Below are 57,671 nucleotides of genomic sequence, written 5' to 3' on the forward strand. Positions count from 1 at the left end.
GCAGAGATGATGATTGGTAAAAATATTTCACGTGAGATCGATAAAGAAGCCTATAGTCCTAAACAAAATGTATTAGAAATCAAAAATCTGACGATGTTAGGTTCAAGCAAAAAGAAAGTATTAAATAATATTAATTTAACGGTTGCCGCTGGTGAGATTGTTGGGATTGCTGGTGTCGATGGAAACGGTCAGATGGAACTAGCTGAAGCAATTATAAAAATGCGTGATTTTGAAGAGGGCGATATTCTAATTAACGGTGTATCTCAAAAAGATAAATCGACTCGTGAAATTTATGAGTCTGGTGTTAGTTACGTGCCAGCCGATAGACACAAGCATGGTTTAGTATTAGAGAATGATATTGCAGAAAATTTGATTTTAATTGAATACTACAAAGAAAAATACAATCAAGGAATTAAATTAAATAAAGCGTTAATGTATGAAGAAGCAAGAACAGCGATGGAAAACTACGATATTCGTGCTGAAAATGAGTACACAATCGTACGTGGCATGTCAGGTGGAAATCAACAAAAGGTTATTTTATCAAGAGAAATTAGTCGTGATCCAGAACTTTTAATTATTGTCCAACCAACACGCGGACTAGATATTGGTGCTATTGACTTTATTCATCGTCAAGTTGTTCGTTTACGTGATAAAGGTGTTGCTGTGTTGCTTATTTCTTTTGAATTAGAAGAAATATTAACGTTATCAGATAGAATTGATATTATTTTTGATGGTCAAATCGTTGGACAAACAAAACCAACTGAAACAAACGATAGAGAATTAGGTCTAATGATGGCTGGTAAAGGATCGGGTGATGAATGAGACTATGGAAAAAATCAGAAAAAATTTAAAGAGTAGTCAAGCTACTATACCGTTAGTCGCTATTCTCATTGCGCTTTTTATTGGAGCAATTGTCATGTTGATCGGTGGATATAACCCAATAGTAGCTTACGAATCATTAGTCTTAAAGATATTTGGTTCGGTCTATGATATGGGCGAAACCGTTCGTGCGATTATTCCACTTATTTTAAGTGGATTTGCAGTTGCGGTAGCTAGTAAAGCTGGTATTTTTAACATCGGGGTTGACGGACAAATTATTATGGGAGCAGTTAGTTCTCTTTTAGTAGGTACGTTAATTGATTTACCTCCTATTATACATGGTATCGTTGCTATTGTAGTCGGTATAATAGCTGGAGGTTTATGGGGGGTTCTAATTGCTAGTCTTAAGACTAGATTTGGAATTAATGAGGTTATTAGTTCAATTATGTTAAACTATATTGCGTTGTATCTGAGTCATATGTTAATTAAGAGTTTTGCGGCACAAGAAGGAACAGCGCGTTCATCTCTTATTAAAGAGTCTGCAAGTATTGGTTTTCCTTCATTAAATACTTTATTTAGTGGCGCACGTATTCACTGGGGTTTCATTATCCTTCCATTTATTATCTTTGCTTTTTATTATTTCTTTGAAAAGACGCGTTGGGGTTACGAAACAAAAACAGTTGGATTAAATCCAGATGCAGCAAATTATTCAGGTATGAAAGTGAACGGAATTTTAATTCGGACAATGTTTATCTCTGGTGCACTAGGTGGCTTAATTGGCGCGCTAGATACACTAGGTGTTTATGGTTATGTAGCTATTGTGTCTTCTACAAGTGGTGTTGGTTTTGATGGGATTGCGATTGCTTTATTAGGTGGCAATTCAACACTAGGAACAACCTTATCAGGTATCTTAATTGGAGCATTAGATTATGGTTCACAAGGAATGCAATTTGGTGCAGGAGTACCAAGTGAAATTATCGGAATCGTTATTTCACTCATTATCTTCTTTGTAGCAGCTCCTGGAATCGTTAAAGCGTTATTACCTAAAAAAAAGGCGCTTAAAAAGGAGGTAGAGTAAAATGACGGCTAATATTATAAGTGGAAGTTTGATTTTTGCAGCAGCCTTACTATTTGGTGGCTTAGGCGGTATGCTGAGTGAAAGAGCAGGTGTAATCAACTTAGGTATTGAAGGTTTCATGATTTCTGGCGCATTCTTTTCAGCAGTTGGAGCTTATTACGCTGAATCAGCTGGTATGGGAGGATTAAGTCCTTTCGTTGGTGTATTAACAGCATTTATCTGTACCGCAATTTTTTCAGGTATGCATGCTTTAGCAACGTTAAAATATAAAGCAGATCATGTTATCAGTGGAGTTGTTATTAACTTACTAGCAGCTAATGTCACTTTTTTCCTAGTCAAACTTCTTTTTGACGGGGCAGCAGAAACACCACGTTTAAAAAATATGTTTTCAAAAATTTCTATTCCTTTTTTATCCGATATTCCAATAGTTGGTAAAGCTCTTTTTAAATCTTATCCTACGACCTATATTGCTTTTGCAGCAGTACTTTTAATCGGCTTTATTTTCTTTAAAACATCTTTAGGTCTGCGTTTAAGAGGTGTTGGAGAAAATCCAGGCTCGATTGATACAGCAGGAATTAATGTCATGAAAATTAAGTTTTGGGCTGTTATGATGAGTGGCTCAATTGCTTCATTAGGTGGAGCAACGATTGTTTTGACAACAAACGGAAACTTTTCATTTAACACGATTGCAGGACAAGGTTATATTGCGATTGCAGCGGTTATCTTAGGACGTTGGAATCCATATGGTGTCTTATCAGGTGCGTTACTTTTCGGATTTGCACAAGCAATCAAAGATCAAATTCAAATTTTAGATTTTGCAAGCTCAATTCCAACAGAAGTATTCTATATGTTGCCTTACCTTATTACTTTATTAGCTCTTATCTTTACTGGTAGAAAAACTCGTGCACCAAAAGCATTAGGAATCCACTATGATGCGAGTGTGAGATAATGATGACAGTGCAACAATTTTTTAAAGTAAAAGAAAGTGGCAGTACCCTACAAACGGAAGTAGAAGCAAGTATTACTTCCTTTGTCTCTATTGTTTATATAGTGGCAGTAAATGCTTTAATTTTATCTCAAACAGGCATGAATTATAATTCTGTTATGATTGCAACAATCTTGACAACAGCTTTTAGTAATATATTAATGGGGTTGTATGCTAAATCCCCATTAATTTTAGCTCCAGGAATGAGCGATAATGCTTTCTTTACTTATATCTTAGTAGGTGCATTCGCCTTTACTTGGCAAGAAAGTTTATCGATTGTTTTTATTGTTGGGATGATTTTCTTCCTATTGACGTATTTTAAAGTGACTGGTTTGCTTTTGCGTGCGATACCATCGACGATGATTAAAGGAATGAGTGCTGGGGTTGGTTTCTTCTTGATCTTCCTAGGTTTGAAAAACAGTGAAATTATTGTTTCTTCGCCAGACACTATTGTAGCGTTAAATAATATTTTTCAACCGATTCCTTTAACGATGTTAGCTACTTTATTAATGGGATTATTTTTATTTGTTAAAAACGTAAGAGGAAACTTTTTGCTAACGATTATATTTGGAGTAATCGTTTCTATCTTTTTGGGTGTCACGGATATCAGTTCATTTTCTTATTCGTTGATTGATACTCAATCGCTCGAACCGTTTATTTTTCAGTTTGATTTCTCTAGTATTCTTTCTGTGAATTACTGGATTGCAGTCTTTTCATTATTAATTCTAGTAGTATTTCAAAATCTAGGGACACAAATCAGTTTTTTGAACTCTGAAGATCCAGCTGTTTTGAAGAAAACATTAGAAGCAAATGGCTTATCTGTTGTTATGGCAAGTGTTTTAGGCTGTAGTTCTACTTGTACAAGTGCAGAAGGTGCAACAGGAATAGCCATAGGTGCAAAGACTGGATTGACGTCATTTTTAGTTGGGATTTACTTCCTTTTTACAATCATTTTGATTCCTTTTATTGCACTTATTCCACTAGCTGTTATTTCTGCTTTACTTGTAATCGTAGGTTCATTGTTAGCAGCGGGTAATTTAAAAGATATTGATTTTATGGATTTCACAGAATACTTTCCAGCTATCTTAATGGTTTTAATGATGGTTTTAACTTTTAATATAGCCGATGGAATTGGATGGGGTTTTTCTTTCTATACATTCCTTAAAGTAAGTACTGGAAAACGTAAATCTGTCTCTAAAATGATGTATGTTTTAACAGGAGTATTTATTTTATATTTTATTCTGAAATTTATGTAGTAAATGAAAAGGGTTGAACGTTGTTATGCTTCTCCAATCGAAGTCAGTAGATAGACTTTAGGAGATAGCTAACTTTGTTCAACCCTTTTTTATATTTTTAGATTATATAAGCTTTAAGAACGTATTTTAATTTTGTTAAATAACCGGTTTAGTACTTTCTCGTAAAAGTAAATCTGTAGATAAGGTAATTTTTTTTGCTACCCTTCTTCCAGTAGTTAATTTATCGAGCCATAAATCAAAACCAGTCTCACCCATTAATTCTGTATAGACTTTTACTGTACTCAATGTAGGATAAATATATTTAGCTAAACTTATGTCATTAAAGCCAATAAGACTAACCCTTTCAGGTACAGATATTCCAGCTTCTTGTAGAGTTCTTAAACAACCGATAGCCATTGAATCATTAGAAACAAAAAAAGCATCCGGTAGATCATCTTTTAAGTTATCTATAGCTTTTCGCATTAGTTCCTGACCGGATAAAACATTAAAATTACCAGTAAAGGTATATTTTTCTTTGTACATTCCAATTTGCTGCATATAATTTTTAAAAAAAATCGTTCTTTTGTCGATAATATTTTTAGATTTATCACCAAAATTTTCTTGTCCAGCAATTAAGCCAATACTTTGGTAATTATTTGCAATAAAATAATCCAAAACTGAATTTACAGCATGTTCAAAATCAATAACAACTGAATCTAGTCTACGATAAAGTTGATCGAAATCTACAAAACATATATTTTCTGTCCATGAAGTGAGTTTATTTACCTGTATATCACTAAATTTTCCAATTGCTATAATACCATCTATCCCTGGGCTCATTTCAAAGTTAGTATTTTGGAAAATACGTATAATATCATAGTCCATTTCTTCTGCTCTTTTTTCGACTCCTAAGCGTATAGACAAATAATAAAGATCGTCTAATTCTTCTTGCTCTGTATACCATTGAACGATGGCTAATTTACCTTGTTTTTCAATTTTTTTATTTTGATATTTTGTATAATTTAATGCTCCAGCAGCTTCAAAGATACGTTTTTTTGTTTCATCTCCCACTGATAAAGATTCGTCATAATTTAAAACACGAGATACTGTCGCGCTTGAAACTCTAGCTTGTTCGGCAATATCTTTAATAGTTGCCATTTTGTCATCACTTTCTTTCTTTGATTTAATAAGTTAATTTAGATTGAAAAAAATTATCGATAAGATAGTATAACCTTAATTTTTTTTATAGTTGATTATATTATTTCTATGCTTCGGTTAGGTAAAAATACAGTACGTAGAGAACATATGGTGAAGTTCTATAATCCGTCTATAGTATTCTATAAGTTAAAAATCTAGATGGTATGTCTTAAAATCACTCTCGAGTAATGTTTATTCAATTATTCGAGAGTAATGTTAAATACAAACTCTTTAGTGAGCGCTGTCAAAACCTTACTCTAATTATATAGATAGAGTAGATAAAGACAAATTTCATATTATATACGCTATTATAATACTTTAATTCTTGCGTAATTCTTGCATTAATTATTTTATTTGAAAGTAAGAGTTATTAAAAGTTAATTTAGTTGATAAATTGCTTATTATTATAGAAGCTATAAAAAATTATTTATATTAGTATTATATAGTTTGTTAAAAGGGACGTCAGATCTATTTAAGGAAGCGTTACCAATAGGTAAAATTTAAATAAAGAACTTAAATTTTAAGATTGGCTAACTCCATTTAAATACGTTTATAATCAAACAATACTAATTCTATATTATAACTATTAATAAAACAAATCAAGTAAAATTTAGTAAAACTAAAAAATCTGGCTAGATATTACTGTATTATTCCTATTTTATAAATAATATATACTTTCCTCAATTATCGAATAAGTTGGATAAAGAATTTTTATTTGATAAGGAAAAAATATAATTAAGAATTTAAATTATTAAATTAAATGATTAAGTATATTAGTGAAAAAAATTAGAAGTGTTTATGAAATGTGAAAACAATTTGCCTTTAATCTATCAATAACTAAGCATGCTTTTAGTTAGTTGAAATAATATGTAAGAATATCAAAGAGTGGAAATAAATATTCTATAAATAGTAAGATAAGTTTAGTTATAAATACATAGATCCAACCCTAGCTAAAAAATTAAAAGATTAATGTGGAGTCTCTTAAAGGAACAGTCTAACCTAAACTGATTTATAGCTTGATATTAGAGAGTAATAAAGAGCAATAGAGAGATAGATAGTTTAACCTATATAAGATTTAATTTCATTTGTTTATCCTTCTAAATCCACTTAAATGGTCAATGATTAGTTTTGCAGTCAAACTAGAAAATTATTGTTTATATAACACTAGGATTATTTCTTTTATTTATTAAACTAAATTTGATTTATCTCGACAAACATAAAATAAAAATAGAATAAGTATACTTATTTAGCTCTGTTTAAAGAATCATTATTGTAGTAAAAGATTTTGTAAGAAATTCTATAGTTGCGGCTAAGTTGTGTTACTCAGAGTAGATAATAATAAAGTTGAAATCTCAACAAATAAAGAATGAGAGCGCTTAATTTAATGCTTGACTATTAAAATATTTAGTATTAAAATAAAAACGTAATCATTTTACTGAATTTTTTTAATTCGTTTAGTAAAAAAACGTAATTAAGAATGGAGGATTTTATGAAATATGAAAAAGATTCCCAAAATCAAAAAATTATTCATAAAAATAGATTATCATCACGTTCCTATTTTATGACGTACCAAAATGAGAATGAAGCACTAACCTATGAAAGGAAAATATCGAGAGGGTTTCAATTATTAAATGGCAATTGGAAATTTTTGTATGCAAGTTCTCCGGAAGAATTTACTGGGGAATTTTACAAAGATGATTACGATGTTTCAAATTGGGATGAGTTATTGGTACCGTCTCATTGGGAATTAAATGGTTACGGCAATCCCCATTATACAAATGTCCAGTACCCTTTCCCAGTTGAGCCTCCTTATATTCCATCTGAAAATCCAACAGGTCACTATTATAGAGATTTTCATTTAGCTTCTTCGCAAGTAGCAGAGAGAACGTATTTACGTTTTGAGGGCGTTGATAGTTCCTTTCATGTTTGGGTTAATGGAGATTTTGTAGGTTACAGTACAGGAAGTAGAGAAGCTTCAGACTTTGACATTACTCCATATGTCAAAGAAGGAAAGAATTCGATAGCAGTAAAAGTATATAAATGGTCTGCATCAAGTTATTTAGAAGATCAAGACATGTGGTGGTTAAGTGGTATTTTTAGAGATGTATATTTATATACAAAATCAAATATTTATATACAAGACTTCTTTGTAAAAACTTTATTAGATGATAAATATAAAGATGCAATACTAGATATTGAAATTAAAACAGAAGGTATTCAAGACTTTGCGTCTGATTACAAAGTTGAGTATACTTTATTGGACAAAAATTATAATATAGTAAAAAAATATTCTGATACTCTAAAAGATAAAAATATAAATGTAACAATAGAAATAAATAATCCGGAAAAATGGTCTGCAGAAGCACCGTATCTTTATCATTTACTTATAACTTTGAAAAAGAATAACAAAGTTATTGGAGTCATTCCTAATAAAATTGGATTTAGAAAAGTTGAATTGAAAAATGGATTAATTTTAGTGAATGGAAAAGATATTATGTTTAAAGGCGTGAATCGGCATGAAACCCATCCTGATTACGGTAGAGCTATTTCGTTAGATTGGATGGAAAAAGATATAAAATTGATGAAAAAGAATAATATTAATGCAGTAAGGACGGCACATTATCCTGATGATCCAAGATTTTATTCATTATGTGATGAGTATGGACTCTATGTGATAGATGAAGCTGACATTGAAACACATGGTTTTGACTTGATTCACGAGTGGAACCGACTAAGCGACGACCAAGAATGGCAAGAAGCTTACCTTGATAGAATGATTAGAATGGTAGAAAGAGACAAAAACCATCCTTCTGTTATCATTTGGTCTTTAGGAAATGAATCAGGATTTGGGAAAAATCATTTAGTAATGGCAGATTGGGCAAAGAAAAGAGACGACACACGTTTAATCCATTATGAAGGTGAAACAAGAGATATTTTAGATCGGACAGATAACAATCCATATGAAGAAAATAAAGCTGCGGATATGTTTTCAACGATGTATAGTTCAGTCGAATTAATGGAAGAACTGGGGAAAAGAGAAGATTTAAAACAACCTCATATTTTATGCGAATTCGGACATGCAATGGGCAATGGGCCAGGTGGATTTAAAGAATATTTTGATGTGTTTTATAAATATAAACGACTTCAAGGTGGTTTTGTGTGGGAATGGATGGACCACGGAATACGAAAGCATACGAATGAAGGGGAAGAGTATTTTGGTTATGGAGGAGACTTTGGTGATTCACCACATGATTCAAATTTCGTAATTGATGGAATGGTTATGCCTGACAGAACACCTTCTCCTGCTTTAATAGAATATAAAAAAGTTATTGAACCAATTATTGTTACTGAGTTTAATGCTGATAAAAAAACCATTAAAGTCGAGAATAGATATGATTTTATTGATTTAAAACATGTATCTGCAATATGGGAATTGAGTATAAATGATTGCATTATTGAACAGGGTACGTTGGATGTAGCTCATATACAAGCAGATACAACAGAGGATATTTCCATTCCAATAGCAATGGTCAATCAAGAAATTAAATACAATGAAGCGATACTTACTATAAGATTTTTACAAAAATATGATACTAAATGGGCACTAGCAGGACACGAAATAGCATGGGGACAGTTTATTATCTCTGCTAAAGAAATGAGTCCTTTCAAACTAATTGATGACGATTATTCACAGTTAAGAGTAAGTAATAAAGCCAATAAAATAAAAATTCAAGGAGATAATTTTACTATTGTGTTTAGTAACTCTACAGGGGATATCCTCTCTTGGCAAGTTAATAGCATAAATATATTAAAAGAAGGTCCTAAATTAAATTTCTGGAGAGCTCTTACCGATAATGATAAGCTGGGAATTGCTGAATTTGGAGCAGAGTCAGTTGCTGCTGATTGGCGAATGAATGGATTAGACCTTATGCAAAGAAGAATCAAATCGGTTACGTATCAAGAAAAAATAAATTATGTTCACGTCAAAGTAGAGGCTAAGTATGCCCCTCCAGTTTTAGCATGGGGATTTGAAACAGTTATTGACTATATTATTAATTCATCTGGGGTAGTGGAAGTAGATATCAAAGGGCATAAAGTTGGCGAAGGAGCTAAAACTTTACCTAAGATAGGCTTACAAATGCAGATAGATAAGTCACTATCTGACGTTGCTTGGTATGGTAGAGGACCAGGAGAAGCTTATTCAGATACTAAACAAGCGAATCGATTTGGACTATTTACCACCACTGTAAATAAACTATTTACTAGTTATGTAGTACCTCAAGAAAATGGAAACAGAACTGATATTAAATGGGCAGCAGTAAATCGAGATGATGGATTAGGTCTCTTTATAAAAGGATCAAATTTTAATTTTAGTGCTCGTAAGTATACTACAGAAAACATAGATAAAGCTAATCATACCATCGAATTAGAAAAATCAAACTTTATTGAACTGAATCTAGATTATCAGTTACATGGAATTGGCTCAGCGAGTTGCGGTCCTGGAGTATTAGAAAAGTATGAACTGAAAAATGAAGACTTTGAATTTTCATTTAAACTATTAGGATTTTCAAGAAATGAATGGAGTCCTGATAATATAAATAAATACATTTAATCATCAGTATAGTAATAAAATATTTATAAAAAAATAGGAGGTTTTTATAATGAAAAATATTAAACCGTGGTTATTTTTAGCAGCTTCAGTCATGTTAGTTGGGTGTTCGGGAAACGAGTCAGAAGAATCAGGTTCTTCTGATAAAGGAAGTACGAATGAAACAGGTGAGATTACAGCGTGGGCGTGGGATCCAGCTTTTAATATAAAAGCATTAGACTTAGCTAATGAGCAGTACACAAAAGATAATTCAGACTTTAATCTTAATGTTATTGAAAATGCACAAGATGATATTGTTCAAAAACTAAATACTAGTTTGAGCTCAGGAACAACGAAAGGTATGCCTAATATTGTATTAATTGAAGATTATCGCGCTCAAAGTTTCTTAGAAGCGTATCCTGATGCTTTTTATCCAGTTACAGACTTATTGAAAGCAGATGAATTTGCAGGCTATAAAGTTGCTGCCGGAACGGTTGGAGAAGAAGCTTATTCTGTCCCATTTGATTCTGGAGTAACAGGATTATATCTTCGTACAGATATTTTAGATGAAGCAGGTTTTACAGCTGAAGACTTTACTGACATCTCGTGGGATGAATATATTGAAATGGGTAAAAAGATAGAAGAAAAAACTGGTGTCAAGATGTTAACAAGTGACCACAATGATTTAGGGATAATTAGAACTATGATTCAATCAAGTGGATCATGGTATACAAAAGAAGATGGAGTTACACCATTTATTGCAGGAAATGAACCTCTAAAAATAGCATTTGAAAATTACAAAGAGCTAATGGACGCTGGAATTATGAATGTCCATAACGACTGGAGTCAGTTCCTAGAGCAATTTAATAGTGGGAATGTTGCAACTGTTCCTACAGGAAACTGGATTACACCTTCTATCAAAGCTGCTGAGGATCAATCAGGAAACTGGGAAGTAGTATCTTATCCTAGACAAGATGTCGAAGGTTCAATAAATGCATCTAATTTAGGTGGATCATCATGGTATGTACTAAATGTTGATGGAAAAGAACAAGCTGCTAAATTTTTAGTTGATACATTTGGTTCAAATACTGAATTATATCAAGAATTAATCTCAGAAATTGGCGCTATTGGAACGTATCAACCTGCGACCTCAGAAGAAGCTTATCAAGTAGAAGATGAATTCTTCAGCGGACAAAAAGTATACGCAGATTTTTCTGAATGGGTAGGAGAAATTCCAGAAGTTAATTTTGGACAGAACACATATGCTGTTGAGGATGTTCTCGTCGTAGCTATGCAAGAATATCTAACTGGTGGAGATTTAGACAAAGTTTTAGATGATGCTCAATCTCAAGCAGAATCACAAATTAAATAACAAATAGGAGCGAATATCCTAGAAATTTGTTTCTTTGATTAGAACTTTAATCATTTGAGAAAGTTTCTAGGATTTTCTTATGAAGGGAGAAAAAAGAATGACTAGTGGGTTATCGAAGATAAAGTCAAGTAAAAAAGTAAAAAAAAATAAATTAAAAAGAAATAGAGATATAATTGGCTGGGCGTTTGTCATCTTTTCAATGGGTGCGATAGGGTTGTTTTATTTTTATCCAATGATTCAGTCATTTTTACTTTCTTTTCAATCGGGTACAGGCACAAATTTGAAGTATGTTGGTTTAGATAATTATAAGCGATTATTTCAAGATTCTACGTTTTTAACAGCCACAAAAAACACTCTGTTATTCTTAATATTTCAAGTACCAGTTATGGTACTTTTGGCAATTTTCTTTTCAACATTATTGAATAAAAAAACGTTGAAATGGAAAGGGCTCTTTAGAATGATAGTTTTTCTACCTTCCGTAACATCATTAGTAGCTTATTCTATTATTTTCAAATATCTTTTTAGTAATAACGGAATCGTAAATAAATTACTAATGAGTTTATCCCTAATTGATGATCCAGTTCTCTGGTTGGCCGATCCATTTTGGGCAAAAGTTCTGATTATTTTAGCAATTACTTGGCGTTGGACTGGATATAATATGATTTTCTTTTTATCTGCTATTCAAAATATTAGTCCAGAAATCTATGAAGCGGCACGAATTGATGGTGCTTCAAGTAGACAACAATTTTTCAAAATCACGGTTCCTCTATTAAAGCCTGTTATTTTATTTACTTCAGTAACATCTACGATAGGGACATTACAATTATTCGATGAGCCTATGAACATTACAAGTGGGGGACCCGGAAATGCTACAACAACTATCTCACAATATATTTATAACCTTTCGTTTAAGTATACTCCTGACTTTGGTTATGCTGCAGCTGTTTCTTATGCTATCGTAATATTAGTCATTATATTTTCAATCATCCAATTTAAATTAGGAGGTACTGACCGTGACTAAACTAAATAAAATTTCTATATATATATTCTTAGTTATCATGAGTATTATTTTTGCTTTTCCATTTTATTTTTTGATAGTTAGTGCTACAAATACTTCCATAGATGTAACGAATGGAAGTTTACTACCTGGTACTAATTTAATTGAAAACTTTAAAAATTTAATTAATACAGTTGAATTAGGAACTGCATTAAAAAATTCAACAATTATTTCTTTTGCACAGACATTTTTATCTGTCTTACTTGCTTCGCTAGCAGGGTATGGATTTGAAATACACAAAAGTAAAGGAAAAGAAATTGTATTCAAAATCTTGCTATTATCGATGATGATTCCTTTTGCAGCAATAATGATTCCACTATTTCAGATGTTTGGTAAGATTTCTCAGTACTTTCCGTCGATTGGTATAGATACATTAGCTTCTGCCTATATTCCATACCTTACAACGGCTTTCCTTGTATTCTTCTTTCGACAAAACACTAAAATGTTTCCCAAAGAATTACTTGAAGCCGGTAGAATAGATGGTCTAACTGAATTAGGTTGTTTTTTCAAGATTTATATTCCAACTATGAAGACAACTTATGCAGCTGCTGCAATCATAACATTCATGAATAGTTGGAATAATTATTTATGGCCATTAGTTGTTTTACAATCTCCTGAAAATAAAACCATTCCATTATTAATTTCTAATTTAGGTTCAAGTTATTCACCTGATTATGGAGTAATTATGCTGGCAATTGTTATAGCAACAATTCCTACAGCTACTATTTTCTTCATCTTACAAAAACAGTTTGTTGCAGGTATGCTCGGTTCAGTTAAATAAAGTGTCCTTTGTTAAATAGAAAAATAGCTACTATTCATTTTTTAAATTAGATAAACTTAGAGAGGTGAATGATATGACCATTATGTTTAATCAGGAACGCCGTATGTTCCACATTCAAAATAAATACTACAGTTACATTATGACAATAGAAGAAAATAATATTTTATCACTCAATTATTATGGAGCTAAAATTCGAAATCTATCATATATAAGAGATTATCCTCGAATTGACCGTTCCTTTTCTCCCAATATGCATAATTCTGAAAATCGTCTCTTTTCATTAGACACTCTGCCGCAAGAGTTTTCTAGCTTTGGGAGTGGAGATTTCAGAGAACCAGCGTTTATATTTAGGTCTAAAGATGGATCTTCTATTAATGATTTTCGCTATAAATCTCATACTATTACTTCTGGCAAAAAACCACTAAAAGGATTACCACAAACTAATGGTAAAGAAAAAGAGTGTGAAACGTTAGAGATTACTATAGAAGACACATTAGCTCAATTAGAAATCGTTTTAAAGTATACAACGTTCGAAAACTATGCTGTCCTTGTGAAATCTTCAGAAGTTGTTAATCATAGTTTAGACAATATGAAAATAGAAAAAATAATGAGCATGAGTTTAGATCTGCCTAATGCTGATTACGAGTTAATCCATTTAAATGGTACTTGGGCTAGAGAGACGCAATTAACACGAGAGACTATTCAACCAGGAATAAAATTAATTGATAGTAAAAGGGGCGCAAGTAGTCATCAGCAAAATCCCTTTTTTGCGATTTTAGATTCTAACACAAATGAAAATCATGGAGAAGTATATGGTTTTAGTTTAGTGTATAGTGGAAACTTTGCTGCAGAAATCCAAAATGATGCTTACAATCAACTACGTCTTAATTTTGGTATTAATCCATTCCAATTTACTTGGAATTTGGCAGCAGGCGAGTCTTTCCAAACGCCAGAAGTAGTAATGGTATATTCTGGAAATGGATTAAATGGTATGTCACAACAGTATCATTCTTTTTACCGTAATCATTTACTAAGGGGTAAAAATCAAAACTTAGAACGTCCAATATTAATAAATAACTGGGAAGCAACTTATTTTGACTATGATGAAGATTCATTACTAGAAATAGTAGATGAAGCAAGTACATTAGGTATTGAACTATTTGTTTTAGATGATGGGTGGTTTGGGACTAGAAACTCAGATAAGGAATCTCTTGGAGATTGGGTTGTAAACAAAAATAAATTTCCTAATGGGATAAATAGCTTTTCAGAAAAAGTGAAATCTAAACATATGAAATTTGGTATCTGGGTAGAACCAGAGATGATTTCAAAGAAAAGTGATCTTTACCATCAACACCCTGATTGGTGCTTACAAGTAGAAGGACGCGGGAAATCATTAGGAAGGAGCCAATACGTTCTAGACTTTAGTCGTGCTGATGTTCGAGACCATATTGAAGCAACATTAACGGCTGTTTTCACTCAATCTCAAGTGGACTATGTAAAATGGGATATGAACAGACATATAACAGAAGCTTTTTCTATAAAGTACACTAATGAGCAACAAGGAGAAATTTATCATCGATATATGCTAGGGCTATATGATTTATTAGAAAGGCTTGTTTCAAAATTCCCATCTGTGTTATTCGAAGGTTGTTCGGGTGGAGGAGGAAGATTTGATCCAGGAATGCTTTATTATATGCCCCAAACTTGGACAAGTGATAATACAGATCCTATTTCTAGGCTAAGTATTCAATATGGAACAAGTTTAGTTTATCCAATTATAACTATGGGTGCCCACGTATCTTCCTCTCCAAACCATCAAGTAGGAAGAGAAACCTCTTTAAAAATGAGAGGGGATACTGCTATGGCTGGGAATTTAGGTTATGAATTAAACGTGCTTAATATTAAAGAAGAGGAAAAAAGACAAATTGCTGAGCAAGTGAAATTTTACAAAAAGCATCGTTCTCTTATCCAATTTGGGGATTTTTATCGAATGCTAAGTCCTTTTGACGGAAATGATTGTTCTTGGATGTTTGTTTCAAAAGATAAAAGTGAAGCACTTTTCTTTTACTACAGGATTCTAAAACAAGCTTCAGAACCACTAAAAATAGTGAAATTATATGGATTAGATACCAATAAAAACTATTATTTTGAGGGTGAAGAAACATTAGTTGGTGGTGATGAATTAATGAATAGTGGGATGTATTTGCCTACAGATCTTGATGGAGATTATACAAGCTATGTTAGATATCTTTCTATTCTAAAAACATAATAAGTTACGGTTATGTTAAATGAGAAATAGAGATAAAGTTTCATTCAAAAAAACGTTGATTATATTTTTATAATCAACGTTTTTTATCTACGCTAAATAATTAAGTGTTATTTGCGTATTCAGAAACTATTCTTTTATGACATTAAGCCATTCATAGCTAACCCAATCGCTATATCCAATTAGATAAAGTTTTTGCTTCAAACTAATTTCTTCCACAAAAAGGATATTAACCATGCCTGTTGTGCCAGATCCACAATGAACAATGACTTCTTTGTAATTGTGAAGAGGCTTAAATCTTTTTTTAATTTTTTTTATTCATTAAGTGTCTATCATCAACCAAGTTTGTCCAAGGATAATTGAATACACTAGGAATATGTCCTGGTCTGGCATCCAAAGGTTCTACTTGACCAGAGTAGCGCTCATAAGTTCTAGAGTCTGCGACAGTGATGTCCGTTAAGTGTTTAGCTTTTTTTCACATCATTATTACTAGCAAGAATAAAATGATTGAGTTTTAAGCTTGAAAAATCAGAAACCACTGGCTCTGTTATAAGAGTTGTTACGGCTAAATTGTTTTCCAACCATTTTTTTATACCGCCTTTTAATAAATAGACGTTATCTTTACCTGCGCATTTTAACAACCACCAAAGTCTTCCTGCCATAGCCAAACTTCCATCATCGTAAATAACAATTAGTGATGAATTTTTTATATTAATTTTTTCATTACTTCAATAAAAGTTTCCATATTGGGTGTCGGATGTCGACCACCATGTTTACTAAATTTACCGGTCATAGTCCCTTCCATCGAAACGAATTGAGCTTATTTAAGATAATTTGCTTCAAAAAGTTTCCATTCCTCAGAGGAATCGGCTAGTTCTGCACGAGCATCTAGTATAAGTAAGTCACTAGTACCAGAAAACTTCTTAACCAGCTCTATTCGTGAGATGAAATTTTTCATAGGTATCCTCTTAGATAACGTAATTGTTATTAATAACAGAATTAAGTAGTTACGTCTTTTTAATAAACTTTTCCTTACAATGTGGACAAGTAATTTTTATTTTTCCTTTTTTTCGCGGAACGCGTAGTTTCTTTTTACAATTAGGACAAGCCATGTATTTGTATTGTTTACGCTGATAAAATTTATTGCGCAATTGATTAAATTTTTGTTTCCAACGACGACTAAGGGTTAAATATTTTTGATTTTCGATATATCGTTTTGGGCGATTTTTAGATAACGCACGAAGGTAACTTATTACAATCGCTATCCACCCGATTAATCCACCAAATGGTAGGTTAAACAGGTTAATTAGAAAAACAAATGCTAATCCTACATACAATAAAAAAGTTGAAAATTTATCCATGCCGTATCTTCCAATCATGAATTTCTGGAATTTCAATCGAATATTTCTCATTTTTCTCGCCTCTTTCTCTTTCTTACTCTTTGTCTTATCGGTAAACAGTATACCATTTACACATAGATTTTCTACCGGCTTTAGTCTGATTTTAATTAGTTAGTGAAAAGCAATCAAGTTGTCGCAATACCATAGACATGGTATGATTTATTTACAGATATTTTTAGAATTCATCAATAAAATGGAACAGTAAAAATAAAAACAACCATAAAAGGAGATTAATAAAATGAAATCACGTGCAGCAGTAGCTTTTGGACCAGGACAACCTCTTGAAATAGTAGAGATAGATGTAGAAGGTCCTAAAAAAGGGGAAGTACTAGTTAAAATTACGGATACGGCTGTTTGTCATACAGACGCGTATACCTTATCTGGTACAGATCCAGAAGGTGTTTTTCCAGCAGTATTAGGCCATGAAGGCGGTGGAATTGTTGTAGAAGTTGGAGAAGGTGTAACTTCTGTTGAACCAGGAGACCATGTGATTCCTTTATACACACCTGAATGCGGCAAGTGTAAATTCTGCTTGTCAGGAAAAACAAATCTCTGTCAAGCTATCCGCGAGACACAAGGCAAAGGTCTAATGCCTGATGGAACAACTCGTTTTTCATATAAAGGCGAACCGATTTATCATTACATGGGAACAAGCACGTTTAGTGAATACACGGTTGTTGCTGAAATTTCTTTAGCAAAAGTGAATCCAGAAGCACCATTGGAAAAAGTTTGTTTATTAGGTTGTGGGGTAACAACTGGAATAGGTGCAGTAACGAATGCAGCTAAGGTAACAAAAGGAGATACAATTGCTATTTTTGGTTTAGGCGCAATTGGTTTAGCGGTTATTCAAGGAGCCGTTAAACAAAAAGCTGGACGTATTATTGTGATTGATACAAATCCAGATAAATTTGAATTGGCTAAAGAATTAGGTGCAACAGATTTTGTTAATCCAAAAGAATACAATCGCCCAATCCAAGAAGTGATTGTTGAAATGACGGATGGCGGAGTAGACTATAGCTTTGAATGTATTGGGAACGTAAACGTGATGCGCTCAGCACTAGAATGTTGCCATAAAGGTTGGGGAGAAAGTGTCATTATTGGTGTGGCTGGAGCTGGAGAAGAAATTAGCACGAGACCCTTCCAACTGGTTACTGGACGAGTATGGCGCGGTTCTGCATTTGGCGGAGTAAAAGGCCGTACACAATTACCAGGAATGGTCGAGGAAGCGATGAGCGGCGAAATTCAATTAGATCCATTCATCACACATACATTGCCGTTTGACAAAATTAATGAAGCGTTTGACTTATTGCATAAGGGTGAGTCAATCCGAACAGTACTTTCTTACCATTAAACTATTCTGTCAAAGTGAACTAGAGGAGGAAAAGAAGAATGCAAGAGTTAGAACTGCTTGAAGAACACGTTAGTTTTGATGGAGTACAATACAAATACCGTCATGATTCAACTACGCTATGTTGTCCGATGACGTTTAGTTTATTTTTGCCAGATAAAGAAAAGTTTCCTAATCCACCTTTGTTTTGGTGGTTATCAGGCTTAACGTGTACGGATGATAACTTCACACACAAAGCGGGCGCACAAAAAGCAGCGGCAAAATTAGGTGTAGCTATGATTATGCCAGATACGAGCCCAAGAGGAGAAAGTATCGCTGATTCAAAAGACTATGATTTGGGACAAGGGGCAGGTTTTTATCTTAATGCAACCCAAGAACCTTGGTCAAAGAATTACAATATGTATGATTATGTTATAAAAGAATTATCAACTATTGCCCATGAGCAATTAAATTTGATAGGCAAAGAGTTTATTTCTGGTCATTCAATGGGCGGACATGGGGCTTTAATCATTGGTCTACGCAATCCAGAACGATTCCAATCGATATCTGCTTTTGCACCGATTGTTAATCCTAGTCAAGTCCCTTGGGGTATAAAAGCTTTTGGTGAATATCTAGGTGACGATAAAAAAGATTGGCTAGCCTGGGATGCACTAGCCTTAATGAAAATAGCTAGTGGTAAAAAAATTCCGATTCTAATTGATCAAGGAGAGGCTGATAACTTTTATGAAAAACAATTGCAACCAGATAAATTGGTTGAGGTTGCAAAAGAAAAGGATTATCCACTGACACTTCGTATGCAAAAAGGGCACGACCATAGTTACTATACGATAGCGACTTTTATCGAGGAACATTTAGAATTTCATTTAACTCAGTTAACCAAAAAAGACTAAACTGAACTTAATAAAAAACAGTCATCACTACCGATAAAACGGAAGTGGTGACTGTTTTTTAAATCTTTTATCTTAATGAGACCTACTTAATAATCTTACAATCGATAAGAAAATAGATTGAGCGTATGCCAATCACTTTAAGATTGCGAATCAATCTGTGTCGGAAGTGAAAAAGTTTTCACCTAAGAGATCATTGATATCTCCAACAATATCTTTTGCATCTGGGTTAATTAAGAAGGAATCATTCTCTAATAGTTCACCACGGCTATTTTCTTCTGGCGCATCATTTTTTGCCTTCAAGCAAATAGGGTAATAAATAGTCGGGTCGGGTTCTAAAATTTTCTCTAACACAATCTCATGTTCCCAGTCGTCACCAAAATCATAGGTATAAATAATTCGATCCTTTTCTTTTTTAAACCAATTATCGAGAGTCTCTCCTTCACTCAACTTTTCAATGGAGATAAAAAACTCTCCCCAACCATCATCTGAATCAGATCCTTGGAATTCATTATCCGGTTCAATAGAAACATGTTGAATCTTTTCCCCATTAGATTTTCGGATAGAAAAATTGTGGAGATGAGAATCATACCAATCAAAACTAACTTGAATAACTTCGTGTAATTCTTGAAAAGTCGAATGGCTATTTACTTGGACTCTTCGCCATACTGGAACCCCTACATCAAGCAAAGCAATTTTAAATTGAAAAATCATGCGAGCACATCCTTTTTTAAAATGAACAATAAAAGTGAATAACGTCTACTTTCGCGTAATATTTGAGAGAATAGGAGGCGAGAAACATAAATCTATTAAGACTAGTTTTCTAAAACATGAGCGCCAAAAAAATCAAAAAGAATTCTTTTGATTAAATAATGTAAGCTTGTCAGAGGGTTGACAAAAATACTAGTAATCAAAGCTAAAAAGTAGTAGAAAAAATGGTAAAATAGAAATCTACCAGCCAAATAAAGTCGATACTTGGTTATATATTCATTATACAGACTATAGAACTAAAAAGAATAGAAAGCCAAAAATAAATCCTTTGATGACTAAACAGGATTTTAAATGGAAATAAATCTAAGTCTATACTAAAAAATTAAAAGGAGACGAATAAGCAATGGGAATGACATTAATCCTTGCAGAGAAACCTTCTCAAGCAAAAGCGTACGCTGAATCTTTTGGGAAATTTTCACAAAAAGATGGCTACATCATATTAAACTCGTCTAATACAATGATCACTTGGGGTTTTGGCCATTTAGTTGAATTAGCTTCGCCAGAAGATTACAAAGAAGAATGGAAAAAGTGGAGTATGAAAGAATTACCGATTATTCCAGAGACCTTTAAATTTAAAGTAGGATCAGGAAAAGCAAAACAATTTAATGTGATAAAAAAATTATTGAGAGAAGCTGACCGTATTGTTATTGCCACTGATAGCGATCGAGAAGGCGAGAGTATTGCTCGTTCAATTATCAATCAAGCAAAAGTCGGCAATAAAGAAATCAAGCGGTTATGGATTAATTCACTCGAATCAGAGGAAATACAAAAAGGATTCTCTGATTTAAGAGACGGAAAAGAATTCTATTCTACTTATATTGAAGCCCAAACCAGACAAATTAGCGACTGGTTAGTAGGCATTAATTTATCCCGGATGTACACACTCTCTTTACAGAAAAAAGGCATTAATGAAGGAGTATTTAGTGTAGGCCGTGTCCAAACACCAACACTTTATATGATTTATAGTCGACAAAAAGAAAGAGAAGAATTTATTCCAGAAGCATTTTTCGAAATGTATGCGAATATAAAAGCAGAAAATGGAGCGTTTAAAGCTAAATACAATAAAAAATTCGCTACAAAAAAAGACTTACAAGAGTTAATAAAAAAGCATCATTTACTCCCTAATAATCATGGAGTGATTTCTAGTGTTGAAATGAAGCATATTTCGCAACCTTCCCCACTTTTATTTTCATTAAGCGATTTACAAAGTTTGATAAATAAAAAATACAAAATAAGTCCATCAGATACATTAAAACACGTTCAGACCCTTTATGAAGCTAAACTAGTAAGTTATCCACGAAGTGATTGTCGTCATATTACTGATTCAGAGTTTCATTACCTTGTCGAAAGAATAGCGGACTATCAAAGCATATTGGACTACACAATCAAGCAACCGAATACAAGTAAACGAAAACGCTATGTTGATGGATCAAAAGTCCAAGAGCATTACGCGCTTATCCCGACTAAAAAAATACCAACGCAAAAAGAACTAGCCAAGCTGACTAGTAATCAAAAAAATATCTATTTTACCATCTTAAAGCGAACATTAGCAATGTTTGAAACAGACTTTAAGTATGATGAAACAACGATTATAGTCGATATTAAAGGATTACCGTTTACGAGTAAAGGTAGAACTATTATCGACAAAGGCTGGCGTAAATTAGAATATTCGACTAGTAAAAGTTCAGAAAAAAAAGAACCAACAGAGTTGCCTTTAGTGCAAAAAAATGAAGCGGTTGAAGCAGATTTATTTACTTCAGAAGGGTTTACTACACCACCAAAGCTTTATACAGAAGGAACGTTGATTACCGCAATGAAAACATGTGGCAAAGAATTAGAAAACAAAGAAGAAAAAGAGATATTAAAAACAACAGAAGGCATAGGGACAGAAGCAACTAGAGCGAATGTCATCGAAACGCTTAAGAAGCAGCATTATATCGTCAGTCAAAAAAATGAAGTGAGTGTTACCCAAAAAGGCACCATACTTTGCCAAGCCGTAGCAGATACCTTACTAAGCAGTCCCGAGATGACAGCTAAGTGGGAGACTTATTTAAAGAAAATAAAAAATGAAGAAGGCACTCAAGAAGCTTTCTTAGCTACGATTCAAAAATTTATTCGTCATACACTCAGTTCAAGTACCCAAGTAATTGAAAAGAAGGATTGGTCGACGTATCACACTAATACCAATCAAACGAAGCAAAAGATTGCTCAATGCCCGATTTGTGGACAATCGATAATAGATAAAGGGAAACTGTATGGTTGTAGTGGGTATAGTAATGGTTGTACCTTTACACTTCCTAAATGGTATGTTGGAAAAGGATTATCTGAAGCAACGATTAAAAATTTGATTCGTACGAAAGAAACACAAGTATTAAAAGGCTTTAAGAAAAAAGATGGGCAAACTTTTTCGGCTGCACTACTGTTGACTGAAGACTATAAGCTGTTGTTCAAACCCTATGAAAAAACAAAAAAATAAAAATAAGTGTAGAATAAGCTAAAAGAGTTGCAGATAGATAGAATATCATCTATATTAGGATAATAGTAAAATGAAGTGAAAAGAGGGATGAGTATGGACTACGAAGCTTATGCAAAAGTAATGAAGGCCTTATCTGATCCGAAACGTGTTAAAATAATAGACATGCTTTCTTATGGAGCACTATGCGCTTGCGATATTCTGGAGCAATTTGATTTCACACAGCCAACTTTATCTCATCACATAAAAGTTTTAGTAGATGCGGGTCTAGTGACCGTAGAAAAAACAGGAACGTGGCATCATTATTCGTTAAATGAAATGAAAATGGATCAATTAGTAACAGAGACAATTAAAATTGCTTCAGTAAGAACCACAGCCATTGGCTAAAAAATAAAATAATGCAACGAGCTCTTATTAAAAGCAAATAGGAAGTTTTTATTCTATTTGTTTTTTTTATGGAAAAAAGAAGAAATCCTATATAGCTTTATGAAGGATAAATCGAAAGGAATGAAATAAATGTTTGATACGTTTAAGAAATATGGTTGGTTTTTTAAGCTACGCTGGAAAAGTTATACGTTTGGTGTAGTTGCTTTAATTATTTGTGCTATTTTACAAGTCCTAAATCCAATTATTATTGGTACCATTATTGACCACTTTATAGCAGGAACGCTAAATTGGGAGATATTACTTTTTTTTGTTTCTCTTATTCTTGTTTTCTCGCTCGTAATGTATGCTTTACGATACGGTTGGAGGATGGCACTATTCGGCAACTCGACATTGATTGAGTCCTTGTTACGCAATCGTTTATTTACATTTTTTACTCGTATGGATGCAGAGTTTTATCAAAAATACCGTACTGGAGATTTGATGGCTCATGCTACCAATGATTTAGCAGCGATTCGTTTTGTTGCAGCCGATGGCGTTCTAACCTTAACAGATGCTTTATCATTAGGTGGAATTACGCTCTTTTCAATGTTCGTTTTCATTGACTGGAAGTTAACTCTTTTTTCTATCTTACCCTTACCGATTTTGATTATTGTTTCAACATATTTAGGGAAAATGATTCATGCCCGTTACCGCGGCGCACTACAAGCTTTTTCTTCAATGAATAATCATGTCCAAGAAAGTGTTACCGGGATAAAAGTCCTTAAGACATTCGGTGAAGAAAAAGAAGATTTTGTAGCATTCAAAGAAGAAACACAAAAAGTAGTAGATAAAAATCAACGCGTTTATAAATTAAAAGCCGCTTTGAGCCCAAGCATTGAAATTATTATGGGGTTAACCTATGTAATTGCCTTGTTAGTTGGTGGGAATTACGTGCAAACGGGGCGTATTTCTATTGGAGATTTAGTTGCTTTTATCAGTTACATCGGTATGATGCAATGGCCTTTATTAGCTGTAGGGGGCCTAATTAATACATTAGAACGCGGCAGTGCTGCTTATGATCGAGTAGAAAATTTGTTAGCCTATACTCCTTCGATTGTGGAAACGACAAATGCTTATGATCAATCACTAGATGGCGACATTGACTTTGCTATTCAGTCATTTACTTACCCAGATGATGTGCATCCTGCTTTGACGAATATTTCTTTTCAACTAGAAAAAGGAAAAATGTTAGGAGTTGTTGGCAGAACAGGTTCTGGAAAAAGCACTTTATACAAATTATTGTTGCGTGATTATGATCAGTATGATGGTGCGATTTCATATAATAATATTAATATAAAAGACTATGCCCTAGAATCATTGAAAAAGGGTATTGCTATTGTCCCACAAGAAAACTTTTTATTTTCAACAACGATTCGCGAGAATATTCGATTCGGCAATCCAACATTATCTCAAGAAGAAGTTGAGAAGTATGCAATACTAGCTAATATCCATGAAGATATTTTAGAATTTCCTGAAGGCTATGATACAAAAGTTGGCGAACGAGGCGTTTCTTTATCTGGCGGACAAAAACAACGAATCGCTATCGCTAGAGCGTTAGCTGTCGAACCAGAATGTTTGATTCTAGATGATTCTCTTTCAGCAGTAGATGCACAAACGGAAGAAACGATTTTAAGTTTATTAAAACAAGAAAGACGTCATAAAACGACGATTATTTCTGCTCACCGGATCAGTTCTATTATGCATGCAGATGAAATTATTGTAATGAAAAAAGGCAAAATGAGCGAACGTGGAACTCATCAACAACTAATCGGAATAAACGGTTGGTACAATGATATGTATCAAAAACAACAGCTTGAGAAAAAATTAGACGGGGAGGGAATGTAATGACTACACAAAAACAAACAGCCTTTTCTACTAAAGAATCAGGCCAAGTTTTACTTACCCTCATGCGTTTTGCAAAACCGCATAAATTTCTTTTTATCGTTTCCTTTGTCTTTTTAGCCTTGAGTTCGTCGGTTGCAGCTTACTTGCCAATTATTATTCAGCGCTACATTGATACGTATTTATCAAAAGGAACAGCAACTATGGAGATTACGATTCGTGTGGTCACTTTTTATGGTGTATTAACGATTCTTAAAGCGGCCTCTTCTTATGGAAAAGACTTTCTTTTTAATACTGCGTCGGAGAGAACAGTGGGAAATATCCGAAACAGTTTGTATGAAAAAGTTGGTTCATTGGGTATGAGGTATTTCGACCAAACACCTGCTGGAACCGTTGTTTCTAGAGTAACAAATGACACAGAAACGATTAAAGAATTTTGGACAGTCTTTTTGAATATTTCTAATGGACTGTTTAGTGTTATCGCTATTACAGTTGCGATGTTTGCGTTAAATTGGCGGATGGCATTGGTTTTCCTTTTGTTCATTCCGTTTATTTTCTGGATGGCAGGCGTTTATCGTAAGAAAAGTACGCTTATTTACAGTCAGATGAGAATGGTATTAGGCCAATTGAACGCTAGCTTAAGCGAATCGATTAGTGGCATGAGTATTATTCAAAAATACCACCAAGAAAAGAATTTTATAGCAGAATTTGATGAAATTAATCAAGAGTACGTAGCCTCTCGCCGTTCAATGTATAGCATGAACGCTCTATTGTTAGCACCAGCAATTCACGTAATTGAAGCACTTGCTCTAGTGATGGTGTTGCTTATTTTTGGGTATCAAGATTGGAGCTCAAATGCCGTCGATATTGGACTAGTATATGCATTTACGGCCTATTCACGTTCGTTCTTTCAACCGATTAGCCAAATGATGAATAGTTTAAGTTCTCTACAAGATGGAATTGTTGCTGGGCATCGTGTTCAAGAATTATTGGAAAGTGATGAACTTGCCCCTCAATCGATACAAGAAAAAAACGAATTAATTACAAATGGGCATATTCAAGTTAAAAATCTGAGTTTTTCATATGATGGAAAAAAACAAGTTTTACGTAACATTAGTTTCGAAGTAGAACCCGGTCAAACGGTTGCTTTGGTTGGTCAAACGGGGTCAGGAAAAAGTTCTATTATCAATGTATTAATGCGTTTTTATGAATACAATCAAGGTGAAATTACTATTGATGGTCATTCCTTGAAGGACATGTCGATAGAAGGACTAAGAAGCGAAATGGGATTAGTGTTACAAGATAGTTTCTTGTTTTATGGAAATATCGCGGATAATATTCGGATGTACGATGCTTCCTATACAGACGAAGAAGTCAAACATGCGGCAGAATTTGTTTATGCCGATGACTTTATCTCTGAAATGGAACAAGGCTATGCATCAAAAGTGATTGAACGAGGGGCAAGCTTATCTGCTGGTGAAAAGCAGTTGATTAGTTTTGCTAGAACGATTTTACGGTCGCCACGGATTCTAATCTTAGATGAAGCAACAGCCAACATTGATACAGAAACAGAAGGAAAGATTCAAAAAGGGCTAGCCAATATGCGTAAAAATCGAACATCACTGATTATCGCTCATCGCTTGTCGACAATTAAAGATGCTAATAAAATTATAGTATTGAACAACGGTGAAATTGTTGAGCAAGGTAGTCATGATGAATTAATTAATAAAAAAGGAGCCTATTTTGATATGTATGAATTACAGACTTATCAAGAAAGAACAGGCGATTTCTAATAGATGTTAACTAAGAAAATCGTATCGTCTCTATTTAGTAGAGTAGATACGATTTTTTATGGTCTCTTGTTGCACCAAAAAAATTATAAAGTAAAAGTTAACAGGATGAAACGACTAGTTTGATAAATGAAAGAGTTGGGGAAAGTGAGTGGTTATGCTATATTAGGGATAAAATATAAATTTTGAAATAGAGGAATACTATTCTGACAGTCAAAATAGTTAAGTGGAAAGTATCTTTTTACAAAAAAATTATCTCTATAGAATAGAATAAAAAAAGGAGGAGTGTTAAACGATGGTAAGAGCATTAATAAGCGTTTCAGATAAGACAGGTATCGTGACTTTTGCACAAGCGCTCATTGCAAAAGGTGTTGAAATTGTTTCGACTGGAGGAACAAGAAAAGTATTAGAGGAGGCTAATATTTTGACAACTTCTGTGGAAGAGGTAACAGGCTTTCCAGAAATGATGGGCGGTCGGGTTAAAACATTGCATCCGCTTATTCATGGAGGGTTATTAGGAAGACGAGATGTACCTGGAGATATCTCAGAAATGGAAGATCACGCTATTGTGCCAATTGATTTTGTTGTAGTAAATCTTTACCCTTTTAAAGAAACTATTAGCGAAAAAAATATTCGTCTAGTAAAGGTTATTGAAATGATTGATATTGGTGGTCCGAGTATATTGCGCAGTGCGGCTAAAAATTATGCGAGTGTGACAGTTCTCAGTGATCCTAGTGATTATGCTAGTATAATCAGCGAATTAGAAGAAACTGGTATAATAGCAATTGAGACCAGACAAGCTTTAGCAGCGAAAGCATTTCGCCATACGGCAAGTTACGACGCGCTGATCGCTCAATATTTAACGGATATTGCCGGTGAAAAAGAGCCTGAAAAACTAACCTTAACCTACGACCTAAAACAAAATCTACGCTATGGTGAGAATGGGCACCAAGTAGCGAATTTTTATCAAGAACCATTATCAGTGCCTTTTTCGATTGCTCATACTGTTCAACTACACGGCAAAGAACTATCTTATAATAATATTAAAGATGCAGATGCAGCTATCCGTATTGCACGTGAATTTGATGAGCCGGCAGTAGTTGCTGTCAAACATATGAATCCCTGTGGTGTCGGCATTGCTGAAACAATTGATGAAGCTTTTGATCGTTGCTATGCAGCAGATTCGACGTCTATTTTTGGAGGAATTGTTGTTTCAAATCGTCCTTTAGATGGTAAGACAGCTCAAAAGTTAACGAATTTATTCTTAGAAATCATTCTTGCACCTAGTTATTCAAAAGAAGCATTAGCCTTATTAACTAAGAAAAAGAATGTCCGTATCATGACACTAGATTTCTCAACGGTACAAGCGAATGGAAAAGAGTATGTGTCAGTACTGGGAGGTCTTTTGGAACAGACACAAGACAATCCTCTTCAAGATAATCCAGCTGATTGGGAAGTAATGACGAAGCGTCAACCAACTGAAGATGAACTAAAGGCTGTAGATTTTGCGTGGAAAATAGTTAAACACGTGAAAAGTAATGCAATTGTTTTAGCAAATAGTCAACAAACTGTAGGGATTGGTGCTGGCCAAATGAATCGCATTGGAGCTGTCAAAATTGCAATTGAACAAGCTAAAGCAAGCAAAGCAATAAAAGGCGCGGTATTGGCTAGTGACGCTTTCTTTCCAATGAGTGATAGTATAGAATATGCAGCAAAATTTGGTATCAAAGTAGTCATTCAACCTGGTGGTAGTATAAAAGACAAAGATTCCATCGAAATGGCAAACAAATATGGTATTGCCATGCTTAAAACAGGTGTCCGCCACTTCAGACATTAAAAAAAACTGGGAAAATTGTTATTCGAGATTAGTCAGTTTTTAAAGAGAAGAGCGAGGCTTTCAATGGAGAAAGATTAGTGAAGAAGACAATCTAAAAAGGTGAAAAGTAAGACGCTATAGTTAAAATAATTGTGAGGATTATTTTATAATAAGGCACCAATAAGTAGATGATTACAGTAGTATTAAGTAGGAAACCAGAGATGACTAATAGATAATCTATTAGTCATCTCTGGTTTTTTAATGAGAGAAGAAATGACAGTTTATGGTTTAAGCAGATAGAAGTATTTACATATAGAATTAGCATGAAAAGTAAAAATAGACTGAATTTTAACAGGAGAACTAAGATTTCAATGAGGAAAGCATGAAACGAAGAAGAAGGAAGCAACTTTGTTACTTTTTCTGTACTAAGATTTATTGCAAACTTTTTTTTACATTAGGCATTGGTAGTTTTGCAACATCAACATCTGTTTTTAAAATTGGTAAGTTGATGCCTGATAAAATGATACCAGGAACGCTAAACGTTGCGATAACTACTTCAGTCGTAATGGAAGCACTCATATTCATGACGTTTGCTAAAGTAGATATCTTAACGTTAGTTTTAATGATTAGTTTTTCAATGTTAGTCGCTTATTTTGGAGCAAGTATTGTTTCAAAAATTACCAGAAGTAAAAATTTAATTTGCGATGGGTGTTGGGTGTTGCTCTATCAATCGTAGTCTGTTTAATGCTAGCTGGATTCTTAAATATTTTCCCAAAGTGAGGAGCCTCAATTGGATTAAGAGGCACTAAATTAGTCATTGGCTGTAAAGTTTGCTGATTATAAAATTTATTTGGAAATTAGGATCAAACGAACTAACTCCAGGAAATGGCTCAGCATCTGCACTAGTAGTAGGCGTTGGAGCAGCACTAACTAGGATCGTAGCAATCTTAACAATTGGCAAACCAAAGTATGCAGAGTATAATGGTGAAATGGAACTAGTTTTTGAAGAAATGAAAGCCGTTAACACAAATCTATTAGAATGCATCGATCGAGATACTGAAGCATTTAATCAAGTATCCGCGGTATTCGATTTACCAAAGCAAAAGGATGAAGACAAGCAAAAGCGTCGTGAAGCGATGCAAGCGGCTTTAAAATATGCAACAGAGATTCCTTTTGAAACAATGGAGTTTATTCTAGAAGCTATTCACTTAACAGCTAAAGCGGTTGGTAAATCAAATATGAACGCAGCTAGTGATTTAGGCGTAGCAGCTTTAACAATGAAAGCAGGCTTATGTAGTGCATGGTTGAATGTTTGCATTAACTTAAGTGGTGTGAAAGATGAAGCATTTAAAAACGATTACACAACTAGAGGAAAAGCTATTTTAGCAGAAGGTATCAAGATAGCAGACGATATCTATGAGGAAATTGAAAAATCACTCTAATTGATTAAAAGAAACACTATTCTATAGGGGGCAGTATAAATGACTTTTTTAACAGATATTGAGATTGCAAAAAAAAATACAATGAAGCCAATTACTGAAGTAGCAGAAAAATTAGGTATCCAATCAGATTCATTGGATATGTACGGAAAGTACAAAGCAAAACTAGACATTGACGAATTAGAAAGATTAAAAGACCAACCAAATGGTAAGTTAATTTTAGTGACTGCAATTACTCCAACTACAGCAGGAGAAGGAAAAACAACAATGTCTGTTGGATTGGCCGATGCTTTAAATAAACAAGGAGAAAAGGTTGTTGTTGCTTTAAGAGAACCTTCTCTTGGCCCAGTATTTGGGATGAAGGGCGGAGCTGCTGGCGGAGGCTATGCTCAAGTTGTGCCTATGGAAGATATTAACTTACACTTTACTGGCGATTTCCATGCTATTGGAGCAGCCAACAACTTATTAGCTGCTTTAATAGACAATCATATTTTCCATGGCAACTTACTTGATATTGATAGCAGAAGAATCACGTGGAAGCGCGTCGTCGACATGAATGATCGTCAATTACGCCACATTGTTGATGGTTTAAATGGAAGAACAAATGGTGTTCCAAGAGAAGATGGGTACGATATTACTGTGGCTTCAGAAATTATGGCGATTCTTTGTTTAGCTGATGGGTTAGAAGATTTGAAAACTAGAATCAAACGAGTGGTTATTGGTTATTCAAGAACAGGCAAACAAGTTACCGCCGGTGAGCTAAAAGCGGAAGGTGCAATGACAGCTTTATTGAAAGACGCTATTCGTCCTAACATTGTCCAAACACTAGAGCATACTCCGGCTATTATTCATGGCGGACCATTTGCGAACATTGCTCATGGTTGTAATAGTGTCATTGCAACAAGAACAGCTTTAAAATATGCTGATTATGTTGTGACAGAAGCAGGTTTCGGTGCTGATTTAGGCGCTGAAAAATTCATCGATATCAAATGTAGAAATGCAAATTTAAAGCCAGATGCAGTTGTTTTAGTAGCGACAATCCGTGCATTAAAACTGCATGGCGGTGTAAAGAAACAACAACTATCAGAAGAAAATAACGAAGCGGTTGAAGCTGGATTACCAAACATGTTAAAACATATTAGCAATATGCGTGATGTTTTTGGATTGCCATTAGTTGTTTCAATTAATAAATTCCCAACAGACACACAGGCTGAAATTGATATTGTGTTGAAAGCTTGCCAAGAAATTAATGTGCCAGCAGTCTTATCTGATGTCTGGTCAAAAGGTGGCGAAGGCGGCTTAGAAATGGCTGACGTAGTTAAAAAATTAGTGAACGAAGAAAATAATTTCCGATTTGCTTATGAGTCAGAAGATACAATCGAAGAAAAATTACACAAACTCGTCACAAAAGTTTACGGTGGTGATGGGGTAGAATACTCAGCAGAAGCTAAAAAAGAGATGAAAGTATTAACTGAAAATGGTTACGGTCATTTACCTTTATGTGTGGCTAAAACACAGTATTCTTTCTCAGATAATAAAAACTTATTGTGTAGTCCAGAAGGGTTTACGCTTACTATTAAGAATTTGAAAGTATCTGCTGGGGCCGGATTTATTGTAGCACTGACAGGCGCCATTATGACCATGCCTGGTTTACCAAAAGTTCCTGCATCTGAAAACATTGATGTAGACGAAGCTGGCGAGATTACAGGACTGTTCTAAACAAAACAATTAAAAATAAGATGGTAAAGGAAATAGTTTCCTTTGCCGTCTTATTTTATTTAATTAAGAACAATAAGTGGAAATTAAGACCAGGGATAAGGACTCAATGTTGTTTTCTTTATGTCTTCTATTGTTTGCGTACCAGCTAGTTGCATTGTTTTAGCTAATTCATTTTTAAAGAAATCAAAAACCTGGTTTACTCCTTGCGATCCGCCCAGTGCCAAAGAGTAAATGACAGGCCGACCGATGGCAACTAAATCGGCACCTTCAGCAATAGCTTTAAAAACATGAGTCCCTCTTCGAACTCCGCTATCGAATACAACCGGGACTCGCTTGTTGACAGCGTCTGCAACCTCTTTTAAAGAATCAAAAGCAGGCCTTCCACCATCAACTTGCCTTCCACCATGATTGCTAACCCAAACTCCACCAGCACCGGATTCAATCGCTGCATGAGCATCAGTCGCACACTGAATACCTTTTACAAAGACCGGAAGACCAGAATAATCGGCAATGAATTCAACATCACGTGGGCTTAGCGCTTGTTTAGAAGAGCCGTATACGGCATCCATATTTTGACCAACCCCAGATTGGTAAGCAGCTACGATAGGCATACCAAGAGGAAAGACAAAGCCTGTTCGCTTATCCATCTCACGATTTCCACCGATTGTTGCATCAGCCGTCAAAACAATGGATTTCACCCCGTTAGACTTTGCTTCATCTAAAATAGCTCGATTAATTCCATTATCTTTACTCATATAAAATTGGAACCATTGAGGAGCACCATTACCAGCAGCAGAAATTTCTTTAAAGGATTTGTTTGCATAGGAGCTAATGGTAAAGATTGTTTTGCTAGCAGCGACCCCTTTAGCGGTAGCTACTTCTCCATTAACATGTGCTAGTCCATGAGAAGCCACTGGAGCCATAATAATGGGTAGAGAAATATCGTCTCCAAATACAGTAGTGGACATATCGGGTTTCTCAATATCTGCCAAAACTCTTGGTACGATAAGTTTGTGATTAAAAGCAGCAATATTTTGTTCAAGGGTCCATAAATCGCCTGCCCCACTAGAAATATACCCATATCCCCCAGTTGGGATAATGTTACGAGCCATTTCTTCGAGATCATAGGTATTTATGAAATCAATCTTCCCTTCGTTATTAGGAGCTACGTAATTAAGGTTGTTCGATTCTTTCAATTTAACTTCCTCCTTCGTTTATCTAACAGATAGGTGCTTATTAAATCTTTTAGTTTATTATAAAGAATTCAAAAGTAGAAGCAATTTTTTTGATTTCGTTATTAATCGATAGAGTTAAAAAGAAGACACTTTAAATTCTTGCTAAAATAAAGATGTGGCGTATCACGATATTTAATCAACTAGTAAACAATACCTATTTCTTTTAGATAGGGAAACGAATTCGCCTACTGTCATTCTTAGCAACAATGGTGGGATACATTATTAGTCCATTAGTTGTTACGCCCGATTTCATTCTGCTGACAGGTTATACGGATGCTGTGACCCTTACAATTTCACTTATTTTTATAAATAAGTTGCTTGCAGAAAATAATGAACCAATAAAAAGTCAACCGATTAAAGAAGTTGAAAAAGTAGTGTTTTGATGCATAACTAGGATAAGCTTTAAAAAATAAAGAAGAGAAGGTGTGGAGATTAAATAAATTCCTTCCTTCTTTTTTTATTTTACTTTGATATGTTTAAAAGACTGCTTTCCTTTATGATCAATAAAAGAATGTTTAACATTGTTTGATAGAAGGATAAAAAATAGAGGGATTTCTATCTGCCCAGCAAAAAGTACGTTTGAAAGCGATAAAAACTATTTAGATTTAGCAAGTGAATACGCTTCTACACCTGCTTTTATTAGTCTTTTAGAGTTTGAAAGCAATACAACAGAAGTCGTTGAAAAGTTCAAGAAAGTAATAGATTACGCTCATTCAGTGGGGATTGAGGCTATTTTAGATATTAACCCTAATTTATTTGGGTAACTTGGTACCAGTTACACAGACTTAAGCTTTTTTTTAAAAATTGGTGCAGGTGTTATTCGCTTAGATTTAGGCTTCACTGGAGCAAAGGAATTAACGATGACAGAGAACTCAGAGAAATTAAAAATAGAAGTAAATATGAGTGGGGGGGAAAATTATATCGATAACGTGATGAGTAATCGTCCAAATCGAGATTAGTTAATTGCTTCTCCTAACTTTTACCCATAACGTTACACAGGTTTATTTCAAAAACATTTCGAACGAACAACGGCACAATTTAATTAATGCCGTTTGCACACGGCCGCATTTGTAACTGCTGAAAACAATGAGTTCGGTCCTTAGCCAGCACAGCAAGGCTATGTACATTGGAAGAACACCGGCATATGTCTATTCATACGCAAACAACGCATTATAAATTGAGGGATTCCATTGATGATTTACTAATTGGAAATGCCTATGCAACAGAAGAAGAATTAAAAACATTAGCAGAAGCTCATTTAGAATCTTATCCACAAGTAAAAAGGGTATTTAATGAAAATGTAACGGATTCAGAAAAGAAAGTTATTTTAGAAGAAGTTTATTCTTATCGTGGGGATATCTCTGCGTATATGATTCGTCCATCTATGACAAGAGTTCACTACAAAAATGAAAACTTTCCAGCACACCAAACAGACGCTATTAAAAAAGGCGATATTTTAATTTGTAACAATGATTTTGGACAATGCAGAGGGGAAATGCAAATTGCCTTAAAACATATGAAAAATGATGGAACGCTTAATATCATTGGTCATATTCAAGAAGAAGTACTTTTTCTATTGGATTATCTAATGCCTTCAGCTATCTTTAATTTTTCATTATAGAAAGAAGATAAGCAGCAATAAAATTAAGAGATAGAGCAATAGAAAGCCAAATGAAAAGTTCTTTCTTAACGTTACGAGAAGAAGGGTTTTTTTTATTCTATAGAGGTAAGGACTTATTTTATTGGAACTTATCAAACGGCTTATCGTTTTTACTATAAGTGTAGATAAAGTATACTAATGATAATAGAGTGGAGAGGTTAGTTCGTAAATAACGCAAAAGAGGTGAAAGTATGTTTACCGATAGACGCCTAACAGAGGCTTATAAAAATGCTAGAGTAGAATACTTTAACGAAACATCGAAATACATCTTTTTTAGTGATGTCCATAGAGGAAATGGTAGTATGTCAGATGAATTTGCTCGAAACAGAAATATTTATCATCATGCACTAAATTATTATTATGAAAATGGGTTTACTTACGTTGAAGCAGGTGATGGTGATGAGTTGTTAGAATACTCGGACTTTAAATACACAAAAAATGCGCATCGTGAAGTATTCGATGTGATTAAAGATTTTTTTGATGAAGGACGACTGATACGATTATATGGTAATCATGATTTATTATTAAAGAATAAAAAGTATGTTGAAGAAAATTATTATACTAACTATGATGAGTACAATGAAGTTTTTTTTGATTTTCTTAAAGGTTTAAAACCAATAGAAGCCTTAGTGTTAAGAAACTTAGAAACGGGACAAGAAATTTTCACAGTACACGGTCACCAAGGAGATGCACCTAACGATCAATTTGCATTTTTCACAAAGCTTTCTATCAGATGTTTTTGGAGATTTTTACATGGATTTGGAATAAGAAATCCATCAAGCCCTGTAAAAAATGTGACAAAGCGACATAAAATTGAAAAAAATTTTAATAAGTGGATTCAAAAAAATAAAATAGCACTCATTTGTGGACATACACATAGATTTAAGTTTCCAAAAAGTGAAGATCTTCCTTATTTTAATTCAGGTTGTTGTGTTTACCCTACAATTATTACGTGTATTGAACTAACTGAAGGACAAATCCAATTGGTGAGATGGAAAATTAAAATAAACTCTGAAGGAGTGCTAGCAATTGGGAGAGATGTTATGCGAGGTCCTGAGCCGATTGAATCATTTGATATTAGGTAAAGAACTAATGTATTAGTAAGAATGATCTACAATTAGTTTTTTGAAAAATCCTTAATATAAAGATAGTAGCTATTTTTTAATAGGCAGCCGTTTTAAAAAAGAAGAACAAAAAAATAGTTAGTTACAACATGAATGTTTTTTTCATGTTGTTTTTTAAACGATTTATTTCTTAGATTATTCAAGCTTATATTCTTGACATCATTATTTGACGTCTTTATACTGATGCTTGAAGTTACACGTGAGTAACATTAGCAGGGCAGCTTTTCTTCAATTAGCTATCCACTACTCTCTTTGTTAAAGAGAATAAAAGGAGGAAAAAAGATGCAACCAATCATAGAAGTTAAAAACTATACTAAAAAATATGGTGATTTTACCGCAGTTGATGACGTTTCTTTTAGTGTGAAAGAAGGAAGTATCTTCGCTTTTCTGGGACCAAACGGAGCTGGGAAAAGTACAACAATTAACACTCTAGTTACGATGATGGAAAAAACGTCTGGCACGTTAATAATCGATGGAAAAGATGTTTCGACTGAAAAAGATGAAGTAAGAAAAGCAATTGGGGTTGTTTTCCAGACTCAAACATTAGATGAAAAGATGACAGTCACTGAAAACCTGAATATGCATTGTGTTTTTTATGGAGTTCCAAAAAATGAAGTTAAGGATCGTATCCATTTTGTATTAGACTTAGTTGATTTATTAGATTGGAAAGATAAGAGTGTCTCTAATTTATCTGGGGGTATGAAAAGGCGAGTCGAGATTGCTCGTGCACTCTTACATTACCCAAAAGTTTTATTTTTAGATGAACCAACGAGTGGTTTAGATCCTCAAACGCGAAATAAAATGTGGGAGTACATTACAAGATTACAAAAAGAAAAAAATATTACAATCTTTTTGACAACCCACTATATGGACGAAGCAGAAATTTGTGACCATGTTGCAATTATGGATAATGGGAAGATTATGGTGGATGATACACCCGCAAACTTAAAACGTCTTTACACAAAAGATAAAGCGACTGTACAAGTTGAAAATCCAGCTCTATTTGAAGAAACGTTAATAAAAGAAAATTTTTCATTTAAAAAAGAAAAAAACATCTTTCATATAGTTGTTGGTATAGATGACATTCAACAATTCTTAGATTTAATCCAAGTGTTTAAAAATGAAGTGAAAGATTTAGAGATTAAAAAAGGAACGTTAAATGATGTCTTTTTGGAGATTACAGGTAAAGAAATAAGAGAGGAGACGTCAGAATGAGAACTATTTCAGCACTTTGGCTAAGAAATATACGTGGCTTTGTACGAGATAGAGTCAAGCTAGTTACATCGTTAGTTATTCCATTTTTCTTCCTATACGTCTTTAGTTCAATTTTTAAAAACGATCAAGTAGAAGATCCTATAGCCTTTTTATTAGCAGGGATTATTGTTGCAACTGTTTTTCAGACGTCGCTAAATATTGCAACATCTACAATAGATGATACCGTTTCAGGATTTATGAAAGAAATATTAGTAAGTCCAACTAGTCGTTTTAAAGTAGCTCTAGGACAAATGTTATCAGCTGCTACAATTTCAACGGCTCAAGGGATTCTCATTTTAATTATCGGTTTCTTTACAGGATTAAGATTTACTAACTGGGAAACCATTATTTATGTTTTATTTGCATTAATGATGGTTGGGTTAGTCTTTTCAGGATTAGGGTTGTTTTTGGCTTCAAAAGTAAAAAGTGCCTCTACGTTTCAAGTGGTGCAACAAGCAGTAGTATTACCATTCACATTCTTATCAGGAGCCTATATTCCAATAGATTTCTTGCCGAAAGTACTTAAGTTTGTTTCTTACTTTAATCCGATGACGTATACAACAGCTTTTTTCAGAACAATCATGTTAGAAAAAGGTGGATTACCTCAAGAAGACTTATTAAAATTAGGTTTAGTGTTTGATTTAAATGGGTTTATTATAACACCTTGGATGAGTGGTGGGATTATTGCTATTTTTGGAGCACTATTCTTATACCTAGCAACCAATTCATTTGTAAGAGCAGACTTCAATAAAATTTCTCGTAACCCATTAGCTAGTAAATAAAATAATTAAAGACTAAAAAATAATTCTCTACCTTTTTTTATAGAGTCTTATTTTTTATCAAAGGTGAAAAACTAATAGCGATTAATATAAGCCGATTTTAAAAAAATAAAAAACAAAATAAGGAACAAAAATATGTCAGGATAAGCTTAACGTGAAATTAAATCCAACTAAGTAATAGTATAAATTTTTCTACATTGTGCGAAATTAGTCGATATAATTAAATAACTGTAGTATAATTGGAGTACTAACATTATAAAATATTATCTCTATTGAAGAAATAAGGAAGTCAATAGAAAAGAGGTGAATTGCTAATGATATCAACTTATGAGGGATTTTTTTTAAATCTTTGTGTATTGATTTCTTCTCTATTCGTTTATAAACAACTAGCTAGAAGCATCTCTAAAAGTTGCCAAAATAACTACTCATTGGTTAAAAGTGGTATACTAAGCGGTCTATTAGGTATTATTTTGATGCATTTTAGTATTGTAACAGGATTAAATTCGTTTATTGACCTTCGAGTTATTCCTTTGATGCTAACAGTCCTTTATGGTGGTTGGAGGGCAACATTTGTAACATCCGTTATTATTATTATTTTTAGATTTATGATAGATATAAATATCTATTCACTTTCTAATGTTATCTTTATTTTACTTTCGTGGATATTTTTTTATTACTGTTCTAAAAAAATAAAGAATCGTTGGACTTCGGTTGTTGTTATGATAAGTTTAAGTAATATCGTTTATACTTTGCTAGCTATAATCGTTCAATCAATAACAGGTATTAATTATATTTTATTATTGGATTACTGGATTATTTCTATCCTAGGAGGATTAGTTGCAGTTTATATAATGGAATATCTAACTAAAAGCGAACTTTTATTTAAACAGCATAAAGATTTTGCTTTCACTGATCCGTTAACGGGTTTAAATAATGTCCGTAGCTTTGATAGAGCTTTTAATCAAGCAAAAAGTAGACAAGATAAAAGTGTTGCTATTATGATTTTAGACATTGATCGCTTTAAACAAGTGAATGATACTTATGGACACTCAGAAGGCGATGTGGTACTAAGAAAATTAGCAGCTATTTTAAAAATGAGCCAAGGCCCAGAGGATATTGTTTCTAGAAATGGTGGAGAAGAATTTTCAGTTTTAATTCATAATTGTACAAAAGCAGAAGCCTATGAAAAAGCAGAATCATTAAGAAAAATAGTCGAAAATTCATTTTTTGTAATAAAAGATGGAACTGTATCTATTCATATTACCATTTCTATCGGGATTACAATTTATAGTGAGACGACAAAAGAAATAGATCACTTATATACTCATGCCGATCAAGCCCTTTACGCAGCGAAAAAGAGCGGCAGAAATAAAGTTCACTTCTATTCAGAAGATGATCAGTTAAGTTAAAAGAAAATGGAGCTAGGACAAGTTATCTTGTCTTAGCTCCTTATTTTTTTGTAAAATAGAATAGTTTAATGGTGAAAAATAGAATAAAAGAGTCTTATTGGGAGATGAAACAACTAAAAGGTAGGTAAAGGGTTGACAATTCTTTTATTGTGACATACTATATGTCTATTAAGACATACTATATAGAGGAGTTAGCCAATGGACTTAAGTGAACGACAAAAAGAGATTATTGATATTGTAAAAGTAAATGAACCTATTACAGGTGAGAAAATTGCTACGTTACTGGGTTTCTCACGTTCAACATTACGACCTGATTTATCTTTTCTGACCTTGTGTGAATTAGTGATAGCAAAACCTAAAGTTGGTTATTTTTATAATGCACATAAAGTAGTTCCCTTTATTATAAAGGATATAAAAGAAAAAAAGGTAGAAGATGTTATGAGTGTCCCAGTAATAGTAAGTTCCAATACATCTATTCAGGATACTGTAATTAAAATGTTCCTAGAAGATGTAGGCTCAATTTATATTACAGAAAATCATCAACTTGTAGGTCTTGTTTCTAGAAAAGACTTGTTAAAAACAGTTATTGGGAAAATGAGCATTGAAGAAATACCTGTTAGCATGGCAATGACTAGAGTACCTAATGTTGCCTATATATTCAGTAGTGATTCGGTTGAAGTCGCTACAAAAAAATTGTTAGAGCACGAGGTTGATAGTCTTCCAGTTATCGAATCAAATAAAGGGGATGAAATAAAACAGTTAAAAATAGTTGGGAAATTTTCAAAAACAGTAATCAGTCGCTTATTCTTGGCGATTATTAAAAATGAAATGTAGGGGGACCATATGAAACCTTTAACAATTTACCTTATCTCTGATTCAATAGGAGAAACAGGTGAGCAAGTGATACACTCAATTCTTTCTCAGTATTCTATAGAAGTTGAGGGAATTAAAAAATTTACCCATGTAATAACTAAAAAAACAGTAGAAAAAATACTTGCTAATGTATCTGAAGAAGAAAATACAGTTATCTTTTATACATTGGTCCAACAAGAATTAAGGCAATATATCAAAGAATTTTCTGAAAAAAACTCTATTTTCCTAGTAGATTTATTAGGTAATGGTTTAGCTGCAATAGAACAAGCAACCTCTTTAAAACCTTTAGGGGAACCAGGTATCATTAGGAAAATGGATCAAGAGTATTTTAAACGGATTGAAGCAATTGAATTTTCTGTTCGATACGACGATGGTAAAGATCCGAGAGGGATATTAAAAGCAGATTTAGTTATCTTAGGAATATCAAGAACCTCTAAAACACCTTTATCAATGTACTTAGCTAATAAAAATATACGAGTTGCTAATGTTCCGCTTTTTCCTGAATCTGAAGCACCTAAAGAAATTTATCAAATTTCGCCTTCTAAAGTTATTGGTTTAACTAATACTCCTGAAAAATTAAATAGTATTAGAAAAGAACGATTAAAAAATTTAGGATTACCTTCCAATGCAAGTTACGCAGAAATGAACCGTATTTTAGAAGAGCTAGATTACGCTGATAAGATTATGAAAAGAATAGGCTGTTTGGTTATTGATGTTTCTGATAATGCAATAGAAGAAACAGCTAATTTAATTTTCGATTATTTAAAAAAAACGGGTACCTATTTTAATAAAGAATAAAAAACCGATAAAAAAGAAAGAGGTTGAAAAAATGGCTGAAAAATACGTTTATAACTTTAAAGAAGGTAAAAAAGAAATGAAAGAATTACTTGGTGGTAAAGGAGCAAACTTAGCTGAAATGACAAAGCTATCCTTGCCTGTCCCTCCAGGATTCACATTGACTACAGAAAGTTGTAAGCGTTTTTTGTCTGAAGGTCAAACGATTTGGGCTAGTTTAGATAATGAAATAGAGAGTCACTTAAAAGAGCTAGAACAGATAACAAATAAAAAATTTTCAGATAGAGAAAATCCTTTACTTTTATCTGTACGCTCAGGTGCAGCTCACTCGATGCCAGGAATGATGGATACTATTTTAAATTTAGGGTTAAATGATCGCTCAGTCATTGGTCTAGCAAAAACCACTGCTAATGAACGTTTTGCTTATGATAGTTACCGTCGTTTCATCCAGATGTTCTCAGATGTAGTCTTAGAGATTCCTAAAGTACATTTTGAGACAATAATAGAAAAAACGAAGAAAAAAAAGGGAGTCGAATTAGATAAAGAACTTGATGGGAATGATTTAAAAGAGATTGTAAAAAAATACAAAGAAGTTTATTTAAGAGAAACAAAAGAAGAATTCCCACAAGAACCAATAGTGCAATTGAGATTAGCTATTAAGGCGGTATTTGCTTCATGGAATAATCCTAGAGCAGTATTTTACAGAGAAATGCAAGGCATCTCTAAATTAAATGGAACAGCTGTCACTATCCAAGCAATGATTTTTGGGAATAAAGGCGACTCTTCTGGTACGGGGGTAGTTTTTACTAGAAACCCTTTAAATGGTGATAAGAAATTATTTGGTGAGTTTTTATTGAACGCGCAAGGAGAAGATGTTGTTGCAGGCATTCGTACGCCAAATGAAATAGCTGAATTGAAAGTATTGATGCCAAAAGGGTACCAACAATTAAAAGAAGCTGCAAAAACGCTTGAAAATCATTACAAAGATATGCAAGACATCGAATTTACTATTGAAGACAATACGTTCTATTTATTACAAACAAGGAATGGTAAAAGAACAGCCCAAGCAGCTATTTGTATTGCTGTCGATTTACATAAAGAAGGCAAAATAACTAAAGAAGAAGCTTTAATGCGTGTTAAGCCACAACAATTAGAACAATTACTGCACCCTAACTTTGCTTTAAAAGCGATTGAACAAGCAACTCATATAGCAAAAGGACTTGCAGCTTCTCCTGGTGCAGCCTCAGGAAGAATTTGTTTTACCGCTGAAGCAGTAGAAGCAGCTTATGAAAAAGGGATAAAAACTATTTTAGTAAGACAGGAAACGTCTCCTGAAGATATTTCTGGCATGGTGAAGGCAGAAGGAATATTGACAGCCAGGGGTGGAATGACTTCTCATGCTGCAGTAGTCGCTCGTGGCATGGGTAAATGCTGTGTTGCTGGTTGTTCAGAGGTGACAATCAATGAAGAAGAAAAGACGTTAAAATATAAAGGTGGAATTTTATATGAAGGAGACTTGCTTTCCTTAGATGGTTCAACGGGAATGGTCTATCTTGATGATATAGAAAAAACAAAGCCAGCTTTAGGAGGCAAATTCACTGAGTTAATGGGTTGGGTTGACGAAATAAAAACAATGGCCGTTCGAGCTAATGCAGATACACCAGAAGATGCAAAGCAAGCGCTAGAGTTTAAAGCAGAAGGAATTGGACTGATTAGAACAGAGCATATGTTTTTTAAAGAAGATCGTATTTCTTCAGTTAGAAGAGTGATCTTAGCTGGGACTGTTCAAGAACGAGCAAAGGCGTTAGGCGAACTATTGCCTATGCAAAAAGATGATTTTTACCAAATTTATCAAGTCGTGGAAGAACGTCCTGTGACGATTCGCCTGTTAGATCCACCCTTACATGAATTCATACCTGTTAAAGCAGAAGAAATTCGCCAGTTAGCTGAGACGATGTCGCTAAGTGAAGAGAAATTAAAGGACCGCATCACTGAATTGAACGAAGTAAACCCAATGCTGGGACACCGTGGTGTTCGTTTAGGTATAACGTATCCCGAAATTAGTAGAATGCAAGTTAGAGCGATTATGGAAGCGGCTCTCGAGTTTAAGATAATTAGTAAGATTGAGGTCCAACCAGAGATCATGGTTCCGCTAATCAGTGATGTTAAAGAATTGGTCTATATTAAAAAAGAAATAGAAGACGAAATTAAAAAAGTCTTCATAGAGAAGGGCCAAACTCTGACTTACCATATTGGAACAATGATTGAAGTTCCGCGAGCTGCATTAACAGCTGATAAAATCGCAAAAGAAGCTGATTTCTTCAGTTTTGGAACCAATGATTTAACTCAAATGGGCTTTGGTTTTTCAAGAGACGATTCTGGAAGTTTTATTTCTGAATATATAGAGAAAAATATTTTAGAAAAAGGGCCATTTGATACGATTGATCAAGAAGGGATTGGTCAATTAGTAAAAATAGCTATTGAAAAAGGGCGCCAAGCGAAGCCAAACTTTAAAATAGGGATTTGTGGAGAACATGGTGGAGATCCAGCCTCTATTGAGTTCTTCCAACAATTAGGATTAAACTACGTTTCTTGCTCTCCCTTTCGTGTACCAATTGCCCGCTTAGCTGCAGCTCAAGCTGCTATAAAATAGTGTTAAATCAAATAAAAAAAGGGACTAGATGCTTGATTATTAAGTAAATATATCTAATAAAGACAATTCTTATGAAAAATGACTAAGTAAATTTTATTATTTCAAAAATGATTAACTAAAAAAACAGAGCAGACTAAAACTTAGTCTGCTCTGTTTTTGTTCATAAAGAGTAATTTAGGGTAAGAAAGTTTTATTTTAGTTACAGTTTTAAGTGAATACGAGTATACTTTAAGGAAGGAGTTTAAGGAAGAGAGAAAAAATAACTTATTCTATAAAATATAAGGAAGATTGGGCTTTTATTAATAAGAACACGATGTGAATCAATTGAATGAAAAAGAAATAGTGTCATTGGTTGTAAAGATAATAAGCTTATTATTAAAGTAGGGTTCGTAAGATAGATAACTGTGTTGTTTCTTTTTGTAAGTAGCTAGTTATAGTGGGTTTCGAGCAAGAAAATAATTTTCAAGTAAAACAATCCTTATATTAAAAACTATTTTCATAAGAAGGGTGAGATAAATGAATTATTACATTAAACAGAAACTTTTTTCTTGGAAAGATAAATTTATGGTAAAAAATAGTCTAGGTCAAGATGTTTATTCAGTAGAAGGTGAACTTCTATCGTGGGGTAAAAAACTACATGTAAAAGATAAAAACGGAAAAGAAGTCTTGTATATTGAACAACAACTCTGGAAGTTTTTACCTACCTATTCATTATGCATTGACGGTAAAGAACAAGCAAAAATAAGTAAAGATTTTACTTTTTTCAAGCCATCCTATACGATTGAAGGGCCCTCTTGGCAAGTAGAAGGGTCTATTTGGGAACACAATTATCAGATAGTTAACAATCAAGGAATAGTTGCAGATATTTCTAAAGAATGGCTGACGTGGGGAGACTCTTATGCCTTAGATATCAAGGATGAATCGCATGCATTATTAGCTTTAGGTGCGATTATCGTGATTGATTGTGTAATGTCAAGTCAACAAAGTACCGCAAATAGTGGATTGTAGAAAGAATAATGCTTGAAAAAAGCTAGCTAAAAGAATAGTTATAACAAATTTCTACTAATCGTATTATCTTAAAAGCTGTTTTTTGAAAAATCAAATAAATTGACAAGGTGAAATCCGATTGTTAAGATTAATTTACTCATAATAAAGAGATTTTAAAATAAGCTAATAACCAAAAGGAGGAAGCCAAAAATGTGCTGTGAAACTAGGTTGTGTTTTCGATGTTATGCGAGTGACCCATGTGAACAGTTACAGTCTTTCAAAATGGCTTCTAGTATACTGCCTTAATTAGTTTAATCTATATAAATCGTTCTCTGTGTATTTTTTTGACTGATAGAGGGTGCATCGAATAGATTATAATGACTTAAGTGTCCTTAGTTTAACCATATTTAAAGAATGTTTTCTGTGTGCATGAGTTTTAATAACTCATGTATTTTTTTGGTTTTTAACTAATGATGGAAGTTAAAAAGATGGTAATTAAATCAATTTTAGTACTAACTAATTAAAATGCTAACTATTATACTAAAAAAAGAGGAGTAAAAAAGATGACTAAAAATAAAGAAACAAGCTTAGTTATACTAGCTGCACTAACTGTAGTTATAGGCGGCTGTGCAACGAATACGGATAAAGAGAAGACTAACAATAATAAAGAAGAAAATCAAATCCTTAATATAGCCGCGGATTCAGAAATGGATACAATGGATACGACGATTTCTACGACCAACTTTACCGCAATGAACAATGTCTTTGATGGATTGCTTTCCTATGATTTATCCGGTGAAATAGTACCAGCAGACGCAAAAAACATGCCGGAAATTTCAGAAGATGGATTAACCTACACCTTTAATATTCGTGAAGACGCTAATTGGTCAAATGGAACGCCAGTTACAGCGGCTGACTATCAATTTGCTTGGCAAAGAATGGTTGATCCTGCTAATGGCTCTGGATATGCTTATTTATTTTCAGGAATTATAAAAAATGCAGAAGCTATCTTAGCTAGTGAAAAGACGGTTGATGAATTAGGAATTGAAGCTGTAGGAGATAAAAGAGTCAAAGTAACATTAGAACAACCAGTACCTTACTTTATTAACCTGTTAACCATTCCGCCTTATTTTCCACAAAACGAAGCTTATGTGACTGAACAAAGTGAAAATTACGGCTTAAGTGCTGAGACAACCATTTACAATGGACCATTTGTCTTATCAGATTGGACTGCAGCTGAAGGAAATTCTTGGAAGTATGTTAAAAATGATGGTTATTGGGATAAAGATACCGTTAAACTTGATGAAGTCAATGCTCAAGTTGTAAAAGAGGTAGGAACAGGCATTAATCTATACGATTCAGGACAATTAGATATATTTTCTTTATCAGGAAACTTTGTTCCTCAATACAAAAATAACGAAGATTTTAAAACAAAAGATAAGGCCTGGATTTATTATTTGGAACTAAACCAAGAAATACCTGAATTAGCCAATAAGAATATAAGAAAAGCAATGATGACAGCTATTGATCGTAAAACTTTTACAGAGAATGTCTTACAAGATGGTTCTGAGCCTATGTATGGTCATGTTCCTAGGGGGCTGGCTAAAAATCCTGAAACAAATGTTGATTTTCGTGAAGAAGCAGGAGATATAGCTAGTTTTAACATTGAAGAAGCACAAAAAGCTTGGGAAGAAGGCTTAAGAGAGCTAGATAAAAAGGAAATAACGTTGGAGCTAACAACGTCTGATACCGAAGATAGCAAGAAATTAGCTGAATTTATTCAAAGTGAGTATCAAAAGAATTTGCCAGGTCTAACTATTGAGATTCGACAAATGCCTGATAATTCTAGATTAGATAACGTTAAAAAAGGCGATTACCAAATGGCTACAACTTATTGGTCAGCTGATCTCGCAGATCCAATTAATTTTGTCGAACGTTTTGGTACAGAAATCAATCGTGGAAACTATTCGTTTGAGGATGTAGATCAATTGATTGAAAAAAGTAATCAGCAGTATAATGATTTATCAGCGAGATGGGAATCAATGATTCAAGCGGAGAAAGTTGCTCTAGGAGAGCATTATGTAGACATACCTATTTATCAAACAGCTGAACCTTATCTTGAACAACCTTATGTAAAAGATATTTATCTGCCCGTATTTGGTAGCACGAGTTATAAATATGCATATATAGATAAAGCTCAATAAGAATTATTTTTCGTTAGAGATTATTTGTGGATAATATTTACTGAAACAACCCTTTATTATTTTAAATAAAGGGTTGTTTTAGTAGAATCCTGTTTGTCTAATAAAAATAAAAAGAGATTGAACTAACGTTGTCTTTTATCAAGGGCATAACCTATCTACTTCTTGTTTTAACTAGGAGATGATTCCGTCTTTTGTGTTCACTATCGTAGGTTTTTAACGGACTGTACACATTGTTTAGAACGACTCCCTTTGAAATCTCACCCAGTGTACCCACAATAAAATTAGCCCATGGTAGGGTGATGAAACTTTCCATAACTTTCTTTATAGGAGGACATTTTTTAACCTGTTTTTGCGCAGATGTTTCCTTAATGGACTTCACGACGGAACGAAAGGATTTATGTGACGGGAAAGAAGCTACCACATGGACGTGATTCTCTAAAATAGTATAGTTAATAATGTTAATCTCTGATTGTAAGGAGACGATGATAGAAGTAAAAATAATACTGTGTACATGGTACCTTATTTTATTGATGGAGCAGTAAACTCTTTTCCATTTAGTCTTTTTTAGCAGTATAATAGCTAGTTAAGCATTTTTTAATAGGATTAATTTTTCAAATAGATACTTTGGTTATCCACTATATTGTATTTTCTAGAAGTTAATCAGACAATAATTATCAACGGTATTCGCTTCACTGGGAAAGTTTGTTACAATGAAGAGAATAATAGAACATACAACTATTAGACGATGAATGTGACAACAACTGAGGAGGAAATACAGATGATTAAAGCCGTTATTTTTGATATGGATGGTGTAATTGTTGATACAGAACCCATTTATTATGAAAGGTTACATGAATTTTTTAAAGTTAATGAGGTCCATCCTGACCTTGAAGAGTTAGATAAGATTGCTGGAGCTAGCTCAACAGATACATGGGACACGATTCAACGTATCTGGGGTAAAACGTTAAACAAGCATGAGTATGATCAAGCCTACGAGGAATATTTCAAAGATCGACCAGTTAACAATAATGACATACTGGATCCTAATTTAAAAACTTTATTAGACTGGCTTGTAGAAAATCAATATAAGATTGCTTTAGCTTCATCTTCTTCAATGGCAGAAATTCAAAAAGTATTAGAAGAGTGTAACCTGTCACATTATTTCGAGTCTATTTTAAGTGGGGATATGTTCAGACAATCTAAACCTAACCCTGAGATTTATTTAAAATCTGCAGTCCAATTAGATGTGGAACCGGCAGAATGTCTGGTTATTGAAGATTCTACTCATGGCATTACAGCTGCAAAAGCTGCAGGTATGTATGTTTTAGCTAAGAGAGATGAAAGGTTTAATTTTAATCAGAATTTATCTGATAAAATTATTGATCGCTTAACCGATGCAATAACAGAATTAAAAGAGTTGAAAAAATGAATGGAAAAAGAGCAAAGAAAACTACATGTAGTTTTCTTTGCTCTTTTTCTTAAGGAGTAAGCTCTGTTAAAAATTATCATCTAATAAGCGACATTCTCCATTTATTTTTTGAATCTTTGTGATATCTTGAGTGACTTCTAAACAGCCGAGATAATCCTTTGTTTCCTTATCACGGATAGCAAAATAGCGAATGTAAATGACTCGATTAGCCATATTAATCCAAAACTCAGCTTCTTCTCGTTCACCTGATCTAAAGCCATCAAGAATTTTTTGTACCATGTGCATACTTTTTGGAGGGTGACAATTAATAACTTCACGGCCGATGATGGAGTTTGTACGCGGAAAGGCCCGATCTTTTCCTTCTGAATAAAAACGGACACGGTCGTCTTTGTCAACGAATGTTAGGTCTACAGGTAAGACACCAAAAATCCCAGATAACTCTTTTAGCTTCAGAACACCTGTTGGCAAGACAATTTCACCTTCACTTAAAGCGCCATCTTGCCAATCGTATTGTTCTGATTGGTCAATGGGTGGATCTTCCGCAATGGCGTCAGTCATAGCTGCTGCTTTCTTTGCTGCTGCTTTTTTTCCCTCTTCTTGTTCGCTTTCGACAGCTAAGGCCTCAATACTTGGTTTCCAGGGTAATGGGTTAGCTATATAGGAAAAGCCAATATCAAAGCTATCTTCAGCTATCTTTTGCCAGTCTTTCAAGCGAAATACATCTAAGACCATTGGAACCATAATTTCTTCTTCTTTAAAAATCATTTCTTCAACTTCATCGATGATATGATCAATCTTGTCTCGTAAGGGATTAATAGCAGCTTTCTCATCATCAATGTAGTTTATCACATCTTTGATAGCTGCACGTATGGCATCATCCACACCCCACATTACTTTGGGTGGAGCGCTAATACCATAACGTTCCATGTAAGAGAAAATAAGAGTCTCTTTTCGAGCATAATGTTTGTTAATTTGAGATAAATCTTTTAAAGCATTTTTCAATCGTTCCTTTTGGGAGTCATTTCCCTTAGCAACTTGCTCAAAGGTCCAGCGTATTTCGTCTTCAAGAAGAGACTGAATAACTTTGTTTTCTAATTTCAAGGTATGGACAGGATGTCCTGGTTGTTCATGTTCGTAGTTTGATTGATGGATATCACGAATAGAACCTTTAAAAACAGCGGCATGAACATTACAAAGATGCTGAATTTCAGAAGGGTCTAATCCGCTAGCAATCAGTTCTCGTTCAGCAGAAGTGATTTCACTAACATCTACACCATCAAATGATTCATCAAATAGTTTTTTAGCTTCTTCAAATGCTCCTCCTTCATGAAGTAAGGTTAAAATTTCAACAATTTTTTTCTGGCGATAAACAGTTGTATTTTCCAAAGAATCACTCCTTAATGATAAAGCCCATTTTATTTAGCTGGATAACAATTGTTTTTAATTCTACTTTTTTCATTTTTGCCCCTTTAGGTATAGTCATGTATCTTCCCATAGTGTTCAATACAGCAGGGTTTTTAATATCTTTTAATCCCATATCATATAAAACTTGTCCAATCTCAGGATAAGTAGTAACAAGATCGTAAACAGATGTATTCAAATCAATTTCTTTCATTTAAATCCCTCGTCTCGTAGAGTAAGTATCTTTGTCTTGTTCATTGTATCACAAAAAGACAATGATTTAAGTAGCTAATTACAGCTCATCTTTGAAGGAAGAGAGGAGTTGTATTTTAGATTTAGTTACAAGAAATGACTAGTATTGCATGAGACATTATATGTTTCATAAATTTATTTATTATTCCAATATACAAAAAAGTCCTTTATACTGAACTCAGTTGGCTCATCCAAGACCAATAAAAAGGACCTAATATATGGATAAGTATAAAACAAATTCTGTTTTTAATAAATGGTTTTATTTCATTAATAGATCCAGAGGTTCTTTTAGCCATTTTTGGTCAGCAGGTCAGTCAGGCTAAAAATAAAAGGCCCGTAACGAAATGAAATAGTCTCTACCTAATTGAATCTTCGACGTTTTTACTTAACCAAAATCTTTACCAATGGGCTGATTTTCGTAAAACAAAATTAGGAGTTAAGCTTCATTTAAAACTCTGCTTTATGGATAATGAGCTTTTTTACCCAGATGAGTTCACGTTGACTAACGCCGTCGATCACGATACAAGTCAGATAGAAAACAATGAATAACTTGGTTTAATTTAGAAAAAATTGATAGTTAAAGAAAGTAAAAAAATGTTTCAAAGCTAGTATTTATCAGCTTTGAAACATTTTATAGAAACTAGTAAAACAACTATTATCAATAATTAATAACTTATTTAATCTCTCTAGTTTCAGCCAATTCTTTGAACCAATAAGCACTCTTCTTTGGATATCGTTCTTGTGTATCGAAATTAATATAGAACAAACCATAACGTTTATTGTATCCGTTAGACCAAGAGAACACATCCATTAATGACCATAAGAAGTATCCTTTTACATTAACACCATCTTCGATAGCTCTTGCTACGGATTCCATATGTGATTTAATGTAGTCGATTCTTGGTTGGTCATCTATGACCCCATCATTAAAGTCATCTTTATAGCCCATACCGTTTTCTGTTATATAGATTTTCTTATAATTAGGGTAGTCATTTTTAATGCGAATCATCATATCATAAAGACCTTCTGGATAAATAAGCCAATCCCAGTCTGTACGTGGAATTTCCATATCAAACATTTTCTCACCAATACCTTTTAATCTAAAGACAGAAGTACCCTTCTCACCAGTCCCATTATGATGAATATCATTTTCACCATCGTAGGCCCTAATAAAACTACTTTGGTAAGAGTTAATTCCTAAAAAATCATTATCTTTACATGCTTTAGCAAATAGTTCAAGATCACTATCTTGGATATCGACTGCTCCATTATTTGCGGCAAGAATTTGATTAACACATTTCATAGTATCTTCAGAATAATAACCTTTAAAGGTTGCATCTAGTAAGAATTTATTAGCTAATACATCATCTAGGTGAGCAGCTTTTTTATCTTCTTCAGAGTCTGTATAAGGATAACGAGTTTCTAGAGAATGAACGATACCAATTTCTCCGGGATTATTAAGACTCTTAAATACAATCAAAGCTTTAGCATGTGCAACCATCATATTGTGCATAGATTGGAATACTTTCCCAAAGTCAAATCGAATACCAGGAGGGAAAGTACCAGTCAAGTACTGACCAATTGAGACTGGATAAATTTCATTAAAAGTAATCCAATAGTAAACTTCGTTTTTAAATTCTTTAAAGCAGAATTCAGCATAGTTGACAAAATGTTCAATATTTTGTTTATTTAGGAAATCACCATCTTTATGCAAAACTTCAGGGGTATCAAAATGATGAAGTGTTATAAATGGTTCTACATTTCTCTTATGACATTCTTTAAATAAGTTGTGGTAAAATTCAATACCTTCAGGATTTGGAGTGCCATAACCTTCGGGGAAGATTCGTGACCACGCGATAGAGATACGTATTCCATTCACTCCAAATTTTTCGCTTAATTCTAAATCGACAGGATATTGATGATAAAAATCACTTGCTGGATCAGGGCTAAATCTTCCTTCTTCTTCCAAAAAGGTATCCCAAGCAACCCGTCCTTTATTGCCTTCCTTAGTAGCGCCCTCTGCTTGATATGCTGCAGTCGCCCCACCAAAAATAAAATCTTCAGGTAATTTCAACATTTTATTGCCTCCTTATAATTTAAAAATTTTTATTCTTTAATCTTTAGAACGTCAAGAACGTATTTTAGTGCTTTTTCAGGATCCCTAGTCAGTGAAATGTATTCGGCTCCTTCAGTTTTTACTAGTTTGATGCCTAAACGATCTGTGTCTTTTTTTATGTCTTCATAATTTGAAGCAACCTGAGGAGCTAGTACAATAAGATCATACTCTTTCATAATATCATAATGGGCACCATAAGATCCTGCAGCTGTATAAAGAGGTAAGTTTCTTTCTTTTGCTCCTTTTGCTAAGGCATTAGCTAGCAAGCCACTAGTTCCACCACCGGCACAAAGGACTAATACGTTTTTTTCTTCAAAGTTGCTGTCAGAAATAGTTGCTACTAAAGGTTCATTTAATTCAATACTATCAACAACAACAACTGCATTGTCTTCTTCTTCGTAGGCTAGCTCTTTTTCTACCATTTGTTTGTCATATACTTTAAAGAATGGGTAGTAAATAAGAACATCCATTGCGGGTAGAAGAATTGCTAATATGAAAGCAAGTGGAGCAAAGCCAGTTCCTAGTATCATTCCGATAGGGGCTGGAGTTGTCCAGGGTAAAGTGTATAAGAAACTATCCATATTGAAAAGGTCTACGAATATTTTGAAAACCCATACGTTAGCTATTGGAGCTGCTATGAAAGGAATAAAGAAAACTGGGTTTAGAACTAAAGGAGCTCCAAATAAAATCGGTTCGTTTACTCCAAACAAAGTTGGGATGAATGAAGCTTTACCGATTGCTCTATTTTGTTTAGCTTTTGCCATAAACATAAACATAAGGGGGACAACTAAAGTTGCTCCAGTTCCACCAAGAGTAGCTATGAAATATTGTGTACTAGTAGTTAGAACGTTATTAGCATGTTCTCCAGCTTGCATTAAGCGTAGATTAGAATCAATATTTGCGTATAATATTGCTGCTACAGCTGGTTCTACGATAGACGGTCCGTGAATTCCTATAAACCAGAAGAACGAAATTGCACCGTAGATAAGAGCTAGCCCCATATAACCATCTGCTGCTGTAAATAAAGGCTGGAATAGTTCAATTACTCCTTGAGCAAAGTTGGCTCCAGTAACATAGCGAACGATAAAATCAATTATCCAAAATGATAATATGGATACTGAAAATGGTATTAGGTCGGTAAATGTTTGAGCAATGTTAGGAGGAACTTCACTAGGCATTTTTACTGTAATGTTGCGTTTAATACATTGATTATAAACATTTACAACAATAAAAGCTGAAATAAATGCTGAAAGTAAGCCTGTTGTTCCCATATAATTGCTTGCAAATCCACCATCGATAGGATCAGAAGATAATAGTAAGAATCCTACGATAGCTGCTAACATAGTAGATATATTATTTATTTGTTTAGTTTTTGGCAAATCCCTATTAAACGAATCAGCTAAAGATTTTGCAGTTGTTCCAGCTACTAATAATCCAAGTAAGCCCATTGAATAATTGTATGGTTTCACTAATAATGCTTCAACTGATGTGCTCCAATAAAAACCAAAAATGTTTGGTACGTACGCAATTAGCAAGAAGAGACTTGAAAATAAAACGACTGGCATTGCAGCGATAAAACCATCTCTAACAGCTCTTAAGTATTTATTTCTTGAAACTTTTTCAAAAAATGGTTTCATCTTTTCTATTTGGGCAACTAATCTATTCATTAATCATCAACCTCTCTTATATAATTCTACTAAATGTCCAATAACGTCTTTCAAAAGCAATGCTGTCATTAAATGATCTTGTCCATGAACCATAATAAAACCAACTTCTACGTTATCACCGCTTGCTTCGTTAGCTAACATTTGAGTTTGAGCTTTATGTGCTTCCGCCAAACTTTTACCTGATTCTTCTATTAAAGTTTCTGCTTTTGAAAATTCGCCAGTTTTTGCTAATTTGAGTGCATCTAACAATTTAGATCTAGCTTCTCCTGCATATGCTACAATTTCAAAACCTATCATATTTGCTTCTTCTCTATTCAAAATAAATCCTCCTTAAAATTCAAGCGCTAAAGGCTTGTTTGTTTTTTGTTTTTTAAGCGTTATCATTTTATTTCTACTTAGATAAAATGATTTGATATATCTAATGATTAGTAGAAAAGAACACCCTCCCCTGTTTGTATGTGATTGTTAATGTTTGTTTCTGTTCTATAATTAGTATTGTATATGTATTCAAAACAAAAGTCAACGCTTTCTTTTGTTTCTTTGTAAAGAAATTAGAAAGAAATATCTATAGAAGAGTTTATTTATAATTCTGTAAATAGGGAACTATTTTATTTAAACGCTTATAATACAAGGTTTTTTTGGGAAATCAACAAGTGCTAACAAATAGAATGTTGACATTTGTTTAAAAAAGTGTTAATTTATGTTTATATTAAAGAAACAAACAATAATTAATAATTATAACATATAAGTAAAATTTGTCTGAAAGGAGAAAATTATGAAAAGGGATCGATTGTTGACAATTTTGTCAGAAGTAAATAAAAGCGGCACCGTAAAAACAGCCGATTTGATAAAAAAACTAAATGTATCTGATATGACCGTTCGAAGAGATTTAGATGAGCTAGCTGAAAGTGGGAAAATTGTTCGTTTACATGGTGGTGCTCAAAGTGTCAAGAGTAGTATTATCTATGAAGCTTCTCATATTGAAAAGCGTGAACTAAATATAGAAGAAAAACGAGAAATTGCTCAAGTTGCAGCTTCTGAAATCAAAAATGGCGAAACAATCTTTATTGGTCCTGGGACAACGTTAGAACTTTTAGCGAGTTTCGTTCAAGTAGATTACTTGAGAGTTGTAACGAATAGTCTTCCTGTTTTTGAAAATTTTCAAAAAGAACGACCGCAAATCGATCTCGTTTTAACAGGCGGAACTTTCCGACAACGTTCGGGAGCATTTGTTGGAGAACTAACAAATGGGACAATCGAGAAGTTGAAATTCAACCGAGCGTTTGTCGGAGTTAACGGCATAAGAAATGAAAGCATTATGACGGCAGACACTGAAGAAGGACAAACGCAAAAGAAAGCTTTAAATAATGCACAAACAAAATACATTCTAACAGATTATCATAAATTAAATAAAGATGATTTTTACCAATTTTATAATCTTTACGATATTGACTACCTTATTACAAATCAACAACTACCCAGTGAGACTTTAGCCCACTATCAACAATATACTGAAGTAAAATTAACAAAGAAATAAAGAAAGCTAAAAATACAAACAAACCAAAGGAGATTATAAAATGAAAATAGCATTAGGTTCAGATAAAAAAGGCTTTGAATTAAAAGAAACGATTAAACACTATCTTCAAGAACAAAATTATACCGTTGTGGATACAACAAAAGAACCAGCTGAAGATTTCATTGAGTCTTCAAAATTAGTTTCTAGTGCCGTATTGGAAGGTAAAGCAGATCGTGGCATTATGTTTGATGAATTTGGAGCTGGTTCATTTATGGCTAGTAACAAGATTAAAGGTATGATTACAGCCAACGTAACAGAAGAACGGACAGCACATATGACAACTGAACATAATGGAGCAAAAGCAATTGCTCTTGGGGCTGGAGTTGTTGGGGTAGCATTAGCAAAAAGTATTGTCGATTCTTATTTAGGAATTGAATATGCTGGTGGACGTCACCAAGTTCGTGTAGACATGCTTGAAAAAATGATTTAAAAAAATCTAATGAAAACCAATGAGGAGGAACAATTAAAATGATTATTGCAATAGGAAACGATCATATCGTAACAGACGTAAAAATAACTATTTCTAACTTTCTAAAAGAGCAAGGACACGAGGTAATTGATGTAGGAGCTTATGATACGAGCCGGACACACTATCCGATTTTTGGTAAAAAAGTTGGCGAACTCGTTAGCAACAAAACAGCGGATAGAGGGATTGTTTTATGTGGGACAGGTGTCGGTATCACAGTAGCTGCGAATAAAAACGATGGTGTCCGTGCTGCACTAGTTAGCAATGCTACAATCACTAAATACGTAACAGAAGAATTGCATGCAAATGTCATTGGCTTCGGTGGAACAACGGTTGGTAAATTCTTAGCTGAAGATATCGTTGCGACATTCTTGAATACTGAGTACAAAGAGACAGCTGAAAACAAAAAGCTGATTGAAAAAATTGACAATCTTGCACCAAAAAATGAAGAACAACACAGCCCTGATTTTTTTAAAAAAGAGTTAGACTTATGGGATGAAGGCTATTACCACGACTAATCAAAAGGAGCTGTGATTATGACTAAGTCAATTTTAGCTGTTACGATGAATCCATCTGTAGATATTTCATATCCTTTAGAAACACTTCAGTTGAACAGTGTCAATAGAGTGACAGAAGTAACCAAGACGGCTGGTGGAAAAGGGTTAAACGTTGCACGAGTGCTGCATCAACTTCATTCTCCAGTTATTGCCTCTGGTATTTTAGGAGGAACAATTGGTCAATTTATCGAAAAGAAATTAGATGAAACTAAGATTAAACACAACTTTATGCCGATTAATCAAGAATCACGTAATTGCATTGCTATTTTGCATGACGATATGCAACAAACAGAAATACTGGAAACGGGTCCTCTATTGGATGAACAAGATGAAGCTAATTTTTTAATTCATTTTGAAAATAGCTTAGATAATATATCTGTTGTGACGATATCTGGTAGCCTACCTAAAGGATTAAGCACAGAGTTATATACAAAAATGATTGAAATTGCCTCAATCAGAGAAATTCCTGTTGTGTTAGATAGCTCTGGTAAACCCTTGAAAGTTAGTTTATCTGGTAGACATAAGCCATTTTTAATCAAGCCAAATCAAGAAGAAATTGCTCAACTGATAGAAAAACCAATCCATGATTTAGTTGAATTACAAGAAGTTCTAACAATAAACTCTTTATTTAAAGGTGTGGAGTGGATTGTCATTTCCCTTGGGGCAGATGGTGCTCTTGTAAAGCATAATGAAGAATTTTTCCGATTAACCATTCCTAAAATAGACGTGGTTAATCCTGTTGGTTCAGGAGATTCAACAGTAGCTGGATTAGCGAGTGCTATTGCAGCTGGCACTGACGACGTTGAAGTGATGAAAACAGGTATGACAACAGGCATGTTAAATACCATGGAAAAACAAACTGGTTTTATTAACAATGAGTTATTTAATGAGTATTATCAAAAAATTTCGCTAAAAAAATTAAACTAAAAGGATGGATGAGACAAATGACGCCAAATAAATTAGCAGCTCTTAAATCATTATCAAATGAAAGAGGCGTAATCGCAGCATTAGCAATCGATCAACGCGGTTCACTTAAAAAAATGTTAGCTGCAGCAGCAAACAAACCCGCTAACGAAGAAGACATTGTTGAATTCAAAAAAGTCATTTCTTCAGAATTGACACCTTATTCTACTGCAATTTTGTTAGACCCAGAATACGGTTTACCTGCATCAAAATTACGTGCAGACGGAACAGGTCTATTGGTAGCCTATGAAAAAACAGGCTACGACGCTACTGAACCAGGTCGTCTACCAGATTTATTAGAAGAATGGTCTGTCTATCGCTTAAAAGAAGCTGGCGCAGATGCGATTAAATTCTTATTGTATTATGATATTGATGAAGATCAAAAAATCAATGACTATAAACACGTTTATATGGAAAGACTTGGATCAGAATGTGCTGCAGAAGATATCCCATTCTTCTTAGAGTTGGTTTCTTACGATGCAAAAAATGATGATGCTAAGAGTCCAGAATATGCTAAAGTAAAACCTCATAAAGTAAATGAAATGATGAAAGAATTCTCTAAACCTCAATATAAAGTAGACGTATTAAAAGTTGAAGTGCCTGTAAATATGGCTTATGTTGAAGGATTTAATGGAGACAACACACCTGTATACACTAAAGAAGAAGCAAAACAATACTTCGTTGAGCAAACTGAAGCAACTGAATTGCCGTTTATCTTTTTAAGTGCGGGTGTATCTGCTAAAATGTTCCAAGATACGTTAACATTTGCTCATGCAGCAGGATCTCAATTCAATGGTGTTTTATGTGGCCGCGCAACTTGGGCTAACGGAATCGAAGTCTTCGCTAAAGATGGCGAAAAAGCTGGTAAAGAGTGGATGAATACAGTCGGTAAGAAAAACATTGAAGAATTAAACGCTGTATTAGCAGAAACGGCTGTTTCATATTTTGATAAAATTAAATAAAAAAGACTAAACTTTAAGAG

General features: G+C 33.7%; 46 protein-coding genes and 1 pseudogene (1 of these 47 cut by a window edge). 35 read left to right on the plus strand and 12 right to left on the minus strand.

All coding sequences use genetic code 11. From position 1 onward, the window contains the following. The 4 genes in view from B9Y54_RS05295 to B9Y54_RS05310 are tightly spaced (at most 1 nt apart) and all read left to right on the plus strand, a layout consistent with a single transcriptional unit that may run on beyond the window. Nucleotides 1-822, plus strand: the 3' portion of a protein-coding gene (locus B9Y54_RS05295) for an ABC transporter ATP-binding protein (RefSeq protein WP_085559295.1). Its footprint begins 711 nt before the window's first position; only the last 822 of its 1,533 coding nucleotides appear in the window; the start codon falls outside the window, past its left edge; it ends in the stop codon at nucleotides 820-822. Then, nucleotides 815-1,897: an ABC transporter permease gene (locus tag B9Y54_RS05300; protein ID WP_200805360.1), complete on the plus strand. Its 1,083-nt coding sequence runs from the start codon at nucleotides 815-817 to the stop codon at nucleotides 1,895-1,897. Before B9Y54_RS05295 ends, B9Y54_RS05300 begins: the two co-directional genes overlap by 8 nt. Before the next feature lies 1 nt (nucleotide 1,898). Then, on the plus strand, nucleotides 1,899-2,846 hold the full coding sequence (locus B9Y54_RS05305; protein WP_085559296.1) for an ABC transporter permease: 948 nt from the start codon (nucleotides 1,899-1,901) through the stop codon (nucleotides 2,844-2,846). Next, entirely contained in the window at nucleotides 2,846-4,138 is a 1,293-nt protein-coding gene (locus B9Y54_RS05310; protein ID WP_085559297.1) for an NCS2 family permease, read from the plus strand. Before B9Y54_RS05305 ends, B9Y54_RS05310 begins: the two co-directional genes overlap by 1 nt. 135 nt (nucleotides 4,139-4,273) lie before the next feature. Here the strand turns inward: B9Y54_RS05310 and B9Y54_RS05315 are convergent, their stop codons facing one another. Continuing rightward, nucleotides 4,274-5,275: a LacI family DNA-binding transcriptional regulator gene (locus B9Y54_RS05315; protein ID WP_085559298.1), complete on the minus strand. Its 1,002-nt coding sequence runs from the start codon at nucleotides 5,273-5,275 to the stop codon at nucleotides 4,274-4,276. 1,528 nt (nucleotides 5,276-6,803) lie between these two features. Here B9Y54_RS05315 and lacZ point away from each other — a divergent pair. From lacZ to B9Y54_RS05340, 5 genes are all read left to right on the plus strand, one after another. Further along, a complete protein-coding gene (gene lacZ, locus B9Y54_RS05320) occupies nucleotides 6,804-9,926 on the plus strand; it encodes a beta-galactosidase, LacZ type (protein WP_085559299.1) in 3,123 nt (1,040 codons plus the stop codon). 49 nt (nucleotides 9,927-9,975) lie between these two features. Further along, the gene (locus B9Y54_RS05325) at nucleotides 9,976-11,274 is read left to right on the plus strand and encodes an ABC transporter substrate-binding protein (RefSeq protein ID WP_085559300.1); all 1,299 of its coding nucleotides are present in this window, start codon (nucleotides 9,976-9,978) and stop codon (nucleotides 11,272-11,274) included. Nucleotides 11,275-11,473: 199 nt separating this feature from the next. Continuing rightward, complete coding sequence (locus B9Y54_RS05330) at nucleotides 11,474-12,295, plus strand: carbohydrate ABC transporter permease (RefSeq protein ID WP_234987937.1); 822 nt, start codon at nucleotides 11,474-11,476, stop codon at nucleotides 12,293-12,295. 37 nt (nucleotides 12,296-12,332) lie between these two features. Beyond that, on the plus strand, nucleotides 12,333-13,112 hold the full coding sequence (locus B9Y54_RS05335) for a carbohydrate ABC transporter permease (protein WP_090004990.1): 780 nt from the start codon (nucleotides 12,333-12,335) through the stop codon (nucleotides 13,110-13,112). Between the two features lie 73 nt (nucleotides 13,113-13,185). Further along, nucleotides 13,186-15,381, plus strand: coding sequence for an alpha-galactosidase (locus tag B9Y54_RS05340; RefSeq protein WP_085559303.1), 2,196 nt, complete (start codon nucleotides 13,186-13,188; stop codon nucleotides 15,379-15,381). Between the two features lie 461 nt (nucleotides 15,382-15,842). Here B9Y54_RS05340 and B9Y54_RS05345 read toward each other — a convergent pair whose 3' ends face one another. The 3 genes from B9Y54_RS05345 to B9Y54_RS05350 all read right to left on the minus strand — a co-directional run bounded on the left by B9Y54_RS05345 (nucleotide 15,843) and on the right by B9Y54_RS05350 (nucleotide 16,790). After that, on the minus strand, nucleotides 15,843-16,094 hold the full coding sequence (locus B9Y54_RS05345) for a rhodanese-like domain-containing protein (RefSeq protein ID WP_085559304.1): 252 nt from the start codon (nucleotides 16,092-16,094) through the stop codon (nucleotides 15,843-15,845). A gap of 104 nt (nucleotides 16,095-16,198) precedes the next feature. Then, nucleotides 16,199-16,336, minus strand: a complete 138-nt coding sequence (locus tag B9Y54_RS12325) for a hypothetical protein (protein ID WP_159446060.1) — start codon at nucleotides 16,334-16,336, stop codon at nucleotides 16,199-16,201. Nucleotides 16,337-16,385: 49 nt separating this feature from the next. Then, nucleotides 16,386-16,790 carry a zinc ribbon domain-containing protein gene (locus tag B9Y54_RS05350; protein WP_085559305.1) on the minus strand — a complete coding sequence of 135 codons (405 nt, stop codon included), beginning with the start codon at nucleotides 16,788-16,790 and terminating at the stop codon, nucleotides 16,386-16,388. A 226-nt stretch (nucleotides 16,791-17,016) separates the two neighbouring features. On the opposite strand from B9Y54_RS05350, the gene B9Y54_RS05355 reads away from it, so the two are divergent. Continuing rightward, nucleotides 17,017-18,129, plus strand: coding sequence for an S-(hydroxymethyl)glutathione dehydrogenase/class III alcohol dehydrogenase (locus tag B9Y54_RS05355; protein ID WP_085559306.1), 1,113 nt, complete (start codon nucleotides 17,017-17,019; stop codon nucleotides 18,127-18,129). A gap of 38 nt (nucleotides 18,130-18,167) precedes the next feature. Further along, the gene (gene fghA / locus B9Y54_RS05360; protein WP_085559307.1) at nucleotides 18,168-19,016 is read left to right on the plus strand and encodes an S-formylglutathione hydrolase; all 849 of its coding nucleotides are present in this window, start codon (nucleotides 18,168-18,170) and stop codon (nucleotides 19,014-19,016) included. Between the two features lie 150 nt (nucleotides 19,017-19,166). Here fghA and B9Y54_RS05365 read toward each other — a convergent pair whose 3' ends face one another. Beyond that, on the minus strand, nucleotides 19,167-19,727 hold the full coding sequence (locus B9Y54_RS05365) for a plasmid pRiA4b ORF-3 family protein (RefSeq protein WP_085559308.1): 561 nt from the start codon (nucleotides 19,725-19,727) through the stop codon (nucleotides 19,167-19,169). Nucleotides 19,728-20,127: 400 nt separating this feature from the next. Here B9Y54_RS05365 and B9Y54_RS05370 point away from each other — a divergent pair, with 400 nt between their 5' ends. The 8 genes from B9Y54_RS05370 (at nucleotide 20,128) to B9Y54_RS05405 (ending at nucleotide 31,289) form a co-directional block, all read left to right on the plus strand. Beyond that, nucleotides 20,128-22,260, plus strand: a complete 2,133-nt coding sequence (locus tag B9Y54_RS05370) for a type IA DNA topoisomerase (RefSeq protein WP_085559309.1) — start codon at nucleotides 20,128-20,130, stop codon at nucleotides 22,258-22,260. Nucleotides 22,261-22,353: 93 nt separating this feature from the next. Next, on the plus strand, nucleotides 22,354-22,644 hold the full coding sequence (locus B9Y54_RS05375; RefSeq protein WP_085559310.1) for an ArsR/SmtB family transcription factor: 291 nt from the start codon (nucleotides 22,354-22,356) through the stop codon (nucleotides 22,642-22,644). 129 nt (nucleotides 22,645-22,773) lie between these two features. After that, nucleotides 22,774-24,528: an ABC transporter ATP-binding protein gene (locus tag B9Y54_RS05380; RefSeq protein ID WP_085559311.1), complete on the plus strand. Its 1,755-nt coding sequence runs from the start codon at nucleotides 22,774-22,776 to the stop codon at nucleotides 24,526-24,528. Beyond that, complete coding sequence (locus B9Y54_RS05385) at nucleotides 24,528-26,318, plus strand: ABC transporter ATP-binding protein (protein ID WP_085559312.1); 1,791 nt, start codon at nucleotides 24,528-24,530, stop codon at nucleotides 26,316-26,318. Before B9Y54_RS05380 ends, B9Y54_RS05385 begins: the two co-directional genes overlap by 1 nt. Before the next feature lie 292 nt (nucleotides 26,319-26,610). After that, the gene (gene purH / locus B9Y54_RS05390) at nucleotides 26,611-28,152 is read left to right on the plus strand and encodes a bifunctional phosphoribosylaminoimidazolecarboxamide formyltransferase/IMP cyclohydrolase (RefSeq protein WP_085559313.1); all 1,542 of its coding nucleotides are present in this window, start codon (nucleotides 26,611-26,613) and stop codon (nucleotides 28,150-28,152) included. 361 nt (nucleotides 28,153-28,513) lie between these two features. Further along, on the plus strand, nucleotides 28,514-28,867 hold the full coding sequence (locus B9Y54_RS05395; protein ID WP_085559314.1) for a sulfite exporter TauE/SafE family protein: 354 nt from the start codon (nucleotides 28,514-28,516) through the stop codon (nucleotides 28,865-28,867). Between the two features lie 94 nt (nucleotides 28,868-28,961). Next, complete coding sequence (locus B9Y54_RS05400; protein WP_085559315.1) at nucleotides 28,962-29,573, plus strand: cyclodeaminase/cyclohydrolase family protein; 612 nt, start codon at nucleotides 28,962-28,964, stop codon at nucleotides 29,571-29,573. 39 nt (nucleotides 29,574-29,612) lie between these two features. Further along, nucleotides 29,613-31,289, plus strand: a complete 1,677-nt coding sequence (locus B9Y54_RS05405) for a formate--tetrahydrofolate ligase (RefSeq protein ID WP_085559316.1) — start codon at nucleotides 29,613-29,615, stop codon at nucleotides 31,287-31,289. 83 nt (nucleotides 31,290-31,372) lie between these two features. Here the strand turns inward: B9Y54_RS05405 and B9Y54_RS05410 are convergent, their stop codons facing one another. Continuing rightward, on the minus strand, nucleotides 31,373-32,485 hold the full coding sequence (locus B9Y54_RS05410) for a lactate oxidase (protein WP_234987830.1): 1,113 nt from the start codon (nucleotides 32,483-32,485) through the stop codon (nucleotides 31,373-31,375). A 575-nt stretch (nucleotides 32,486-33,060) separates the two neighbouring features. On the opposite strand from B9Y54_RS05410, the pseudogene B9Y54_RS05415 reads away from it, so the two are divergent. From B9Y54_RS05415 to B9Y54_RS05460, 10 genes and pseudogenes are all read left to right on the plus strand, one after another. Then, nucleotides 33,061-34,145 (plus strand): annotated as a pseudogene (locus B9Y54_RS05415) (DUF871 domain-containing protein). A 230-nt stretch (nucleotides 34,146-34,375) separates the two neighbouring features. Next, entirely contained in the window at nucleotides 34,376-35,269 is an 894-nt protein-coding gene (locus B9Y54_RS05420) for a metallophosphoesterase (RefSeq protein ID WP_085559317.1), read from the plus strand. A 321-nt stretch (nucleotides 35,270-35,590) separates the two neighbouring features. Further along, nucleotides 35,591-36,523 carry an ABC transporter ATP-binding protein gene (locus B9Y54_RS05425; RefSeq protein WP_085559318.1) on the plus strand — a complete coding sequence of 311 codons (933 nt, stop codon included), beginning with the start codon at nucleotides 35,591-35,593 and terminating at the stop codon, nucleotides 36,521-36,523. Further along, complete coding sequence (locus B9Y54_RS05430) at nucleotides 36,520-37,344, plus strand: ABC transporter permease (RefSeq protein WP_085559319.1); 825 nt, start codon at nucleotides 36,520-36,522, stop codon at nucleotides 37,342-37,344. Before B9Y54_RS05425 ends, B9Y54_RS05430 begins: the two co-directional genes overlap by 4 nt. A 311-nt stretch (nucleotides 37,345-37,655) precedes the next feature. Continuing rightward, nucleotides 37,656-38,750, plus strand: a complete 1,095-nt coding sequence (locus tag B9Y54_RS05435) for a diguanylate cyclase (protein WP_085559320.1) — start codon at nucleotides 37,656-37,658, stop codon at nucleotides 38,748-38,750. Between the two features lie 198 nt (nucleotides 38,751-38,948). Next, on the plus strand, nucleotides 38,949-39,584 hold the full coding sequence (locus B9Y54_RS05440) for a CBS domain-containing protein (protein WP_085559321.1): 636 nt from the start codon (nucleotides 38,949-38,951) through the stop codon (nucleotides 39,582-39,584). A 9-nt stretch (nucleotides 39,585-39,593) separates the two neighbouring features. Next, a complete protein-coding gene (locus B9Y54_RS05445) occupies nucleotides 39,594-40,421 on the plus strand; it encodes a pyruvate, water dikinase regulatory protein (RefSeq protein WP_085559322.1) in 828 nt (275 codons plus the stop codon). A gap of 31 nt (nucleotides 40,422-40,452) precedes the next feature. Continuing rightward, a complete protein-coding gene (gene ppdK / locus B9Y54_RS05450) occupies nucleotides 40,453-43,071 on the plus strand; it encodes a pyruvate, phosphate dikinase (RefSeq protein WP_085559323.1) in 2,619 nt (872 codons plus the stop codon). A gap of 516 nt (nucleotides 43,072-43,587) precedes the next feature. After that, entirely contained in the window at nucleotides 43,588-44,079 is a 492-nt protein-coding gene (locus B9Y54_RS05455) for an LURP-one-related/scramblase family protein (protein ID WP_085559324.1), read from the plus strand. A gap of 542 nt (nucleotides 44,080-44,621) precedes the next feature. Next, the gene (locus B9Y54_RS05460; protein WP_085559325.1) at nucleotides 44,622-46,262 is read left to right on the plus strand and encodes a peptide ABC transporter substrate-binding protein; all 1,641 of its coding nucleotides are present in this window, start codon (nucleotides 44,622-44,624) and stop codon (nucleotides 46,260-46,262) included. A 151-nt stretch (nucleotides 46,263-46,413) separates the two neighbouring features. Here the strand turns inward: B9Y54_RS05460 and B9Y54_RS13185 are convergent, their stop codons facing one another. Next, nucleotides 46,414-46,839 (minus strand): transposase, encoded by a 426-nt coding sequence (locus B9Y54_RS13185; protein WP_085559326.1) that lies wholly within the window; start codon nucleotides 46,837-46,839, stop codon nucleotides 46,414-46,416. A gap of 201 nt (nucleotides 46,840-47,040) precedes the next feature. Between B9Y54_RS13185 and B9Y54_RS05470 the strand changes: the two genes are divergently transcribed. Beyond that, nucleotides 47,041-47,691, plus strand: a complete 651-nt coding sequence (locus B9Y54_RS05470; RefSeq protein WP_159446061.1) for an HAD family hydrolase — start codon at nucleotides 47,041-47,043, stop codon at nucleotides 47,689-47,691. 66 nt (nucleotides 47,692-47,757) lie between these two features. On the opposite strand, the gene B9Y54_RS05475 is transcribed toward B9Y54_RS05470, so the two are convergent. The 5 genes from B9Y54_RS05475 to lacF all read right to left on the minus strand — a co-directional run bounded on the left by B9Y54_RS05475 (nucleotide 47,758) and on the right by lacF (nucleotide 53,445). Beyond that, entirely contained in the window at nucleotides 47,758-49,077 is a 1,320-nt protein-coding gene (locus B9Y54_RS05475; protein ID WP_085559328.1) for a DUF438 domain-containing protein, read from the minus strand. Between the two features lie 4 nt (nucleotides 49,078-49,081). After that, nucleotides 49,082-49,306 (minus strand): DUF1858 domain-containing protein, encoded by a 225-nt coding sequence (locus B9Y54_RS05480; protein ID WP_085559329.1) that lies wholly within the window; start codon nucleotides 49,304-49,306, stop codon nucleotides 49,082-49,084. A gap of 711 nt (nucleotides 49,307-50,017) precedes the next feature. Beyond that, the gene (gene lacG, locus B9Y54_RS05485) at nucleotides 50,018-51,421 is read right to left on the minus strand and encodes a 6-phospho-beta-galactosidase (protein WP_085559330.1); all 1,404 of its coding nucleotides are present in this window, start codon (nucleotides 51,419-51,421) and stop codon (nucleotides 50,018-50,020) included. Nucleotides 51,422-51,450: 29 nt separating this feature from the next. Then, nucleotides 51,451-53,127 (minus strand): lactose-specific PTS transporter subunit EIIC, encoded by a 1,677-nt coding sequence (locus tag B9Y54_RS05490; RefSeq protein WP_085559331.1) that lies wholly within the window; start codon nucleotides 53,125-53,127, stop codon nucleotides 51,451-51,453. 6 nt (nucleotides 53,128-53,133) lie between these two features. After that, on the minus strand, nucleotides 53,134-53,445 hold the full coding sequence (gene lacF, locus B9Y54_RS05495; RefSeq protein WP_085559332.1) for a lactose-specific PTS transporter subunit IIA: 312 nt from the start codon (nucleotides 53,443-53,445) through the stop codon (nucleotides 53,134-53,136). A 454-nt stretch (nucleotides 53,446-53,899) separates the two neighbouring features. On the opposite strand from lacF, the gene B9Y54_RS05500 reads away from it, so the two are divergent. From B9Y54_RS05500 to lacD, 5 genes are read left to right on the plus strand one after another with little or no spacing between them, the layout of a single operon-like run. Then, nucleotides 53,900-54,664, plus strand: coding sequence for a DeoR/GlpR family DNA-binding transcription regulator (locus B9Y54_RS05500; protein WP_085559333.1), 765 nt, complete (start codon nucleotides 53,900-53,902; stop codon nucleotides 54,662-54,664). Between the two features lie 40 nt (nucleotides 54,665-54,704). Beyond that, on the plus strand, nucleotides 54,705-55,133 hold the full coding sequence (lacA, locus tag B9Y54_RS05505; RefSeq protein ID WP_085559334.1) for a galactose-6-phosphate isomerase subunit LacA: 429 nt from the start codon (nucleotides 54,705-54,707) through the stop codon (nucleotides 55,131-55,133). A gap of 38 nt (nucleotides 55,134-55,171) precedes the next feature. Then, nucleotides 55,172-55,687 (plus strand): galactose-6-phosphate isomerase subunit LacB, encoded by a 516-nt coding sequence (gene lacB / locus B9Y54_RS05510; protein ID WP_085559335.1) that lies wholly within the window; start codon nucleotides 55,172-55,174, stop codon nucleotides 55,685-55,687. Nucleotides 55,688-55,705: 18 nt separating this feature from the next. Continuing rightward, nucleotides 55,706-56,653 carry a tagatose-6-phosphate kinase gene (gene lacC, locus B9Y54_RS05515; RefSeq protein WP_085559336.1) on the plus strand — a complete coding sequence of 316 codons (948 nt, stop codon included), beginning with the start codon at nucleotides 55,706-55,708 and terminating at the stop codon, nucleotides 56,651-56,653. An 8-nt stretch (nucleotides 56,654-56,661) separates the two neighbouring features. Next, nucleotides 56,662-57,651: a tagatose-bisphosphate aldolase gene (gene lacD / locus B9Y54_RS05520; protein ID WP_085559337.1), complete on the plus strand. Its 990-nt coding sequence runs from the start codon at nucleotides 56,662-56,664 to the stop codon at nucleotides 57,649-57,651. Nucleotides 57,652-57,671: the final 20 nt, after the last annotated feature.

Origin of the sequence: Carnobacterium iners (assembly GCF_900177385.1) — a bacterium.
GTDB classification, from domain to species: domain Bacteria; phylum Bacillota; class Bacilli; order Lactobacillales; family Carnobacteriaceae; genus Carnobacterium_A; species Carnobacterium_A iners.

Bases quoted from the DNA above. Each gene is read 5' to 3' on its own strand.
- B9Y54_RS05300 (WP_200805360.1), top strand. From the start codon at position 815: ATGAATGAGACTATGGAAAAAATCAGAAAAAATTTAAAGAGTAGTCAA.
- B9Y54_RS05305 (WP_085559296.1), top strand. From the start codon at position 1,899: ATGACGGCTAATATTATAAGTGGAAGTTTGATTTTTGCAGCAGCCTTA.
- B9Y54_RS05310 (WP_085559297.1), top strand. From the start codon at position 2,846: ATGATGACAGTGCAACAATTTTTTAAAGTAAAAGAAAGTGGCAGTACC.
- B9Y54_RS05315 (WP_085559298.1), bottom strand. From the start codon at position 5,275: ATGGCAACTATTAAAGATATTGCCGAACAAGCTAGAGTTTCAAGCGCG.
- lacZ (WP_085559299.1), top strand. From the start codon at position 6,804: ATGAAATATGAAAAAGATTCCCAAAATCAAAAAATTATTCATAAAAAT.
- B9Y54_RS05325 (WP_085559300.1), top strand. From the start codon at position 9,976: ATGAAAAATATTAAACCGTGGTTATTTTTAGCAGCTTCAGTCATGTTA.
- B9Y54_RS05330 (WP_234987937.1), top strand. From the start codon at position 11,474: ATGGGTGCGATAGGGTTGTTTTATTTTTATCCAATGATTCAGTCATTT.
- B9Y54_RS05335 (WP_090004990.1), top strand. From the start codon at position 12,333: ATGAGTATTATTTTTGCTTTTCCATTTTATTTTTTGATAGTTAGTGCT.
- B9Y54_RS05340 (WP_085559303.1), top strand. From the start codon at position 13,186: ATGACCATTATGTTTAATCAGGAACGCCGTATGTTCCACATTCAAAAT.
- B9Y54_RS12325 (WP_159446060.1), bottom strand. From the start codon at position 16,336: ATGAAAAATTTCATCTCACGAATAGAGCTGGTTAAGAAGTTTTCTGGT.
- B9Y54_RS05350 (WP_085559305.1), bottom strand. From the start codon at position 16,790: ATGAGAAATATTCGATTGAAATTCCAGAAATTCATGATTGGAAGATAC.
- B9Y54_RS05355 (WP_085559306.1), top strand. From the start codon at position 17,017: ATGAAATCACGTGCAGCAGTAGCTTTTGGACCAGGACAACCTCTTGAA.
- fghA (WP_085559307.1), top strand. From the start codon at position 18,168: ATGCAAGAGTTAGAACTGCTTGAAGAACACGTTAGTTTTGATGGAGTA.
- B9Y54_RS05365 (WP_085559308.1), bottom strand. From the start codon at position 19,727: ATGATTTTTCAATTTAAAATTGCTTTGCTTGATGTAGGGGTTCCAGTA.
- B9Y54_RS05370 (WP_085559309.1), top strand. From the start codon at position 20,128: ATGGGAATGACATTAATCCTTGCAGAGAAACCTTCTCAAGCAAAAGCG.
- B9Y54_RS05375 (WP_085559310.1), top strand. From the start codon at position 22,354: ATGGACTACGAAGCTTATGCAAAAGTAATGAAGGCCTTATCTGATCCG.
- B9Y54_RS05380 (WP_085559311.1), top strand. From the start codon at position 22,774: ATGTTTGATACGTTTAAGAAATATGGTTGGTTTTTTAAGCTACGCTGG.
- B9Y54_RS05385 (WP_085559312.1), top strand. From the start codon at position 24,528: ATGACTACACAAAAACAAACAGCCTTTTCTACTAAAGAATCAGGCCAA.
- purH (WP_085559313.1), top strand. From the start codon at position 26,611: ATGGTAAGAGCATTAATAAGCGTTTCAGATAAGACAGGTATCGTGACT.
- B9Y54_RS05395 (WP_085559314.1), top strand. From the start codon at position 28,514: ATGAAACGAAGAAGAAGGAAGCAACTTTGTTACTTTTTCTGTACTAAG.
- B9Y54_RS05405 (WP_085559316.1), top strand. From the start codon at position 29,613: ATGACTTTTTTAACAGATATTGAGATTGCAAAAAAAAATACAATGAAG.
- B9Y54_RS05420 (WP_085559317.1), top strand. From the start codon at position 34,376: ATGTTTACCGATAGACGCCTAACAGAGGCTTATAAAAATGCTAGAGTA.
- B9Y54_RS05425 (WP_085559318.1), top strand. From the start codon at position 35,591: ATGCAACCAATCATAGAAGTTAAAAACTATACTAAAAAATATGGTGAT.
- B9Y54_RS05430 (WP_085559319.1), top strand. From the start codon at position 36,520: ATGAGAACTATTTCAGCACTTTGGCTAAGAAATATACGTGGCTTTGTA.
- B9Y54_RS05435 (WP_085559320.1), top strand. From the start codon at position 37,656: ATGATATCAACTTATGAGGGATTTTTTTTAAATCTTTGTGTATTGATT.
- B9Y54_RS05440 (WP_085559321.1), top strand. From the start codon at position 38,949: ATGGACTTAAGTGAACGACAAAAAGAGATTATTGATATTGTAAAAGTA.
- B9Y54_RS05445 (WP_085559322.1), top strand. From the start codon at position 39,594: ATGAAACCTTTAACAATTTACCTTATCTCTGATTCAATAGGAGAAACA.
- ppdK (WP_085559323.1), top strand. From the start codon at position 40,453: ATGGCTGAAAAATACGTTTATAACTTTAAAGAAGGTAAAAAAGAAATG.
- B9Y54_RS05455 (WP_085559324.1), top strand. From the start codon at position 43,588: ATGAATTATTACATTAAACAGAAACTTTTTTCTTGGAAAGATAAATTT.
- B9Y54_RS05460 (WP_085559325.1), top strand. From the start codon at position 44,622: ATGACTAAAAATAAAGAAACAAGCTTAGTTATACTAGCTGCACTAACT.
- B9Y54_RS05470 (WP_159446061.1), top strand. From the start codon at position 47,041: ATGATTAAAGCCGTTATTTTTGATATGGATGGTGTAATTGTTGATACA.
- B9Y54_RS05480 (WP_085559329.1), bottom strand. From the start codon at position 49,306: ATGAAAGAAATTGATTTGAATACATCTGTTTACGATCTTGTTACTACT.
- lacG (WP_085559330.1), bottom strand. From the start codon at position 51,421: ATGTTGAAATTACCTGAAGATTTTATTTTTGGTGGGGCGACTGCAGCA.
- B9Y54_RS05490 (WP_085559331.1), bottom strand. From the start codon at position 53,127: ATGAATAGATTAGTTGCCCAAATAGAAAAGATGAAACCATTTTTTGAA.
- lacA (WP_085559334.1), top strand. From the start codon at position 54,705: ATGAAAATAGCATTAGGTTCAGATAAAAAAGGCTTTGAATTAAAAGAA.
- lacB (WP_085559335.1), top strand. From the start codon at position 55,172: ATGATTATTGCAATAGGAAACGATCATATCGTAACAGACGTAAAAATA.
- lacC (WP_085559336.1), top strand. From the start codon at position 55,706: ATGACTAAGTCAATTTTAGCTGTTACGATGAATCCATCTGTAGATATT.
- lacD (WP_085559337.1), top strand. From the start codon at position 56,662: ATGAGACAAATGACGCCAAATAAATTAGCAGCTCTTAAATCATTATCA.